The organism is Flavobacterium sp. ov086 (assembly GCF_900187965.1).
In the GTDB taxonomy this organism is placed as follows: Bacteria; Bacteroidota; Bacteroidia; order Flavobacteriales; family Flavobacteriaceae; genus Flavobacterium.
Genome location: NZ_FZNL01000001.1, coordinates 403,701 through 461,371 on the forward strand (window position 1 = coordinate 403,701; position 57,671 = coordinate 461,371).

Annotated in this window: 49 protein-coding genes and 1 tRNA gene (2 of these 50 cut by a window edge); 12 read left to right on the forward strand and 38 right to left on the reverse strand. The window is 32.7% G+C overall.

What is annotated here, in order from left to right; translation table 11 throughout:
- A protein-coding gene (locus tag CHB81_RS01770; RefSeq protein ID WP_089350162.1) for an amidophosphoribosyltransferase crosses the window boundary here: on the forward strand, nt 1-1,756 show its 3' portion. The gene continues 143 nt to the left of window position 1, outside the view; only the last 1,756 of its 1,899 coding nucleotides appear in the window; the start codon falls outside the window, past its left edge; its stop codon occupies nt 1,754-1,756.
- 515 nt (nt 1,757-2,271) lie between these two features.
- Here CHB81_RS01770 and CHB81_RS01775 read toward each other — a convergent pair.
- The 4 genes from CHB81_RS01775 to CHB81_RS01790 all read right to left on the reverse strand — a co-directional run bounded on the left by CHB81_RS01775 (nt 2,272) and on the right by CHB81_RS01790 (nt 5,797).
- A complete protein-coding gene (locus CHB81_RS01775) occupies nt 2,272-2,883 on the reverse strand; it encodes a superoxide dismutase (protein ID WP_089350163.1) in 612 nt (203 codons plus the stop codon).
- A gap of 138 nt (nt 2,884-3,021) precedes the next feature.
- Entirely contained in the window at nt 3,022-3,648 is a 627-nt protein-coding gene (gene pth, locus CHB81_RS01780; RefSeq protein WP_089350164.1) for an aminoacyl-tRNA hydrolase, read from the reverse strand.
- 522 nt (nt 3,649-4,170) lie between these two features.
- Nucleotides 4,171-4,782 carry a 50S ribosomal protein L25/general stress protein Ctc gene (locus tag CHB81_RS01785; protein WP_089350165.1) on the reverse strand — a complete coding sequence of 204 codons (612 nt, stop codon included), beginning with the start codon at nt 4,780-4,782 and terminating at the stop codon, nt 4,171-4,173.
- Nucleotides 4,783-4,855: 73 nt separating this feature from the next.
- The gene (locus CHB81_RS01790) at nt 4,856-5,797 is read right to left on the reverse strand and encodes a ribose-phosphate pyrophosphokinase (protein ID WP_089350166.1); all 942 of its coding nucleotides are present in this window, start codon (nt 5,795-5,797) and stop codon (nt 4,856-4,858) included.
- Nucleotides 5,798-6,100: 303 nt separating this feature from the next.
- Here CHB81_RS01790 and CHB81_RS01795 point away from each other — a divergent pair.
- Nucleotides 6,101-6,180, forward strand: a tRNA-Leu gene (locus tag CHB81_RS01795).
- On the opposite strand, the gene CHB81_RS27260 is transcribed toward CHB81_RS01795, so the two are convergent.
- From CHB81_RS27260 to CHB81_RS01820, 4 genes are all read right to left on the reverse strand, one after another.
- Nucleotides 6,134-7,699, reverse strand: a complete 1,566-nt coding sequence (locus tag CHB81_RS27260; protein ID WP_369597366.1) for a recombinase family protein — start codon at nt 7,697-7,699, stop codon at nt 6,134-6,136. The two genes, CHB81_RS01795 and CHB81_RS27260, sit on opposite strands and share 47 nt — an antisense overlap.
- Nucleotides 7,700-7,949: 250 nt before the next feature.
- A complete protein-coding gene (locus CHB81_RS01810) occupies nt 7,950-8,219 on the reverse strand; it encodes a hypothetical protein (RefSeq protein ID WP_141130345.1) in 270 nt (89 codons plus the stop codon).
- 29 nt (nt 8,220-8,248) lie between these two features.
- Entirely contained in the window at nt 8,249-8,674 is a 426-nt protein-coding gene (locus CHB81_RS01815) for a hypothetical protein (protein ID WP_141130346.1), read from the reverse strand.
- Nucleotides 8,675-9,795: 1,121 nt separating this feature from the next.
- Nucleotides 9,796-10,086 (reverse strand): helix-turn-helix domain-containing protein, encoded by a 291-nt coding sequence (locus tag CHB81_RS01820; RefSeq protein ID WP_089350170.1) that lies wholly within the window; start codon nt 10,084-10,086, stop codon nt 9,796-9,798.
- A 137-nt stretch (nt 10,087-10,223) separates the two neighbouring features.
- Between CHB81_RS01820 and CHB81_RS01825 the strand changes: the two genes are divergently transcribed.
- From CHB81_RS01825 to CHB81_RS01835, 3 genes are all read left to right on the forward strand, one after another.
- A complete protein-coding gene (locus tag CHB81_RS01825) occupies nt 10,224-10,547 on the forward strand; it encodes a hypothetical protein (RefSeq protein ID WP_089350171.1) in 324 nt (107 codons plus the stop codon).
- 16 nt (nt 10,548-10,563) lie between these two features.
- The gene (locus CHB81_RS01830; RefSeq protein WP_089350172.1) at nt 10,564-10,875 is read left to right on the forward strand and encodes a hypothetical protein; all 312 of its coding nucleotides are present in this window, start codon (nt 10,564-10,566) and stop codon (nt 10,873-10,875) included.
- A gap of 140 nt (nt 10,876-11,015) precedes the next feature.
- A complete protein-coding gene (locus CHB81_RS01835) occupies nt 11,016-11,636 on the forward strand; it encodes a recombinase family protein (protein ID WP_089350173.1) in 621 nt (206 codons plus the stop codon).
- 34 nt (nt 11,637-11,670) lie between these two features.
- On the opposite strand, the gene CHB81_RS01840 is transcribed toward CHB81_RS01835, so the two are convergent.
- From CHB81_RS01840 to CHB81_RS01875, 8 genes are all read right to left on the reverse strand, one after another.
- Nucleotides 11,671-12,123 carry a hypothetical protein gene (locus tag CHB81_RS01840; protein WP_089350174.1) on the reverse strand — a complete coding sequence of 151 codons (453 nt, stop codon included), beginning with the start codon at nt 12,121-12,123 and terminating at the stop codon, nt 11,671-11,673.
- 21 nt (nt 12,124-12,144) lie between these two features.
- Entirely contained in the window at nt 12,145-13,278 is a 1,134-nt protein-coding gene (locus CHB81_RS01845; RefSeq protein ID WP_089350175.1) for a fibrobacter succinogenes major paralogous domain-containing protein, read from the reverse strand.
- Nucleotides 13,279-13,291: 13 nt separating this feature from the next.
- Nucleotides 13,292-13,576 (reverse strand): hypothetical protein, encoded by a 285-nt coding sequence (locus CHB81_RS01850; RefSeq protein ID WP_141130347.1) that lies wholly within the window; start codon nt 13,574-13,576, stop codon nt 13,292-13,294.
- 25 nt (nt 13,577-13,601) lie between these two features.
- Nucleotides 13,602-13,907, reverse strand: coding sequence for a hypothetical protein (locus CHB81_RS01855; protein WP_089350177.1), 306 nt, complete (start codon nt 13,905-13,907; stop codon nt 13,602-13,604).
- Nucleotides 13,908-14,127: 220 nt separating this feature from the next.
- The gene (locus CHB81_RS01860; protein WP_089350178.1) at nt 14,128-14,745 is read right to left on the reverse strand and encodes a hypothetical protein; all 618 of its coding nucleotides are present in this window, start codon (nt 14,743-14,745) and stop codon (nt 14,128-14,130) included.
- Between the two features lie 101 nt (nt 14,746-14,846).
- A complete protein-coding gene (locus CHB81_RS01865; RefSeq protein ID WP_089350179.1) occupies nt 14,847-17,873 on the reverse strand; it encodes a histidine kinase in 3,027 nt (1,008 codons plus the stop codon).
- Nucleotides 17,851-18,606 (reverse strand): LytTR family DNA-binding domain-containing protein, encoded by a 756-nt coding sequence (locus tag CHB81_RS01870; protein ID WP_089350180.1) that lies wholly within the window; start codon nt 18,604-18,606, stop codon nt 17,851-17,853. The genes CHB81_RS01865 and CHB81_RS01870 overlap by 23 nt, the downstream gene beginning before the upstream one ends.
- 87 nt (nt 18,607-18,693) lie before the next feature.
- On the reverse strand, nt 18,694-19,548 hold the full coding sequence (locus tag CHB81_RS01875) for a toxin-antitoxin system YwqK family antitoxin (RefSeq protein ID WP_089350181.1): 855 nt from the start codon (nt 19,546-19,548) through the stop codon (nt 18,694-18,696).
- A gap of 114 nt (nt 19,549-19,662) precedes the next feature.
- Between CHB81_RS01875 and CHB81_RS01880 the strand changes: the two genes are divergently transcribed.
- Nucleotides 19,663-19,935 (forward strand): helix-turn-helix transcriptional regulator, encoded by a 273-nt coding sequence (locus tag CHB81_RS01880; protein WP_089350182.1) that lies wholly within the window; start codon nt 19,663-19,665, stop codon nt 19,933-19,935.
- A gap of 370 nt (nt 19,936-20,305) precedes the next feature.
- Here CHB81_RS01880 and CHB81_RS01885 read toward each other — a convergent pair whose 3' ends face one another.
- Nucleotides 20,306-21,145 (reverse strand): RES domain-containing protein, encoded by an 840-nt coding sequence (locus CHB81_RS01885; RefSeq protein WP_089350183.1) that lies wholly within the window; start codon nt 21,143-21,145, stop codon nt 20,306-20,308.
- Between the two features lie 28 nt (nt 21,146-21,173).
- Nucleotides 21,174-22,856, reverse strand: coding sequence for a DUF262 domain-containing protein (locus CHB81_RS01890; protein WP_089350184.1), 1,683 nt, complete (start codon nt 22,854-22,856; stop codon nt 21,174-21,176).
- Between the two features lie 493 nt (nt 22,857-23,349).
- Between CHB81_RS01890 and CHB81_RS01895 the strand changes: the two genes are divergently transcribed.
- The 3 genes from CHB81_RS01895 to CHB81_RS01905 are packed head-to-tail and all read left to right on the forward strand — an operon-like array spanning nt 23,350 to nt 25,308.
- Nucleotides 23,350-23,925 (forward strand): hypothetical protein, encoded by a 576-nt coding sequence (locus CHB81_RS01895; protein WP_141130348.1) that lies wholly within the window; start codon nt 23,350-23,352, stop codon nt 23,923-23,925.
- A 52-nt stretch (nt 23,926-23,977) separates the two neighbouring features.
- The gene (locus CHB81_RS01900; RefSeq protein ID WP_089350186.1) at nt 23,978-25,045 is read left to right on the forward strand and encodes an XRE family transcriptional regulator; all 1,068 of its coding nucleotides are present in this window, start codon (nt 23,978-23,980) and stop codon (nt 25,043-25,045) included.
- Between the two features lie 20 nt (nt 25,046-25,065).
- Nucleotides 25,066-25,308, forward strand: a complete 243-nt coding sequence (locus CHB81_RS01905) for a hypothetical protein (RefSeq protein WP_089350187.1) — start codon at nt 25,066-25,068, stop codon at nt 25,306-25,308.
- A 32-nt stretch (nt 25,309-25,340) separates the two neighbouring features.
- Here CHB81_RS01905 and CHB81_RS01910 read toward each other — a convergent pair whose 3' ends face one another.
- Together CHB81_RS01910 and CHB81_RS01915 are read right to left on the reverse strand one after the other, a co-directional pair.
- Nucleotides 25,341-25,550 (reverse strand): hypothetical protein, encoded by a 210-nt coding sequence (locus CHB81_RS01910; protein ID WP_089350188.1) that lies wholly within the window; start codon nt 25,548-25,550, stop codon nt 25,341-25,343.
- A gap of 3 nt (nt 25,551-25,553) precedes the next feature.
- The gene (locus tag CHB81_RS01915) at nt 25,554-27,131 is read right to left on the reverse strand and encodes an anti-phage dCTP deaminase (RefSeq protein WP_089350189.1); all 1,578 of its coding nucleotides are present in this window, start codon (nt 27,129-27,131) and stop codon (nt 25,554-25,556) included.
- A gap of 230 nt (nt 27,132-27,361) precedes the next feature.
- On the opposite strand from CHB81_RS01915, the gene CHB81_RS01920 reads away from it, so the two are divergent.
- Nucleotides 27,362-28,444 (forward strand): PIN domain-containing protein, encoded by a 1,083-nt coding sequence (locus CHB81_RS01920; protein WP_089350190.1) that lies wholly within the window; start codon nt 27,362-27,364, stop codon nt 28,442-28,444.
- A gap of 542 nt (nt 28,445-28,986) precedes the next feature.
- Here the strand turns inward: CHB81_RS01920 and CHB81_RS01925 are convergent.
- Nucleotides 28,987-29,949 carry a hypothetical protein gene (locus CHB81_RS01925; RefSeq protein WP_089350191.1) on the reverse strand — a complete coding sequence of 321 codons (963 nt, stop codon included), beginning with the start codon at nt 29,947-29,949 and terminating at the stop codon, nt 28,987-28,989.
- A 2-nt stretch (nt 29,950-29,951) separates the two neighbouring features.
- A complete protein-coding gene (locus tag CHB81_RS01930; protein WP_089350192.1) occupies nt 29,952-31,400 on the reverse strand; it encodes an MBOAT family protein in 1,449 nt (482 codons plus the stop codon).
- A 299-nt stretch (nt 31,401-31,699) separates the two neighbouring features.
- Between CHB81_RS01930 and CHB81_RS01935 the strand changes: the two genes are divergently transcribed.
- Nucleotides 31,700-32,152, forward strand: coding sequence for an SRPBCC domain-containing protein (locus CHB81_RS01935; RefSeq protein ID WP_254920930.1), 453 nt, complete (start codon nt 31,700-31,702; stop codon nt 32,150-32,152).
- 20 nt (nt 32,153-32,172) lie between these two features.
- Here the strand turns inward: CHB81_RS01935 and CHB81_RS01940 are convergent, their stop codons facing one another.
- From CHB81_RS01940 to CHB81_RS02005, 14 genes are all read right to left on the reverse strand, one after another.
- Nucleotides 32,173-32,649, reverse strand: coding sequence for an OsmC family protein (locus tag CHB81_RS01940; RefSeq protein WP_089350194.1), 477 nt, complete (start codon nt 32,647-32,649; stop codon nt 32,173-32,175).
- A 224-nt stretch (nt 32,650-32,873) separates the two neighbouring features.
- Nucleotides 32,874-34,058 carry an aldose epimerase family protein gene (locus tag CHB81_RS01945; RefSeq protein ID WP_089350195.1) on the reverse strand — a complete coding sequence of 395 codons (1,185 nt, stop codon included), beginning with the start codon at nt 34,056-34,058 and terminating at the stop codon, nt 32,874-32,876.
- 123 nt (nt 34,059-34,181) lie between these two features.
- Entirely contained in the window at nt 34,182-35,690 is a 1,509-nt protein-coding gene (araA, locus tag CHB81_RS01950) for an L-arabinose isomerase (protein ID WP_089350196.1), read from the reverse strand.
- A gap of 174 nt (nt 35,691-35,864) precedes the next feature.
- Nucleotides 35,865-36,566, reverse strand: a complete 702-nt coding sequence (locus CHB81_RS01955) for an L-ribulose-5-phosphate 4-epimerase (protein ID WP_089350197.1) — start codon at nt 36,564-36,566, stop codon at nt 35,865-35,867.
- The gene (locus CHB81_RS01960; protein WP_089350198.1) at nt 36,550-38,241 is read right to left on the reverse strand and encodes a ribulokinase; all 1,692 of its coding nucleotides are present in this window, start codon (nt 38,239-38,241) and stop codon (nt 36,550-36,552) included. Before CHB81_RS01960 ends, CHB81_RS01955 begins: the two co-directional genes overlap by 17 nt.
- A 168-nt stretch (nt 38,242-38,409) precedes the next feature.
- The gene (locus CHB81_RS01965) at nt 38,410-40,395 is read right to left on the reverse strand and encodes an alpha-L-arabinofuranosidase C-terminal domain-containing protein (protein WP_089350199.1); all 1,986 of its coding nucleotides are present in this window, start codon (nt 40,393-40,395) and stop codon (nt 38,410-38,412) included.
- Nucleotides 40,396-40,753: 358 nt separating this feature from the next.
- Nucleotides 40,754-42,742 carry a glycoside hydrolase family 127 protein gene (locus tag CHB81_RS01970; protein ID WP_089350200.1) on the reverse strand — a complete coding sequence of 663 codons (1,989 nt, stop codon included), beginning with the start codon at nt 42,740-42,742 and terminating at the stop codon, nt 40,754-40,756.
- A gap of 13 nt (nt 42,743-42,755) precedes the next feature.
- On the reverse strand, nt 42,756-43,739 hold the full coding sequence (locus CHB81_RS01975; protein ID WP_089350201.1) for an arabinan endo-1,5-alpha-L-arabinosidase: 984 nt from the start codon (nt 43,737-43,739) through the stop codon (nt 42,756-42,758).
- Between the two features lie 172 nt (nt 43,740-43,911).
- A complete protein-coding gene (locus CHB81_RS01980) occupies nt 43,912-44,862 on the reverse strand; it encodes a glycoside hydrolase family 43 protein (RefSeq protein ID WP_089350202.1) in 951 nt (316 codons plus the stop codon).
- Nucleotides 44,863-45,094: 232 nt separating this feature from the next.
- Complete coding sequence (locus tag CHB81_RS01985; RefSeq protein ID WP_089350203.1) at nt 45,095-46,720, reverse strand: arabinan endo-1,5-alpha-L-arabinosidase; 1,626 nt, start codon at nt 46,718-46,720, stop codon at nt 45,095-45,097.
- 12 nt (nt 46,721-46,732) lie between these two features.
- Nucleotides 46,733-48,280, reverse strand: a complete 1,548-nt coding sequence (locus tag CHB81_RS01990; protein ID WP_089350204.1) for an alpha-N-arabinofuranosidase — start codon at nt 48,278-48,280, stop codon at nt 46,733-46,735.
- 58 nt (nt 48,281-48,338) lie between these two features.
- Nucleotides 48,339-49,349, reverse strand: a complete 1,011-nt coding sequence (locus tag CHB81_RS01995) for an arabinan endo-1,5-alpha-L-arabinosidase (protein WP_089350205.1) — start codon at nt 49,347-49,349, stop codon at nt 48,339-48,341.
- 189 nt (nt 49,350-49,538) lie between these two features.
- Complete coding sequence (locus CHB81_RS02000; protein WP_089350206.1) at nt 49,539-51,101, reverse strand: RagB/SusD family nutrient uptake outer membrane protein; 1,563 nt, start codon at nt 51,099-51,101, stop codon at nt 49,539-49,541.
- Nucleotides 51,102-51,132: 31 nt separating this feature from the next.
- Nucleotides 51,133-54,177, reverse strand: coding sequence for a TonB-dependent receptor (locus CHB81_RS02005; RefSeq protein ID WP_089350207.1), 3,045 nt, complete (start codon nt 54,175-54,177; stop codon nt 51,133-51,135).
- A 568-nt stretch (nt 54,178-54,745) separates the two neighbouring features.
- On the opposite strand from CHB81_RS02005, the gene CHB81_RS02010 reads away from it, so the two are divergent.
- Entirely contained in the window at nt 54,746-55,435 is a 690-nt protein-coding gene (locus CHB81_RS02010; RefSeq protein WP_089350208.1) for an NUDIX domain-containing protein, read from the forward strand.
- Between the two features lie 417 nt (nt 55,436-55,852).
- Here CHB81_RS02010 and fsa read toward each other — a convergent pair whose 3' ends face one another.
- Nucleotides 55,853-56,509, reverse strand: coding sequence for a fructose-6-phosphate aldolase (gene fsa, locus CHB81_RS02015; protein WP_089350209.1), 657 nt, complete (start codon nt 56,507-56,509; stop codon nt 55,853-55,855).
- A gap of 8 nt (nt 56,510-56,517) precedes the next feature.
- Nucleotides 56,518-57,671, reverse strand: the 3' portion of a protein-coding gene (locus tag CHB81_RS02020; RefSeq protein WP_089350210.1) for a transketolase. Its footprint extends 901 nt past the window's final position; the window shows 1,154 of its 2,055 coding nt (coding positions 902-2,055); its start codon lies beyond the right edge, outside the window; it ends in the stop codon at nt 56,518-56,520.

Here is a 57,671-nt window from a genome sequence, read left to right on the forward strand (position 1 = left end):
ACAAGACGGAGCTGGTTTTGCAAGCATTAAGTTAGACGTTGAACCTGGACAACGCTACATTAGCAGGGTTCGTTCAAATCATTCGCAGCCAATACAAGATGTTTTTAAGCAAATCAATGAGCGAATTAGTGAAGAATTAAAAGCAAAACCTGAAATTGGCGATGATGTTCAAAAAATAAAATCTGAGATACCATATGTTGGCGAATTGTTTTTAGGACACGTTCGTTACGGAACTTTTGGAAAAAACAGTATTGAAAGCGTACACCCATTTTTACGTCAAAGTAACTGGATGCACCGTAATTTAATTTTGGCAGGTAACTTTAACATGACGAATGTTAAAGAGCTTTTCGAAAATTTAGTAGAACTTGGACAACATCCAAAAGAAATGGCGGACACTGTTACCGTTATGGAAAAAATTGGACATTTCTTAGACAAAGAAGTAATGCAACTTTACCAGGATTGCAAACAAGAAGGTTATTCTAAAAGAGAAGCTTCTCCGGTAATTGCAGACCGATTGGATATTGCAAAAATATTAGCCCGCTCAGCAAAAAATCTTGATGGTGGATACGCCATGGCAGGATTATTAGGTCATGGAGATGCATTTGTTTTTAGAGACCCTGCAGGAATTCGTCCGGCTTATTTCTATCAGGATGACGAAGTTGTCGTTGTAGCTTCTGAAAGACCTGTTATTCAAACTGTATTTAATGTACCTTTTGAAAGTGTTCAGGAAATCGAACCAGGAAACGCTTTGATTATCAAGAAAAGTGGAAAAGTTTCGATGGAACAGATTTTGGAACCAACTATTAAGAAAGCTTGTTCCTTTGAAAGAATCTATTTCTCTAGAGGAAGTGATGCTGAAATCTACCAAGAGCGTAAAAACTTAGGAAAATTAATTCTTCCTGCGGTTCTTGAATCAATTGACAGCGATACAGATAACACTGTTTTCTCTTATATCCCAAACACAGCCGAAACTTCATTTTATGGTTTAGTTGAAGCTGCTCAGGATTTCTTAAATCAGAGAAAAAACAATTATATTCTTGCCAACAGAAACACTCTTACTGCTGAAACTTTACAGGAATTATTAGCTGTAAAAATCCGTACTGAGAAAGTTGCTATTAAAGATGCTAAACTTAGAACCTTTATTACTGAGGACAGCAGCCGTGATGATCTTGTTGCACACGTTTACGATGTTACTTATGGAGTAATCAAACCAACAGACAATCTTGTTATTATTGATGACAGTATTGTTCGTGGTACAACTCTTAAAATGAGTATTATTAAGATGATGGATCGTTTAAAACCTAAACGCATCGTAATCGTTTCATCGGCACCACAAATTCGTTACCCTGATTGTTACGGAATTGATATGGCTAAACTTGAAGGTCTTGTTGCTTTTAGAGCAGCATTGGCTTTATTAAAAGAAAGAAACTTATATCACATTGTAGACGAAGTTTACGCAAAATGTAAAGCACAGGAAAACTATATTGATAGCGATGTTGTGAATTATGTTACTGCAATCTACGATCAGTTTACTCCTGAGGAAATTTCAGATAAAATTGCCGAAATGTTGAGTTCTCCCGAAATCAATGCCGAAGTAAAAATCATTTTCCAAAAAGTAGAAGATTTACATGTAGCATGTCCTAAAAATTTAGGTGATTGGTACTTTACAGGTGACTACCCTACTCCGGGTGGAAATCGAGTTGTAAACAGAGCTTTCATGAATTTTTACGAAGGAAAAGACGCAAGAGCTTATTAAAAATATATTAACAAAAGGTTAATTTGTGCATTTCATCGGTTTTTTTTGCCGTTCATCCTGTTTGTTTGGTAAAATTGAAAAGCTACAATACTTTTGGAAGACCATAACATTAGTAGGTTAAGTTTATGGTAGATTTGGGGCAAAAAGGGTGGAAGTGATTCCACCTTTTTTATTGGAATAAACTCAAGTATTTCTACCACAAGAAATTATATTCCATTAATAAGAAAATACATTCCTTTAATCGGATATATTTGCCATTCGTCTAATAAATTTTTTTCATCAAAATAGCTGTCTTACATTTACTGAACCATAACATTAGTAGGTTAAGTTTATGGTAGATTTGGGGCAAAAAAGGCGGAAGAGATTCCGCCTTTTTTATTTTATGTTTAGAAGAAAGAGAATAGATAAAAGAATAAAGATTGTTGCGCATAGTAAAATATAACTACAAAAAAAAAGACGGATAGCAATTAAGCCATCCGTCTTTTTTCTTTAATCTTTATTCTATTATCTCAAGACTATTTATCTAAAGCAAATCTTCTAGCAACTTCTGTCCAGTTAATTACACTGAAGAAAGCTTCAATATAATCTGGTCTTCTGTTTTGGTAGTTTAAATAGTAAGCATGCTCCCAAACATCCATTCCTAAGATTGGAGTTCCACCGTTACCAGCAACTTCTGGCATTAATGGATTGTCCTGATTTGGAGTACCTACAACTTCTAGCTTACCGCCTTTTTGTACTGTTAACCAAGCCCATCCTGAACCAAATTGTGTTGCACCAGCTTTAGCAAATTTTGCCTTAAACTCATCAAAAGTTCCAAAAGAAGCCTCAATTGCAGCTAATAAATCACCTGTTGGTAATCCGCCACCGTTTGGAGACATAACAGTCCAGAATAAATTGTGGTTGTAGAAACCTCCACCATTGTTACGAACTGCTGCGTTTGATTTATCTAAGTTAATTAAGATATTTTCGATTGTTTTTCCTTCTAAATCAGTTCCTGCAATTGCAGCATTAAGATTTGTTGTATATGCATTGTGGTGTTTTGTATAATGGATTTCCATTGTACGAGCATCGATATGTGGTTCTAATGCATCATATGCATAAGGTAATTGTGGTAATTCAAAAGCCATGATATTAGGATTTTATGGTTTATAATAATTTATTCCAAATTTAAACATTTAACTTTGGAATAGAAAATAGTATTTCGTTATTATTGAATTTAATTAATTGATAATTTAATTTTTTAAAACTTAAATACTTGTAAATCTTTATTTTCCGTTAAAAGTAGTCATTGTATTTTCTAATCCGGCTGTTCCAAAAGATTTAATAATTTCTGAAGCTAACTCTAAACGTTCCGGTAATTTTGCTTTTTCTTCTTCATCCCAATCTCCCAAAACGTAATCGACTTGTTGTCCTTTTTTGAACTGATCGCTAATACCAAATCTAAAACGAGTGTATTGCTGTGTATTCAAAACTAAATTAATGTTTTTAAGTCCGTTATGACCTCCGTCACTTCCTTTTGGTTTGATTCTGATGGTTCCGAATGAAAGGTTTAAATCATCTGTAATAACTAGAATATTCTCTAACGGAATGTTTTCTTTATCCATCCAATATTTAACAGCTTTACCGCTTAAATTCATGTATGTATTTGGTTTTAAAAGAAAAAAGCTTCTTCCTTTAAACTTATATTCTGCTAAAGCTCCAAGCTTTACGGTTTCGAATGAAAGTCCTTCTTGTTTTGCTAAAAAATCCAGGACTTTAAATCCTATATTATGTCTTGTATTTACGTATTCGGCACCGATATTACCAAGTCCTACGATTAAATATTTTTTCATATTGTCTATGTTCTCTTCTTTTTGTGTTGATGAAAACAGTTTTGTTATCCATTTTATCATGTTTGCAAAAATAGGGTTAATTTGGTAATTAGAAAATGTGTCAATTAGATAATTTGATAATTAGGAAATGCGGCAATTAGATAATGGTACGCGGATGACACGGATTTAAACAGATTTATACTGATTTTTTTGTTTTATACTGCTATATACTCATTTTAGATTGAGAGCTTTCTCTTTATCCCTTTGCAACTTTGCCTCTTTGAACCTTTTTTAAATTATAAAAAACTAAATCTCTGGCTAGCCCTGACAGAAGCGATATCCTTTTCCTTGCTTCTTTAGCAAGGAAAAGATATAGCGGATGGCAGGAACGTCTGGTCTTGAAAAAACCGAAAATTTCTGCTCCTGAAAAATTTAAAAATTAGATAATGTGGCAATTAGATAATTTATCTTAACCGGAAAGGGCTTCGACTCCGCTCAGCCTGACACAACATAGAAAACTTAGAACCTTAGCAACTTAGAATCTTTTTCAAAAAAAAAGCACCAATCTTTCGATTGATGCTTTGATATTTGATTTGAAAAAAATTATTTTTTCTTTCCTTTTGCAGGAGCTTTTGCAGCTTTTGCAGCTTCTTGAGCAGCTTTCATAGCAGCACGAGAAATTCTTACCTGAGCAACAACTGTGTTCTCTGGGTGCATAACTTTGTATTCTGGTTGACCAACTTTAGTAACATATAATTTGTTACCCATTTCAAGCGGAGTAATATCAGCTTCAACAAAATCAGGAAGATTTTTAGGTAAAGCTTTTACTTTTAATTTACGAGTGTTCAAACGTAAAACACCTCCAGCAAGAACACCTTTAGATGTACCAACAACTTTTACAGGAACTTCCATTGTGATTTCTTTATCATCAAATAATTGGAAGAAGTCAATGTGTAAAATTTTGTCAGATACCGGGTGAACCTGAATGTCTTGCAAAATTGCATTAAATGATTTTCCTTTTCCAAGCTCAATCACAACTGTGTGTGCATTTGGAGTGTAAACCAAGTTTTTGAACGCTGCAGCGTCTGCTGAGAAGTGTACTGCCTGATTTCCTCCGTATAACACGCAAGGAACCGCTCCAGCATTACGTAAGGCTTTAGTTGACACTTTGCCCACGCTTTCTCTTTCTGATCCTTTAATTGTAATCGATTTCATTGTAAAAAAAATATAGTTATTAATAAATATTCTAATTCTTATTGTAGTGTGATTGCTTCGTTTCTCGCAATGACTACATTATAAATTTTCCACTGATGGAATTGTTGTGGTGCACCATGTGCATAACTTCGGCAAAAAGTGGTGCACAACTCACTACTTTAATTTTCTTTGATTCTTTCTTTAACGGAATAGAATCGGTAACAATTAACTCACTTAATTTTGAGTTTTCAATTTTTTCGTAGGCATTACCGGATAAAATGGCGTGTGTACAAATTGCTCTAACGCTTAATGCTCCTTTTTCGATCATTAAATCTGCCGCTTTCGCTAATGTTCCACCTGTATCGATCATGTCGTCTACTAGTATTACGTTACGACCTTTTACTTCACCAATTAGTTCCATAGTATCAATAACGTTGGCTGCTTTTCTTTGTTTGTAACAGATTACTACATCTGACTCCAAGAACTTAGAGTAAGCATATGCTCTTTTTGAACCTCCCATATCCGGAGATGCAATTGTTAGATTCTCTAAATTTAAACTTTTTACGTATGGTAAAAAGATTGTAGATGCAAATAAATGATCTACCGGTTTTTCGAAAAACCCCTGAATTTGATCTGCATGCAAATCCATTGTCATTACTCTTGTCGCTCCGGCAGCATCTAATAAATTAGCTACTAATTTTGCTCCAATCGGAACCCTTGGTTTGTCTTTTCTATCTTGTCTTGCCCAACCAAAATAAGGCATAACAGCTGTAATGTGTCTTGCTGATGCACGTTTTGCTGCGTCAATCATTAGCAACAATTCCATCAAATTATCAGCAGTTGGAAAAGTTGAACACACGATAAAAACGCGTAATCCTCTTATTGATTCTTCGTAAGATGGCTGAAATTCTCCATCGCTATACGTTGACATCGTTACTTTTCCTAACGGAATTCCGTATTGTTCTGCAATTTTTTCTGCAAGATAAACACTTTGTGAACAAGCAAAAATTTTAGCTTCTGGTTCTAGGTGCGACATTATAATTTGTTGTTTTTGCTCCGCTGCGCTCTACACGATTCGGCTTTACAATTTTAAGTAAAGCAAGACCAGTATAAATGCCTCGGGTGTAGTTAGTTGTGTGTGCTTCGTTTTAACGAGGTGCAAATTTAGAAAATTTATTGGACACTGAAAGGAAAAATTTAAGTATTTTTAGTAGATCATTTAATTTAATTTTTTACATTTGCACCGTGTTAAAGAAATAAGCACAGTTATGACATCATAATTAACTTATTTTATTGCGTTGAAATGATCGATTTATTTGGTTATTTTTTCGTCTGCTAAGCCCGGATGGCGGAATTGGTAGACGCGCTGGTCTCAAACACCTGTGGGAAACCGTGCCGGTTCGACTCCGGCTCCGGGTACATTAACGGAAAAGCTGTCATTATTGACGGCTTTTCGTTTTTTAATACCTTCCGAAGCCTTGATATTCCTAGTCAGAACCTCAATTACTTCATTCACTTTAGTGGTTCGACAATTTTCATTTCCAAAAATTAGTTTTTCAGAAAATATAGCTCCCGCCAGTATCCTTTTCCCTTCGTAATCACTAATCGCAAAGAATTTTTGTAAATTCATAAGTAACTCAAGTCCTGATTCAACATCCGACTTTATCGAATCCGTTTTTAGTCCCAGAATTTCAATTTCATTATTGACAATGTTTAATTCTTTATTAATTCGAGAGACTATATTATTAAATCTATCTTTATCAATATCTTTTGCCAACAACATATCTTCTGCATCTTCTATTTTAGTTTTTAAAGTCCTTTGAAGCTCTTTTTTTAGCTTCAACTGATTTTCTTTATCTCCGTTAATTTGAGACTCAGAATCTTTTAAAATATCTACATACAGCCCCTTTGCGCTTTCATTAATTCCTAATTCAGCTAGTATATTCTCAATTTTAGAATGTGCATGCTCAGCACGAACTCTAGTTTCACATTTATTTCTACAATGATAATAAGCGTATTTTTTAGTTCTACCTGTAGATAAACTACCTGTAATTTGACCTCCACAAACTTCACAAATTAAGAAATCACGCATTGGAAATTCTAAATTTTTGTGAGAAGACTTTATTCCATGCCATCTTTTTCTTTTAAAGACATCCTGTACTTTATTAAAGGTCTCAATATCAATTAAAGCTTCATGCCTCCCATCAACGACCATCGCAGGTTCTTTCTTGTATTCGGGAACTGATATCTTACCTATATAAATGATATTTTTGAGCATTTCACTAAAGGAGCTTTTTTCCAACTTCATTCCATCTGCTCTCAATCTTTTTCGGATAACTTCTACAGGTTCAATATTTATAGCTACTTCATGAAATGCTCTTTTGACGAAAATTGAATAGCCATTAGCTTTTAAGGTAGACTTTTTAAGCTCATTGCGGAAATTATTATAACCGTACGGAGCTTTTCCTGTAAAATATCCATCTTTTTTACATTGATAAGTTCCTGCTATGGTTCGACTTGATATCTTATCCCGTTCAACCTCCCCTGCTGTCAAATATATTGACAGCACCATCTTATTATCTGAATTGCTTGTGTCTAGGTATTGTTCAGATGCATTTAATTCAATTCCCATTGAGTCAAACTCTCTTAAAACAGTCAATGCCTGCTCAACGTTGCGAGAAAACCTATCCCACTTGGCAAAAAAGACTTTATGAATTTCTCTTTTATTGGCTTTTGCATAAGTCTTTAATTTTGACCATTCTGGTCTATTGAAATTTTTAGCAGAGTGGTCTTCTCTATATACATTTACAATATTATAGTTTCTTGCGTCACAGTATCTTCTTAATGATTCTTCTTGGTAATCAAGACTAAACCCTCTTTGAGCTTGCTCATCCGTACTCACACGGCAATATATTATTACGTTTATATTATTATTCATTTTTTTCTGTTTTTATTTTATTTTTAAAATGCACTTCAGCGAATTTATAAAGTACACCTCTAATTAATTTTACTTCTTCATCAGTGTAACGAACACCATTTTTATTTAATTTTTTTTTACACTCTGTTATACTTAACAATTTTATTCTCAGACACCCATCTCAATTGTTATTAGGGCGGAAGATTAATTATTGGGACAAAATCCCAATAAGAATGCTTACAACCAGTAAACACTTTTTTATTTCCATAAATTATTCTGGAAATAATGTCTCATCTATCATCATCAATGTCGATTTCAGGAAATACTTTGATGAATTAGGAATTCTAAGTACCTCATCATCAAAAATTGTCCCTCCTCCATAATCTACATACATGAATTCAAACGGAAGACTACCAGTAGACTTATATTGTTCAATAAAAGATTCTCCTATTGAACATCCATTATCTACATCATTTTCTAAACTTATTAAAGGATAGCCTTTATGAAGAGCCTTCGCCTCAGTGATATGAGTAGTATTCATCTCATTTTGGTCTTCGGAATACTCTTCTTTTATCTCAACACTGTCGCACAAAACATCTTTGAAAAATTCCGACTGTTGAGCCTCGGCAAAACTAATTTACTCCTTCTTCTTTTTCTATCCCATGCATAATCTCCATCCTTATTTTTTTTAACTAGTGGCAGAATACTAATCTTTGATTTTTCAAGGAAATCATCTGGAAATATCCATTTTTCAATTTGAACAACCTCAGCCTCACGTAAATCATTGGCATGATTCCCATCATTATAGGGTTGAGTATTCAAATAACCTGAACTTTCCAAATGTTGGAAATTCATTTGAATAGTCTTCTTTTTATAAACCCCCAACTCTTTCGCTAGAACAGCACTTGTTTTAAAGTATGGCTGTCCCTGGATTTGTCTAGATATCACATCACTTATGATTACTTTCTGAAGAAGAGTTAGCTCTTTATTTTTCATTAGTTTAGGAAATAAACGGAGGAAATTATCTAACCCTTCAGATTCTATTTTTTTATTTTTAAACATTGCATTATAATATTATTATCCTCAATTGAACTTGGGGATTTATTTGGATTAATATTCGCATCAATCAGACTGATTGACACTATAAAATAAAATATTGTATGATTTTAAATAAATCTTCATGAACGGCTTAAGAACCATTTCAGATTGAAGATTTAATTAGTTTCTAGTTTTTTCAAAACCCGAATTTAATCTACCAGACAGTTGTCCTTTTTAGGTATTAAACTCCTTTAGTAGTCAAACGTTAAATCATTCAAATAACGCACTTTACTGACTTATAACAAATATACTTCGGAATTTAGGGATAGCCAATAAAAATAAATTTTGGTGTTATTTTATTTTCTCATATATTGCCCGAATTGATTCAAAATAGCATAACCCTACCTCCCAATTAGCATAGTACTACCATCAAAAACACAACGCTATACTATCTGAAACCGACACACTATACCTTCTGAATAGTAATAAAATAAGAATACAAATAACATTAAAAACAAGAAAAAGTATAAGAATAAAATAACTTATATTATAGTGAAGTATTTTCTTCTTTGTTAAAAAACACTATCAAAAACAAAAAATTAGCCTACGGCAACAGTTGGATATTATATCTTAAAAAACTATCCCAACATAAATTCCAATATATTAAGAATCTAATAATATCTTAGTAAAAACATTATACCAATCCTTTTTCTATATCACTCCTTTCTTGATAGCACCCCCTCTACATAGCCCCCCCCTAGGGGTAGCCCTCCCCCCATAGAAATCAAATTACCAAAATGCTTTTATTCGTTACCTCTCTTTTATATACACAAAAAACAAAAACACCGCATTTATTACCTATGATGCCAAAAAAATATTTTTAGACAAAAACGGCTATTTTATGTACTTAAACAGCACTTTTTTGACGTATTTTGATACAATTTTAAAATAAAAGAGCACGTATTAAAAGACAATTTTAGCTCCAAAACCCCTTTATTTTAGGGTAATTGGACGTTTAGTCAAGTTCTCTTTATACCGTAAAGTAATTTTTTTTATTTTTTTAAGCTTAAACTAGCTTTTTAGACCTTATCGGTTTTATTTCCTTCTAGAATCATTAAACCTTTTTCAATAAAACTTTTAGCTTCCTCAATCTCACTTTGAGCGATAGAGGTTCCTTTAGTAGGAACGAACATCTCCCTTACATCGACATCAAGTGCTTCTGCCAGCTGAAGCAACAAATTTATTGTTGGCAAATTTTTCTCTGATGAAATATTAGAGATTGTTGTCATGCTTACACCAACCTTAGTCGCAAGTTCATCTCTTGAAATTCCTTTCAAATTCATCAATTGTTTTAGTCGCAATATTTCCATTTCAGTTTTTTTACAATCCAAAGATAATCAAAAAATAAAGCAGGGCTTACTTTATTCAGATAAAAATAAAGTAAAATTTGCTTTTAAATAAAATATTACTTTACTTTGTCATATAATAATAAAACAATACTTGATTTATGACCGCAAAAGACTTTAAATTAGAATTAAGAGAAATCAAAGAAAGCCTAAAAGGGCTAACTCTTCAATTGGTAACTCAAAATGGCTATAGACCATATTTTAGCCTAAAAGATTTTGGTAATGCAGTTTTAAACGAAGAGTCAAAAGGAAATGATTTTAGAATAAATCAAGTTTGGACAGATTGCGGAACACTATCCGTAAAATCAATTAAAAATCTTGGAGAACTAATCAGAACAAATTCTGTTACTGCAATTCAATTTGAAAGCTTCTGGAATCCTAAAACACCTGAAGAATATATAAGAAGCTTTGGAGCATTAGACTAACGTAATTACAAAAAACATGGAAACAACATCAAGAACGATGCAAATTGCACACACAATAATAGAACAAATTAATTATGCGGACAGAAATGCTTTAATGGCATGGGGAGCCAAAAGCTTTTCCGCAATTAGTGAAAACAATGAATTTGAAGGTGGATTATCTTTTCAAGTAAATGGGTTAAAGCACAAAGGATGGGTAAAAATTTGTCTTCGTTGGGTTGACGATTACACAATAATATTCATCAACAAAAATCGGGAAGTAGTTAAAACTTTTGAAGGAGCATATTGTGATATGTTAGTTCCTGTTATCGATTGGATTGAAGGTAAATAAATTTCAGTCCTGCTTTAGTTTTAGACTATAACCATAATCTAAAACAGCTAAACCTCTCTAAAGCATTATCAAATGAGTCAAATGTTTTAAAATAATTCAGAGACTAATTTTAAAGCAAAAATCAATTAAAATTTTAAGTTATGTTTTACTTCTATTCTAGAATCTCAACTACTCAACAAAATTCAAGTCGCCAAATCGAGAATTTCAAAAATCACATTGGCTATGATACAAAATATGTTTTCATTGAAAAAATCCAAGGAAATATTCCATTCATGCAACGTCCTGAGGCAATAAAAATGTTTGATGTAATTACAAGTCAAAATAATTACTGTACTGTCGTAGTGGATTCAGTTGATAGACTTGGGAGAAATTTATTAGATATTCTGAATACTATTGAATTATTTACTCAAAACGGTATTAATCTTAAATCTTTAAAAGAGGGATTCTCAACCCTTCTGGATAATGGCCAGGAAAATCCAATGGCAAAATTAGTGATTTCAGTAATGGGAAGTATTGGCGAAATGGAGCGGAACCGCATTAAAACTAGAACTGCCGAAGGTATAGCAATTGGCAAAGCTCTGGGCAAATTCACAGGCAGAAAATTAGGAAGCATCCAAACTGATGAAAAACTTTTACAGAGACACCAGACTATTGTTAAAAAGCTTCAAAAAGGTCTTACCATTCGTGAAATTTCTGAAATTACAGGAGCATCTTCAGCAACAATCATTAAAGTAAAAAAAAATATTGCAAAATCATCATAATATTTAATAAAGGCAGTAAATACTGCCTTTATCATCAATTAAAAACCTTATATTCGACCCATTCTCCATTACGATATATTTCAGCTTTAATCCAATTTTCTTTCTTGATAGGTACAAGACTTCCAAACCATTCTTTAGGGCTCGCCCCTTTAACTAATCCCACATTTTCCATTCGTTTAGCGTGTTCTAAGTCCATTTTAGCGAGATGTTTGATTTTTCCCCAATGTGTTAATCCAATTGGCTTAACCTGAATTCTAGTACATCCTAAAATATCTAATTGCTCAGCAAATGTCAATGTTTTGATATTACCAGATTTATCCCGTAAACTTTTTGTTGCTGTGTGTTCCCAATGAGAATTAGTTGAAACCCATGCACAAGCTTTTTCTTTAGGCGCATATACACTTGCATTTGCAAGTTTAATTTCTCCACTTTCAATAATTTCCTCAAGCCTATATTTTGGTGTGTAGTGATAGTATTTTATATCCATAATAATGTAAATTTTATATTCTTAATAAGTTTGTTTTCCTGAACCTTTACAAACTTGACATAAGCGAACTCCATTGTAACCGTTAACATAACCACTCCCATTACAGCCTTCGCAATTTGGTCTGCTTGAAAGTGACTCATTTAATCTTTCTCTACTCACGGTTCCGCACTGAGAACAAACGCCTCCCCTGTAAATTCCTAATCCACAGTGTTTGCATTTTGTTCCATCAGTTGAAAATGCCACATTTGATTGTTTTTCTTTTTCTTTCGCTTCTTCTATTCTACTATATTCAGCCTTACGTTTCGCAACAGCAAAATCTGCTTCTAATTCTTTTTTAGCTCGCTTCTTTGCTTGCAGAGTATTTTGTCCCCCTTTAATACATCTTACTGAGAAACCATAATTTTGATTATACACATAACTAGTAGGACTCTCTGTTCTATATTCGTTATCTAACTCAACATACTCTGGATATATATTATCGCTTTGAAGACTTACATTATTACGATAACTAGAAGTCCACCAATGTGCACGATTCCAATAATGATTATCTTTTTCAATATCATTAAATGCCCCTGAATCGTCTCGATAGCCTCCTAACAAAGCATTAAATCCAGTTTCAGAAATCAGTTTTTCTCCTGCTGTAGTTGACCATTGGTCATACCTATCATGACCTAAAAATTTCAAAAATATTTCCCATTCATCATTATTTGGAATATGAAACCCCTCTGGTGCTAACCCTCTTTCATCAATTACTGCCCAAAAGTTGTATAGCTTCCCGTAATAGCTTCTCCCTCCATTTTCAGAGTCATCATTATAATAACACCATGCAGGTTTTTGAAGCCTTCCCGCTTCTTTCCACTCATCGTTGGTTTTAGCTTCTGAAATACTATCTCCATTTCTAAAAACACTGACATTTAAATTATATTTAGTCCAGTTTTGGTCTCCATAGCTTACTGTTTCAAAACCTGTCCCTTTGAGATATTGCTCATATTTTTCTTTTTGCAAGAAAGCAATAGAATCCCTTTTTGCTTGTTGACTATCTATAGTATTAATATTGGTATCGGCTGTATGTACCGCATTATTTTTTTCGTTTTTATTTTTAGCACAACTAGAGATTAAAACGATAAAAAGAAGAAATAGATAAATTTTATTCATAGCAAAGTTTTCTTTAATCTGCTAATTGTACTAATTCATTATAAGCAATCTGAGCTGTTTCTTCAGAATCAAAATCATTCATATCTTCCCAATAACATCTTTCTAAAAAATTATCGTAAATTGCATATATTACCCAATATGTATTATCATAAAGAATTATTACTCTTTCAATATATTTATCATTGGGGATTCCAAAAATACTATCCTGAAGCTCTACAGCTTCTCCTCTTAACTTTATCCATTCAATCAACTCATGAATTGTCATGTTTAATTCTAGCAATAACCTTACTTTTTCCATAATCTATTATTTACGTACTTATTAATTAGAAACTATTCTTAAATTGGTCTAATATCTTTTGATTTGGACTAGTAAATAGAGCAAAGATATTATCAACATTAGCACTAGATTTAGCATTAATCTTGATGTTATTTTCTTCAGGTATTAAAGTCACTATAATCTCTCCGACAACTGTCAGCTTTTTGTAGTCCGCTGTTAACTGATTCAATAACTTATTATTTTTAACATTTGAAAATCCACCATTTTGGAGAGCCTTTTCTCCTTTTTTTATCCATTCTTCAATATTACCTTTTACAGAAAAGGTTTCTTCTTTGCTTTTTCTTATAGCCATCTTTTTAAGTTTTACTTTAGGTATTGAAATTGATTAAATTCTTTATACTTTCTTTGATTAAAATCTCAAAACTAGTACAAGCATCTTATTAAACTTTTACCAATTAGTTATCGTGAAGATTTAACAATTTAACGTTTGGCAACAAACAAAAAAACTATTCATCTCTGAATAGTTTTATAAGGCTTACTGTTTATAAATTAATTTCGGAAAAGTCTATTTCTTATTTTAAAACTTCGATTTTAATTCTGTAATTACCACTAACTGGAACATCAATATTCTTATTAAGAAACGTACAGTTAAAATTTCCTTCAACAATATAGTATTTAGCTTCAGAATCCTCCGATAAAAAATCAACTTTGGTTATTTTGTGAATACTTTGAGCATTTGGTTTTAAATGCAAATAAGTATCTGTGCTTTTATCTTCATAAACAATACTTAAATCATTATTCAGATTACAAAAATCACTGTCAATCCCATCTGTAGAAAATGCCCAGACACTATTTGTATCTACTGTTCTAGTATTAAGAATGTTGTTTTTTTGCGTATTTGAATAGTCAATTAAATTTTCAAAATGTGCAAAACTAACTTCGATAAATAACGATGAGTTTTCTACTTCACCAACATATTGTAAAAATAAATCTCCATTATCCAAACAATTCTCCTGACCACTAAAACCCGTTGAATATAATCCTTCACTTGTATAATTTTTTCCTGAAACATTTATTTGCAAAAACAAATTGTCACTTAATTTATCTTCATCAGAACTGGTACAACTATATGATATTATCATAAGAAAAGCACAGAAAAAAATCTTCGTAAGTAATTTTAAATTATTCATAGTTTTGTTTTTAAGATTAATATAGAGCAAAACTACTTCTACAGAAATATTAAAATTTGAACAACTAGTTCTCGTACAGATTTTATGATTAATCGTAAAAATTATAGAATTTGAAGACGTAATTCTACCGTTGTCCCTTCATTTAGTTCTGAAGAAATCAATATTGGATTCAAGTTATTAGGTTGGAATAACGATATTCTTTCTTTAGCTAAATCTATTCCTTTTGAAGCATGAAGTTTATTAAGGTTTCTAAACTCCATTCCTTTACCATTATCTAAAATTTGTATGTAAACAATATTTTTAACTAGCTTAAAAGAAAGCAATAATTTTGGGCTTATTGAATGAGAATCGAAGGCATGGACGAATACATTTTCAATAAATGGCTGAATTAGCATTGGAGGAATTTCAACTTCAAATAAATCTAATTCTTCAGCAACGGTAAGCTCAAACTGAATGTGATTTCTAAATCTCATATTTTCTAGGGCAACATAAGATTTTAGATATTCAATTTCGTCAGATAATGCAATTTTTTGAATTGACGAATTATTTAATGTTTGACGAATTATCTTCGAAAATTCTCCCATATACATTAAGGCATCATCTGTGTTATTATCGATGATATAATTCTGGATAGAGTTCATTGCGTTAAAGATAAAATGAGGGTTCATTTGGCTTTGCAATGCCTCCATTTTTGTTTCCGCTAAACGTTTTTGAACCTCTGCCTTTGCCCGTTCCTGCTTTTTTATGATACGAATACGATTAATATAAATTAGGTATCCACATACAAAAACAAAAATAAAACAGCTTATTAAAAACCACCAAGTTTTCCAAAAAGGCGCAGTTATTACAATATTTAAAATATCATTTGACGATATTTGACCAGAGTGTAAATCTTTGGTTAGTAATCTAATTTTATAATTGCCATCTGGCAGATAAGTAAGATTGATATTTTTATCTTTTGTCCATTTACTCCAATTTGAATTAGTTAATCCAAATAGCTTATATCGGTATTCTAGCTTATTAGGGTATTGTGCAAATTGAGGTTCAAATGCAACCGAAATCGTATTCCTGTTATATGGTAATTCAATTTTGTCCGAATTATAATATAACCATTTAAAACTATTTTGATTAATCTTCTCGAAGTTAACTTCAATTCCTGTAACTTTTACTTTTATAAGATTACTTTCGGCTTTGATGTAATCTTTAAAGTCATACTCATAGTAACCGTCCTGAGTTCCAATTTTTAAAATAGTTCCTTCAATATTTGAGGAAGTAAAAATTTTAGTCCTTAAGCCTTGTTCCTCATCAATTAATCTAATACTGCCGTTTTTATAAATATTTAAACCCTTTTCAGTACCTATAAACAAAAAGTCTTTGTAGCATTCCAAAAATGAAATTGAATTACCAATTAACTCTTTTCGATTAATTTTTTTAATTACTTTAAATCCTTTTGAAACATCAATAACAAAAACATCTCCGAAAGAATTTGCAATTACAAGTTCACTTTTATCATTAACTTTAGCCTGAACAAGTTCTTTTTCATTCCATATCTTATTTAAATCACAAGAAAAGGAGTTATCGTTTTGAAAGATATACAACCCACCTGATGAAGAAGCTATATAATATTTACCATATAAAGAATAAATGGCGAAAGCATCCCTTGGAGTATTTTCGTCTGACAACTCATATATTTTAAAACCTTTATTATTTCTAAAATTTTCTGATTTATAAAACTTGCCATAAGCAACTTGATAAATTATTGAATTTTGATTCAAAAAATTATAAGCGCTTACAGAATACGGAGAATAAAGCGTTATTTGTCCTTTAGAATTAATTCCAAACAATCCAATCGTTGAATTGACCCAAATAACTGAATTCACTAACTGAATACTTCTTAACTCAATACCTTTTAGTTCCTTTGCATCAGAAGACACATTGTGTTCAAAATATCTAAATATTGAATTTTCTTTATACCATTTACTAGCAAAATTATAAAACATCTGATTTGTGATTTCAGTAGTAATTTCTTTTCCGCTAAGAAATAGTAGCCCATCCTTATGTAGAATAAGCTCATTATTCCCCATCTTCTTAAGACATACTATATCTAGTTTTGATTTATTATAAAATGATGAAGGATAATATTTAATCTGTTGTTTCAAATCAATTTTAAATAGTCCTTTATTTATAGTCCCTATATATAAGTTGTCAGTTGGAGAATCATAAAATAAACTCCAAATTTCAGAGCTTTCGACACCAAACTCTTTATTAAGATTAACGAGTTTATTATTTACTTCCTTATAAATCCCCCCCGTAGCAAAATTAATTCCATTACCTGCTACATAAGTCACTCCTCTTTTATCAGTGACAAAATTCCAAAAAACACTACTCCCAAAACGAATGTTGGATTCTTCATTTTTTAAATAATCGGTAATGTAAATTTTGCTTATGGATTTACCAATTGCATCACTATGACAAATAAAAAGACTATCATTTTTCTTATGAATTGAAAATATATCTGGTTCTTTATGATTTATCAATTTTATACTTTCTGTAGATAAATCAACCCGCCAAAAACCATCATTAAAAGTTCCAAAATAGATTTTAGAGTTAATTTCAACAAAATCCATGACTTGAAATAAATTCCTGCAACCAACAATTTTCTTACTGAAAATGATTTTTTTAGAATTGATATCAAGCACAGAAATTCCAAATTCTGTTCCTACATAAAGGAAATCTTTATGAATAAATAAACGTCGGATTTTGTCATGAATTAGTCCTTTCTTTTTATCAACGACTTCAAATTTTTTGCCATCATAAAAAGTCAAACCCCCTCCATGACTACCAAACCACATATTATGATTTCTATCTTCAACGATTGCCCAACAGTTATTATGAGCCAACCCATCAGAAACATAGTAATTCTTTACTCCTCCATTTTGAATTGCTGATAATCCATTTGCCGTTCCAACCCACAGAATTCCCCTGCTATCTTTGTATATGGAATAAACACTATTATTTGGCAGTCCATCAATTGTTGAGAAATTCTCTGATGGAAATTGTTGAGAAAAAGCTATTTCAACAAAACAAAGCAGTATAAATAAAAGGTTACTTTTTCTGAATGATAGCATTTATAAATTCTTCTTTTTTTCTAACAGATACAGGAAGACTTTCCCCATTGCTAAGTTCTACAAGGAGTTCATTGGTTTTGTTAAATCGGGTAACATAATTCAGATTTACTAAATATGATTTATGAATTCTTTGAAAAATGGAACTTGGAAGAAGCTCTTCAATGTATTTCAATGTTTTAGACAAAGTAATATTTCTGCCATCTAAGCAAACAATTTTACAATAGTTACTATCTGCTTCACAATACAGTATTGCGTTCGTTTTAAGCAACTCAAATCCATTTTCTGTTGGTAATGCTATCCTATTGTATTCTGAGCCACCAGTATCGATATTTTCTAAAAGCAATCTTAGTTTTTCTTCTTGCGATGCCTTATTTTGTTTGCTATCATACTTTTTAATAGTCTCCAACAAATCGATATAATTGATTGGTTTTAATAGATAATCTAAAGCACTACATTTTATAGCGTCAATTGCAAACTCAGTATGAGCGGTAGTAAAAATGACTTCAAATTTTACTTTATTTAATTCTTTAAAAAGTTGAAAACCATTTTTATTAGGCATTTGCACATCTAAAAAAACTAATTCTGGATTAAATTTTTCAATAGATATGATAGCTTCATCGACATTTTCACATTTGTCAAGAATTAGAAACTTTTCGGGAAAATAGCGGGTTAAAAGCTTTTCCAGAAATTCTCTAGCGTTATATTCATCGTCTACAATAATGGTCTTAATCATTTTATAAATGTAAAAAGATTTTAAAGAATTCCGAGAGTTGAATTAGTAAACGTATTGAAATTGCAATTACACGTAAATCCTTAAATATTATTCATTTTTAATCACTGGATTTCCATGTACATCATAATCAGTTGTAACTCCATTATCGTTATCAATGGTTTGTTTTATTATTCCATCCTCAGAATATCTTTTAGATTCCCCAATTAAAACGCCGTTTGAATAGTTTTCAATTTTGCTAGCATTTCCATTTTGAAAATACCAAATACATTTACCATTATACTTCCCCATTATAGAATTGGTTCTAACTTCTAACTGTCCATTTTTTTCATAATATCTAACAAATTCTCCATCTGACAAACCATCTACAAAGTTTTCTTTAGATTTAATTTTTCCGTTTTCATAATAAGATATACTTTGACCATCTGGTTTTCCATAGACGTATTTCATTTTATACATTAATTGCCCATTTTCATAATACCGAACAGACTCGTCAATTTGAATACCTCCTGTGTAATTATCCCTACTTCTTAATTGACCACTGGGATAATATGCAATCGTTTCTCCTTCTTTTTTAGTCCCCATACTTCTCATCTTACTCTCTATTTTACCATTTTCAAAATAAGAAACCAGTATTCTAACATCTGTGCCTTGTACTATATCTCTTGTTGTAGTCCCTTTTGGCTTAACTATTATTAAGCTTATTTGTCCATTATCATGGTAACCTGTTTCTTCAAAAGTAAACCCAGAATATTCACGTAGGATTTTATCATTTGTATTTGTAGATTCTAGTTTATCTTCGAATTCCTCTTTTCCCAATTCTTTAGAAATTGAACCTTTTGTAATTGAAGAAACGGTTGAGGCTGTTTCAACATTTTGAGCTTTTTTATTAGTACAGGAAGTTAAAACATTCAGTAATATTACAAATAATAGAGTTTTTTTCATCTTTAAAGATTTTACAATTTTTAAGTTTTTCTTTTTGCATTTATTTTTTCAAATATACAAATTATAGCACATGTGCTATAATAATTTTATTATTAATACCTTCATTTTGATGGAGTGAAAAAGGATGATAATAAATCAAGAAAATTAATCTTCGATGAAGAAGGTTTAAAGTTGCTTGCTAAGCGACTAAAAGAAATACGCTCTGAAAAAGGTTTATCGCAAGAAGAACTGGCTTATCGTTCCGAAATAACTTTATCTCAAATTGCGAGAATTGAGACTGTAAGAATAAATCCCACAGTTAGCACAATATTCAAAATTGCTCGCGCCTTAGAAGTACCACTAAACGAGTTATTTAATTTTGAATTAACACCAAGCCCAAATGAATAACTTAAGGTATTAAGTAATACAAAAGAAGCCACTTCTGTAAAAAGTGGCTTCTTCATATTTAAAAACTACACTAATCTTCAAATATGAATAATAAAGATAGTAATCCTTTTGGTATCATCATCTAAAATTTAAAATAGTAATTTAGCGACGTCCAAAAAGATTTATAAAAATAAAAACTACGACGAAAAATCCTAAAATGTAGAAAAGAAATAAAAAATCTCCAGCAAATATCATTAGAGCAATTGCCCCAAAAATAGCTAGCAATAGAATACTTCCACCCTGATTTTTATTACTCATAAAATAATTATTAATACAATTCTAATCTCTAATAATCATACATACTTGGAGATTTTAGTTTTATTTAATTAATTTACCATTGGATTAAATTTTGAGCAAAGCTAAAACTTGATGCATCTATTTTACCTGTTTCTGTAAACTCATGCTTATCATTTCCATTTTTAGAAACAGTCAATTCATTTCTTAAAACATGAGTTAATTCAAGATTTTTTATAAACTCTGAGTTTATTGCTAAATTCACTCCTTGTCCACCAAAAGGAACACTTGGATAATATATTCCGTCTGCCTTACCTTCTGAATGAGCAAGAGCAACATTACAATAAGCTGTAGTGATTATATATGTTTTCGGGTCATGTTTTGAAGACTTTCTGAATTTTTCAAAAAGGAATCTATAAAATAATATTATTGCCTCTCTCATCTCTAAATCAGATTGCTCTATGAATGTTTCCATTACAGCTCCATGCTCTTTATCAAACTCTGAAACCCTATTCTCTTTATCGGGTGTTGTCACTATAATTCCTCTGAAAGGTTTTGTCAACTGCCATCTACCAATAGTTACGTATACTTTATCATTAACTTCTTTTGTTTCTGACCAATATTCAACTAATTCCGCAAATGAAGTAGGTCTGTTTTCTGAGCAATAGAATTTAGATTGGAAAGGGCGATTACATCTTGCAAAATTTTTAACAAAATGGTTAGGCGTTATTGATATCTCTGATATGGACTGAAATAAATCATCTTTTTCATGAGTCCTTGTTCTAAAAAACACAGACTTTTCAGGAATATCGTATAATAAAACAGGTAATCTACCTATTGTTAAATAAGCTAAAACTGCTTTTTCGTAAGCATATTCATTTTCTGGATTGATAGCTTCTAATTTCTCAATTACATTTTTTACTTTTTCAACTGTCATTTTATTATTTTTTAAAATATATGAATGTTTATCCTAAATTAAATCGAGTTACGCAAAAATCTATAATATTTTTTCTTCTGTCATCCACGCTCATTTTATTAAAACTTCCTTTTTGAATTTCCCCTGCTAGGTTTCTAATTTCAGTGTTTTGAGAGTTCAAATATCCATTAACTTTGTTAATAGGAGGTAAGTTCCCCAGGCCAATATTTAAGTTCTTTTCCAACAATCCTAGATTACCTAAACGATTTTTCTCATAATCATAGTCATCAGAAAAATCATAAGAGGTTGCATCATAATTTGGCTCTTTGCTAAAAACGTGCTCAACCTGAAAGTCCTTGTAAGTTATAACATCATGATTATCATTACTATATTCTGAAAGAATATATTTTACAGCTCCATTACCATAAATCGCACCATCCAAATAAGTACCAAATACGTGGTTATTTACAAATTTTTCACTAAAATTAATTAAGTGATTTTTAATTTCTTCTACAGTTAAATCGTATTCAACAATTTGAGAACTCAGCCAATAAATATCCGCAATTGGATTTGTACCTCGTAGTTTATAAACTCTTACTTCAATCGTTTCCAATATCGTTAGTAAGGAATCGAGTTTTCCTTGCATATAAAGTCGAACTAGCAATGGAAATAATGTAGCAGTAAATTCTAAATGTCTAAATGGTTTTTGGAATAATGGGTTTGTTTCAATTTCTTTCACAAGTTTAGAATAACTAACAGCAAAATTTTCAAAATCCAGTAAGTATTGTGATATAAAACTTTCTAACTCACTTGGCTTTTCTTTTAATTCTTCACATTTAGTTTTCAAATTATCAAAAATAGTATCAGCTCCATCTCTATTGTTCCAAGTTGATGCGAAAAGTTTTCTTGAAGAATAATAGTGTTGAGTAAATATTGTGTTTTCTTCTAGCCTCCCTAGTATTCCTAAGTTTTCTTTACAAACTAATAAATCATCATAACTATCAAAAATGTTTTCAAAACTATTATTTATATCATCATTTAATTGTTCTTTTAAATGCAACGTCGAATACAACATTAAAATACTTTTTGTTTTATCTAAAATTCTTAAAGGCAAACCTCTGTCGTTGATAATTGAAAACATCTTAACAGCCTGCGCTTGACTTTCAACATTAAAAACCAAAACTTCAATATTATCTCTGATAAAAATTATTCTTTGTTCAATTTCTGCAGAGGTCAAAGCGTTAGAAAATGCGATAAATAGTTTCTTTGCAGAAAACATAAAGCGTTGACTCCTCTTATTAACTGTATTAATATCTATTTTTTCAAATTCAAAAAGTAATAACTTTAAAAAATTTCCATCTTCGCCAAGTGGTTGCAATTTTAGGTTATCCTTACTTCCAATAAATGCTGATAACTGGCTTTCTCTAATATCTGGGTCAGATAATTTATCAATAAGAACTTTTAACAGGATGAATATTGTAGTAATTCTTTGTTGCCCATCTATGATTTCATAAACAGTATCCGTTGACAAACCTACACTCCTATTTTCTTTAAATGAAAGTGTTCCAACAAAATGATTCATTTTATCCTTTAGACTCTCTTCAATATCTTTCCAAAGAGCCTTTCTTTCATTATCCGTCCAACTATATTTTCGCTGATAAGTTGGAATAATAAATCTGTTTCCATTGAAAATTGACCCAATTTTTTCAGTCTGACTTTTCGTTATTGACATAATTAAATTTTATTTGGTTTTTAATATTAACAATCAGCATAGATTTAAATCAAACTAATCTATTCTTATAAATCAACTTATATTCTTGCTAATTTAGAAATATTTTACTACAAATAAAATTTAGATAAATTAGAAAGTCACTCTTTGAAATATTTTAAATAATAAATATAATAATAGCCTTTTATACAGTTATTCTAATTTAGTTTTTGAATCGACTGGTAAAATAAATTATACTCCACAGAAATCATTGTTAATAAGTACAGTAATCTGTTAATAATAATTGTGTGATAAAATTTTATAGATTTGCGCAGAGAGAATTTTATTCTTAAATTTGCTTAAATAAAAAAAGCATCCAACGGGAAAGGATGCTTTTTTGTATAGTTCTTTGAAATGGGTGATTTCAAATATTATTTTAATAATGTTGTACAAAAGTAGTAAATATTCATTAGATGCGCAAGGCGTAGGCAATGATTTGTATGTTAAATTTATTCAAATGGCATACAATATAGTAAATGACGGAGTGAAAAATTCCGTCAAGATATTCAATAATGACCCTGGTCAATTTGAATACAGGTCAGCAAAAGCTGTCTGGTTGAACTCTAACATCAAGAAATTATTTAATAATAATTTAGTTCTTGATAACTTCTTGACAAAAAAAATCAATCGACTAAAGTCACACGGGGTTGATTATTACGTACTGGATGGAAAAGCTTTGATTTGTTTTAAAAAAATGGACAATAAGAGCAAGATAAGCGGATTCTATTCTAAAAGATTCAAAGATATGATGAACGGTAATGCAATACATTACTCAAATAATATGCTCCAAAATCTTTCTGAAATGGGAATAAACAAAGCTTTGCCAATTTATTATATAGGTTACATCTTAGACAAAACGGGAAATCTTGTCGATATAAGATTAGTACATTATAATGATGGTATTGTAGCTTATGAGGTTAGTTTGGTAGAAATATTTAGACCAAATTTATTTAATATTAATACAAATGACACAACTGATGAAATAAAAGTTGTTTCAAAAAAAAGAAAAGGCAACCAGCAAACTGGTAGCTAGTTAGTAATCGAAATCCCCATTTCAAAGTTATATTAACTTAAAACGAATACCTATGGCAAGTATACTTAAAAATGATACCTTAAAGTTAGCTAGGAATTATTTTGGAATGAACCAGAAAGAATTTGCTGAAAAATTAAAAGTCTCACAAGCCTTAATCAGTAATTTAGAAAAAAGTTTAAAGCCATTAACAGACGATATTATAGAGAAGATAAAGGATGAGTTTAGTGAAAACTTTTTTTCGCAAGTTATGAGTACTCCAAATTTAAAAGTACATTATCGTGCAAGTGCAACTGTTGCAAAAAAGTATACTGATTTATTTGAAGCGAGATTATTAATAATCTCAAATAAAATTGAACAGTTACTTGAGTATGTAGAAATTCCTGAAAACAAAATTCCGCAAATGAACTTAGAAGAATTTAAGCTTAATGCAGAATATCTTGCGAATGAAGTTCGTGACTATTTCGAATTAGGTCGAAAACCAATCGAAGATTTAGTAAAACTTCTAGAGAAAAGTGGAGTTATTGTTTATTTTTTTGATTATGATTTTATTTCTGCTCAAAACAAAAATTTTGACGGTGTAAGTTTCTACGTAAAAGGTGTGCCAGTAATTTTAATTAATGATAAAATTCAAAATGCAAGAAAAATCTTTACTTTATCGCATGAATTAGGACATCTGATAATGCATAATCACAATGATTTCTTCATCTCAAATGAAAGAGATATGGAAAAAGAAGCTAATCAATTTGCTTCTGAATTTCTTGCCCCAAAAAATGCATTAAGAGGAGAGTTTACACGATTAACTAGTGAAAAACTATTCGAATTAAAAGCATATTGGAAAATATCAGTTGGTGCATTATTGTACAAAGCAAAGGAAACTAGCTTAACACAAGACCAATACAGAAGATGGGTAACGCATTTTGCACCTTACCGAAAAAGTGAACCACATGATGTAGCTATTAATAAACCAATTTTATTAAAGAAAATGTTCCAAGTATGTCAAGAAGATATAGGAAGCGAAAAAGAATTTTTAAACGAATTTGGTCTTTCTAAAAAGATTTTTGAAGATGTATATTCAACATTGATTGAAAAAGAGAGAACTAAAATGAAAATAATACTATAACAACTAAAAAACAGAAAATCATGAACAATAAACAAACATCAAAGTCAATTGCGTCATTAGCATCTGACGTTTTAAGAAACCCAAACTCATCAGCTATCCAAAAGACTTTAGCAGGTTCAGCCCTGTCTCAAGTTAACAAAGGAAATCAAACTGGCTCTGAAATGGAGAGTGTTGCATCTAAGGTTTTAGGAAGTACTAAATACAATGAGGATACAAAAAGTCTAGCTGGGTCAATTGTATCACAATCTGACAAAAAAAGATAAATAAAAAAACACCTCTTTGAGGTGTTTTTATCTTAAAATGATTTGGTAAATTTTAAAACCATATTTGTATAATCTATTTTACCTTTGTCAGAATTTTGATATTCAGACAATGAAATTACTTTAGAATTTTCTGTAATTACTGTATTGGCGCTTTGGTTTATTATAGGCTTATTGGAAAATTCTAAAGATAATTGAGCATTTTTTGACTGGTTTTTAACTTCGTTTTTTTCGTCTTTTTGCATATATTATTCCATTTTTATTAATCCACATTGTTCTAACGAATGAATAGCTTGAGCTTCCAAAGTAGGTAACGCCTGAAGTGATTTAGACACTTTAGGAGTTATCGTTTTAAAATCTTTCACAATAATTTTTCCTGATTTATCCTTTCTATCAGTAAAGTTAGTAAAAAAGTTTAGATATTTTAGAGGTGCTACACCATCAAATATTAATATTCTCACTTTATCTTCACTATTCTCGTCTTCAGTTATTGCATCATTGTGCAAAGTTATACATAAACTTTTAATGTATGGCTCAATATAATAAACTTCTTTTATCCCAGATGCAATTATGTGTTTTGCACAATTATGACATGGATAAGTTGTACAGAATAATTTACCATTTGTCATTTTACTACCTGAAAGCTGACTACCAGTTATAATAGCATGCATTTCAGCATGCACCGAACGAGAAAATTCTATTAAATCTTTAATTTTAGAAAATCTTAATTTAGATGTAAATAATTTAATCTTTTTTAGGTCAAGAAAACCTTTCTCATCATTAAAAATGGTACTTAATTCTTTATCGCTTTTTAATGTTTCAACTATACTATCTACAAGAATGTCTTTTTGAGCATCGTTACTACACAATCCAGTTGTTATACATCGCGAATCTGTTATGTCTCCTTCTGAATATAAATTACCTCCAAATTTAGGAACGTCATTCCATCCAGTTGAAATTAAATTACCCTTATCTGTAGTAATTGCCGCTCCTACCTGCCTTGAAAGGCAAGCTGAGTTTCCAGCGGCTGATTTTGCCGCATACATAGCAATTTCATCGGAGGTTGGTGTAACTATAGAGCTTTCGAAGATTAGACTTAAATATCTATTAATTTTATCTTCAAGTTTATCAACATTTTTATCTGAAACCCTTAAAAAAAAATCTCCTTCAGTAAATGTACCCCTCACATTTTGACCATAAGTAGTATTATCATAATCATCAGTTTCAACAATATTTTTTATTTCTGACGGAGACAAATCCCTTTTCCTAAGATTATTTTCTCGTTCATCTTGAGGAGAAAATATACTAAATTGGTAAAAATTATCAGTATAAATTTGTCTTAAAAGTAATAACTCTTCAATGTTTTTAATTGAATTAAAAATAAAACATATCCTTCTACTTTTATATTCTTCAGGTTTAGGATAGACCTCCGCAGTTTTAGTTTGATTATTTCTATTGTTATGTATATCCTTAATGGCAAGTTCAACTAAAACTGACTTATTATCATACTTTAATCTTATCGCATTTCCCTCATCAATTTTATACACTAATTTAGAATATCCTTCAGTCTTACCATCTTTTTGCTTATAATCTTGTACTTTATACTTTTCAATATAATCAGCTAATTTTAAGATTTGAACTTCATAATTATATTTCTCATTTAAAACTTTTTTAATTGATGATATTACTTCATCTTTCATCGAACCAATAGGCGCACATATTCCTAAAAATAATTCTTCTGTTAAAGTATTTTTAACTTTTTCTCTTGTTGTTTTGCCTTTAACTCCATCATCCTGACCTACAATTTCCAATTTAGCTTGTTCCATAAATTTAGCTTCATTTTTTAATAAACCTTCTTAAATAATTAAATAATCTTATATTTCAAAGGATTTTTTTTGTAAATATGATTGTTTTATTTTTAAAACATTTACGGAAAACCTCATTTTAATAAATTATTTTAACAATATAGAATTACTTTTAATATCAAACAACACGTATAAGTACGTGTTTTGTTTTTAAACAAAACAATATATTTGCGTCTGTTAATTTAGATAAAATGGAAATTGAAACCGATATAGTGTTTATAGATACAGGAATCTTCGAAAGAGAAAATTTCCTTAGAGGTCATAAAATAAAGAAAATAAGTGAGTTATCCAAGAGTAAGGCTATTAAGGTTAAGTTGACTGACATAACCTATCGTGAGATAAAGAATAGAATGCGTAAGAATTTGGAAACAGCAAGAGTGCTATATAAAAAATTTGGAGATACAATTAACGTTGATGCTAAAATATTAAAAAATGATGCTGATTTTAATAACTTCTACCCTTTAAAAAAATTAGACACTACTGCTATTTTTAAGAAACTAGAAATACAGTTAGATGATTTTATAAAAGATAGTGAAATCGAAATAATTGACTCTTCTCTTGCAGATATTCAAGAAGTTTTTGAGCAATATTTTGAGCAAAAAGCACCGTTTCATGAAGGACAGAAAAAAGATGAATTCCCAGATGCTTTTACTTTAAGTGCAATTAAACAATGGTGCAAAAAAAACAAAAAAAAAGTATATATAATATCAACAGATAATGATATTATAAAATATAAAGATGAGCCCTCAATTATACCGTTGCATGATTTAACTGTTTTTATTGACACCGTTTCTAGAAAACATGAAAGTGAAAAAATAGTTCAAAAAATTATGGATAGCATTACAGGTCAATTTGATGTTGTCAAAAATTATCTTATTGAAAACTATAATGAAGAAATAGGCTATCAAATATCACAAAATTATATTCATCAATTCGATGTATTGGAATATGATGAAACCCCAATCATTGAGAAAATTGAATTAGAAAACATTTATTTCAGTGATATTGGAAAAGATTCATCAACAGTTCAAATAGTCGTAAATATATATTTAGAATTAAATTTATCATATATCGATTATGACATGGCAACTTATGATAGAGAAGACGATATATGGTTCAATGCTAATATTGAGAATTTGAATTTAGTATTAAATACTGAATTTGAATTTGAAGCAAGCTTTGAATATGAATTTGATGAAACTGAATTAATTGACATTCAATTTACTGGTATCGATAACTTAGAAATAAATGACATAACAAATTTAGGAGATTAAGATTATGAAATTTGATTCAACACTTTATATGCATAAGACAGCTTCTTCAAATCTTCAACGAATAAATTCGACAATTCAACGGTAAAGGGTACAAAAACCTCTTCTTTCGAAGAGGTTTTTTGGTTTTATACTTCTTTAATAAAACTAAACTTTTTTCGTTTTAAACATCTTTATTACAGCAATATAAAACTTTTGGAGTGAGAAAAAAAACTTACCGCAGAGAACACTACGTTTTTTTACTCTTAGCTTTTATAAAAGGCAAAGTTCGCAAAGCTTTATATTAATTTAGCTTTACGAACTCTGTGTTTTCTGAGGCATTCTTAGATAAAAATCTTTACATTCTATGCTGTAAAGAATAATTAACAAATATAATTTTCTTATGTTTCTCCACAACATTTAGCATTGACCCGGTTCAACAATTTTCATTTTCCAGCAGACAAACAACCACAAATGTTTTATTTTGATAATTAATTTAAAAGAGAATATTTATGTTATAAAATTAGATTAACGAGTAAAAAAACATCGTTTGCTCATATAAAATCTTAAATAGATTTAAGATTTTTGTTAGTTTTCAAAGTGTCTATTAGCTTTTGCGTAAACAATTCTGAACCCTTCTTATTAAGATGTTCTGCATTGTAAAAATATATTTTTTTAATTGACATCGAATCATTCGAATAATCATAAAACGGAATATTATATTTTTTACTGAAATTTCTGTACAACAATATTATGCTATCTCTATTTTTAACGAATTTCTGTCCCTCTATATATTCAGGGGTATAAACTAAAACAATCTCTATTTTTTTATCCTTACATTCTCTTAAATATTTATCAAACAAAAGCACTGATGCATTATCCAATTTTATATCATAATTCTTCATTTTCTTTTTTGCTTTATCAAAATCCGAATTCCATTTCCAATCTTGTCCTTGATAACCTTTTATCCTTACCTCTTTATCCTTATCAATTTTAAACATAGAGAAGACATTTTTTTTAACATCCCGGCATTTAGAGTACCTGATTAAAGGAATCACATAATCAATTAAATCAAAACCGTTATAACTTATTGTTTTGGCTCTAATTTTATTATTCCAAAGCATATATGGAAGAAATTGCTCAAAATCATACAGATCCTTTCTTTTCATTAAAGTAAATATATCCACAGAATGAATAATCAATTTAGGTCTAGTGTTATTTTCGAGTAATAATGAATGCCTGAGATGTTGTAACCAAAAGTTATGTCCATCTATCCCTAAATTATATGTTGACAAATTTAATTCATTAGATAGCATTGTTGGATTAATCTGTGTCCAAGCTCTGGAACTCCCATATATAACAATATCTGAATTAATTTTTCCATCAATTATATCATTCCAAGTGGAATATTCCCCTTCCGCATAAGTATTTGACTTTTTTAAATTTTTTGATATAAAAACATCAACAAAGTATGCTATGAAAATGATTGGAGTTAAAAAAAGCAGTAGTTGTATTATAAATTTTCTCATATTTAGAATTGAAAATAAATGAATTTTTGTTCTGTGCCTGCAAAATAAAATATAGCAATTATTATAACGTAATACAATCCCCATCTTATGATTTTAGGTAATGCATTCCCTAATTTTGCAATGGCGTATTGTTGTTCCCTGCCAAACCATTCTACCAATACAAAAATAATCATCAATAACATTAAGGGTTTAACAAAGTCATCATTTTCATACATAGGATATACAAATAAGCTTTTCGAAAATATTTTCGTGATTATATTCCAAGCATGAGATAAATTTTCTGCTCTAAAAAAAATCCATGCAAAAACAGTTAAACTGAATGTTAAAAACATTGAAACTAATTCTTTGATGGTTGGAAAATATTTTCCCTGAGCCACAATGTCAAGATTAGTTCTATTGGTATTAAAAATTATCGAAGGCAGAATAAATAAAGCATTCAGAAATCCCCATACAATAAATGTCCAATTTGCCCCATGCCAAAAACCACTTACAAGAAATATTATAAAAATATTTCTAATTTTCATCCAGTTTCCTCCCTTACTTCCCCCTAAAGGTATGTACAGATAATCTCTAAACCAGGTTGACAAAGATATATGCCAACGCCTCCAAAATTCGGCTATATCCCTTGAGAAATAAGGAAATGCAAAATTCCTCAATAAGTCGATCCCAAAAAGTCTTGCCGTACCTATTGCAATATCGGAATAGCCTGAAAAGTCACCATAAATTTGAAATGTAAAAAATATTGCTCCCACAAGAAGTGTACTTCCTGAGTACTCTGTGGAATTATTAAATATCATATTAGCATACTCTGCACATTGGTCAGCAATTACTACTTTTTTAAATAATCCCCATAAAATCTGTTTCAATCCATCAACTGCTTTTGAGTAGTCAAAATTCCTTTCTTTTTTTATTTGTGGTAAAAGATGTGTTGCACGTTCAATTGGACCCGCTACCAACAATGGAAAAAAACTTACAAAAACGGAATAATCAACAAAATTCCTCTCAGGTTTAATTCGGTCTTTATATATATCGATTACATACGATAATCCGTGAAAAGTATAAAAGGAAATTCCGACAGGCAAAATCACTTTTAAAAACAAAGGGCTTATAGAAAATCCAAAACTAGAAATTACATTTGCAAAAGAACTGGCAAAAAAATTATAGTATTTAAAAATACCTAGAAATCCAAGATTTACAGCTATACTTAACCAAAACCAAAATTTCTTATTACTTTGACTTTTCGCTTCCGACATTTTAATCCCCGTATAATAATCTAACAAAGTCGAAAAAACAAGTAAGAATAAAAATCGCCAATCCCAACAAGCATAAAAAAAATAACTTGCGATTAAAAGTAGAATATTTTGAAATTTAAAAGATTTTTTTACGACAAACCAATAGAGTATAAATATTAAAAGCAAAAAAAATGCAAAGTTTACCGAATTAAAAAGCATAATATAAACTCATAAATGTTATCAAAAGGAGTAAATTGGCCACCGAAAAGTAGTTTCATTTGCAAATATATTATATTCCATTTCTTTTTTGTTAAACTGGCCAGTTATTAATTTAACCATTTATCCAGCCCAAGCAATTTTATAATAATAGCCAACGAATTAGATTTTAAACACTACCACTTAGTTTATTTAATTTCATATAAACTTTTTTAAAATCTTCGGAAAACAAGTTCGACATTTTAACTGTTAAGGGTAAAAAAACCTCTGTTAGAGCTACTTAAAAATCTATACCTTTATATTTGCAAATTATAACTGGTTATAAAATGGAAAAAATAGAACACATCAATTATATCAAATCACCCATTACAGATGTTTATAAAGCACTAACAACACAAGAAGGTCTTGGTGCTGTTTGGACAGAAGAATTGCTTGTTAGGCCGGAAGTAGGGTTTATCAATGAGTTTGGCTTCGGGGATAATGATCTCACAAAAATGAAAATACTGGAATTATCTCCAAACAAAAGAGTATTATGGGAATGTGTAGATTCTGACCCAGAATGGATTGGAACTGGCATTTCATTTGACCTAAGAGAGAAAGACGGAGTAACGGCAGTTGTTCTCAAACATTTTGATTGGCGTGAATTAACCGAGTTTTACCAATGGTGCAATTATAATTGGGCAATGTTTCTTTTAAGTCTCAAAAGTTATTGTGAAGATGGTAAAGGAACCCCTTATCAAAAGCGGAAGTTTTAGGCTATAACCTTCATAAAGGCTTATTTTACAATAGCATAAAATTCACAACTCGCTTCATGCAAAACAGGAAAATTGCATGAATTGGCAATAAAGCACAATTGATTTGCTTTTTTATGAAGTTCAATCGCTAAATCAATTTTATCCGGATTTGAAATTTTTACTTTAGGATTTAATTGAACTTCTGTAAATCGCCCGCTTCCATCTGGAGAAACTTCGAGCGTTGCTTCTGCATTGTCTAAATATTCTAAAACTTCTATTCCGTTTTGAGAGCAGACATATAGATAGGACATCATATGACATGAAATCAAACTGCTTAACAGTAAATCCTCAGGATTGTATAATTCCGGATCGCCCTTGAAAGCTTTGGCTGCAGAAACATCCAGAACTGGTTTTCCTTCAATTTTGATTTGATGACTTTTATTGTAGAATCTTTTCGTTGAATCTTCTTGTTTTTGATTTGAAGTCCATTTTGCTTCTGCTTTAAAAAGATGTTTCATTTTTCTTTCGTTTACTTTGCAAAATTAAGCTTTTTACAGAGTTGCAAATGAATTAATCTGGCAAAGTCGCTAAGGCGCCAAGTTTACGAACAAAGCTTAAAAAAACTTTGCGACTCTGCGACTTTGCGTGCAATTTCTCACCAGTTTTCACATAAAAAAACCTCGAAAGTACTCCTTTCGAGGTTTCTTAGAGAATTACTAAAATTACCAAACAAATTCTAAAACTATTTTTTTACTGAGAATTTAAAAACAGTTTTAGTCTTATATTTTTCTCCCGGGTTTAAAACCGTTGTTGGGAAGTCTTTCTGGTTTGGAGAATCCGGATAATGTTCTGTTTCTAAACAAAGCCCGGTTCTGTGAGCGTATGTTCCGCCTTTTGGCATTGGTAAAGTTCCGTCAAGGAAATTTCCTGAGTAAAACTGAATTCCAGGTTCGTCGGTTGTCATTTCCATAACTCTACCGCTTGCTGCGTGGTATACTTTTGCAATAATTGTTTTTCCTTTTTCAGGATTATTCAATACCCAACAGTGATCGTAACCTTTTCCTCTTTCTAATTGTTCGTTCTTCACTTCGATATCTTTTCCAATTAATTTTGGCGTTCTGAAATCGAAAGGCGTATTGGCAACATCTTCTAATTTTCCTGTTGGAATTAAAGTCGCATCAATCGGAACCAATTTATCAGCATTTAAAGTCAATTCGTGATCTAAGATTGTTTTTGTAAAATCTCCTGATAGATTGAAATACGAATGTTGCGTAAGGTTTATAACTGTCTTTTTATCTGTAGTTGCCTCATACAATACTTCTAATTGATTATCATTTGTCAAAGTATAGGTTACAAAAACCTGTAAATTTCCAGGATAACCTTCTTCCATATCTTTGCTTAAATACGATAATTTCAATGTAGCTTCCGTTCCTGATTTTGCTTCTTCAGCTTTCCAAACCACATTAAAATATCCTTGCGGACCTCCGTGCAAAGCATTTGGCGCATTATTGATGGCCAATTGATATTCTTTTCCGTCCAAAGAGAATTTCCCTTTAGCGATTCGGTTTCCGTATCTTCCAATCAAAGCTCCAAAGAATGGATTTTCTTTTTCATATTGTGCCAAAGAATTAAATCCAATTACTACATTTTCAGAAACGCCCTCTTTATTAGGCACTTTCAAATCTGTAATTCTTCCACCAAAAGTGATGATGTCAACTTCCATCCCATTTTGGTTTTTCAATTTGTAACTGTCTACTTTTTCTCCTTTTGAAGTGGTTCCATAAGAAGATTTTTCGATTGTAACCGTGACTTTTTCATCTGAAGAAACTGTTGTAGCATCCATTTTTTTATCGCTTTTGCATTGAACTGAAAGTGTAGCCAAACTCATTAGGCTGATTCCAAAAAAACAACGTTTTAATACATTCATAAATAATATTTTTTTTAGATTATTGTGAAAAATAAAATGTGAAAAGCTTAAAAGTAACAAATTTTAAGACAAAAATTAAAACCTCAAAGCCTCTGCAACTTAGAACCTTAGCACCTTAAAAAATTAAAGTCCATGCTGAAATAAATGATAATACGCTTCATTGGCATTGATCTTATCTTTAAAGTCTCTTACCGTAGTTTTTTCGTCAATTACCAATAATTCGATTCCAGCGATATCCGCAAGATCTTCCATGTATTCAGTTGTAATCGCTTGACTATATACTGTGTGATGTGCTCCTCCGGCAAGAATCCAAGCTGTTGCTGCGATATCAAGATTTGGTTTACAATCCCATAAAACTCTGGCAACCGGTAATTTTGGTAAATCAGCCATTGGTTTAACCGCTTCAACTTCGTTCACGATCAAACGGAAACGATTCCCCATATCAATCAATGAAACATTTATAGCAGCTCCGGCAGGTGAATTAAATACCAAACGTGCAGGATCTTCTTTTCCTCCAATTCCTAACGGATGCACTTCGCATGAAGGTTTTGCATCTGCAATCGATGGACAAATTTCTAACATGTGAGATCCTAAAACATATGATTTTTGAGGTGTAAAATGGTATGTATAGTCTTCCATGAAAGAAGTTCCTCCTTCAAGACCAACGTTCATCACTTTTAAGGCACGAACCATTGCAGCGGTTTTCCAATCTCCTTCTCCACCAAAACCATAACCATCGGCCATTAATCTTTGTGTTGCAATTCCTGGAAGTTGTTTCCAAACTCCAAGATTTTCAAACGTATCTGTAAAAGCTCCAAAACCTCCTTCTTCAAGGAAAGCTCTTAAACCTAATTCTATTTTTGCTGCTTCTACTAATGAGCTTCTTTGCGCTCCGCCTTCTTTTAATGAATCGGTTAGAGAATATGAAGATTCATAAACTGCCAATAAATCATTTAATTGTTGATCGGTAACTTTCTCAATATGTTTGGTAACATCAGATGAATCATATCCGTTAACTGACATTCCGAAACGAATTTGAGCCTCAACTTTATCACCTTCTGTAACGGCAACTTCACGCATGTTGTCTCCAATACGGGCTACTTTTAGATTTTGAAGTTCATCCCATCCTAAAGCTACTCTTGTCCAAACTCCCAATTTGTTTAAAATACGAGAATCTTCCCAATGTCCAACAACCACTTTACGTTTTTTACGCATTCTGGACATGATAAATCCAAACTCACGATCTCCGTGTGCCGATTGATTCAGGTTCATGAAATCCATGTCGATTGTTCCCCACGGAATTTCAGCATTGTATTGTGTATGCAAATGGCACAATGGTTTCTTTAGAATACTTAATCCGCCAATCCACATTTTTGCTGGAGAAAAAGTGTGCATCCAAGCGATAAGTCCGATACAGTTTTTAGCAGAATTTGCTTCTAAACATAAATCTAAAATTTGCTTAGGTGATTTTAAAGTGTCTTTGCAAACAATTTTTACTGGTATTTGTGATGAAGCATCCAAACCTTTTGCCATAATTGCAGCATGTTCCGCTACTAATTTTAAGGTTTCCGGTCCGTATAACTCCTGGCTTCCTACTACAAACCATACTTCTTTTTGAGATATATCTATCATTTCTTATTTTGTTTCAAGTTTTCTTTTGTTTCAAGTTTCAAGTTTTGAAATCGTCGAAAATCTTTGTTATCAATTATTTTGTTATTTTTTATTTCACTTTTTTTTGTTTCACGTTTCAAGTTTCACATTCCAATAACTTGAAACTAAAAAAACCTGAAACCTGAAACAAACTTTTTACTGTCCGTAATACGAATCTTTTCCGTGTTTACGGTTGTAATGTTTCTTTATTAGGGAATCTTTTAATCTTGGTGCATTTGGATTTATTTGTAAAGTCAGATACGCCATTTCGGCAACGACTTCCAGAACTTTACTGTTGTACACTGCTTTTGCGGCGTTTTTTCCCCAGGCGAATGGACCGTGATTTCCAATTAAAACCATTTCTACTTCTTCATAAGAAAGATTTTTTTCTTTGAAACAATCCAAAATCTGAATTCCGGTATTATGCTCGTAGTTTCCTTCAATAAGAGAATCTGCCATCGGTGGCGCACACGGAATATCAGCTGTTAAATGATCGGCATGCGTGGTTCCAAAGATTGGAATATCTCTTTGCGATTGTGCCCAAGCAACCGAATAAGTCGCATGTGTATGTGCAACTCCACCAATATTTGGCCAGTTTTTATATAAATAAGCATGCGTTTTTGTATCTGATGACGGACGCATAGAACCTTCGATAATATTATTCTCAAAATCTACAATAACAATATCTTCCGGTTTTAAATCTTCATACGGAACTCCGCTTGGTTTAATGGCAAAAACACCATTTTTTCTATCCACAGCACTTACATTCCCAAAAGTATATACGACCAAATTCAATGCATTTAATTGCATATTGGCTTCGTAACATTCCTGTTTTAAATCTTTATAAAGAGAACTCATGTTGCGAAATTTTAATGGTTGGATCTTCAAAAGCACTTAATTGATCGTACGCTATTAATAGTTTGTGATATGCTGCTACTTTATCTAATTGAGGGAAATATTCTCCGTCAAAATCGCTTCCTATTTTTTGACTTGCTTCGATTACATTCGAATAAATTCCAGCTGCAACTGCTGCATAAATCGCTGCTCCTAAAGCCGGAGTTTGGTCTGAGGCTGCAATTTTGATTGGCTTGTTTAAAACGTTTGCCAAAGTCTGCATGATAAAAGGTGATTTACGAGCAACACCGCCAATCCCGATTACGCTGTCGATTTTTACACCTTCTTCTTCAAAACGATCGACGATTTTTTTCGCTCCAAAACAAATAGCATTTACCAAAGCTTTAAAAATATGAGGTGCTTTTGTTCCTAATGATAAATTTGAAATCGCACTTTTTAATTCTTGGTTTGCATCTGGAGTTCGACGTCCGTTGATCCAGTCCAAAGCAATTGGAAGACTATCAGAAACTGGAATTTTCTCTGCTTCTTTAGTCAATTCCACAATTAATTTATCGCTGAATTCTTCTCTTAATTGTTCTTTTTGAGCATCATTTAAAACTGTAGAAGAATCTAATAAATGATCAGTTGGCCAAAGCAATAATTCTTTGTACCAAGCCAATAAATCCCCAAAAGCAGATTGTCCTGCTTCAAGACCAATAAATCCAGGAATTACAGATCCATCAACTTGTCCGCAAATTCCGCGAACAGTTTTTGTTCCTACTTCTTCTTTTGAACCTACTAAAATATCACAAGTTGAAGTTCCCATAACGCGAACCAAAGTGTTCTCACCAATCTTAGCGCCAACTGCTCCGGAATGTGCATCGAAAGTTCCAACAGCTACAACTGTATCTGTAGAAAGTCCTAAACGATCTGCCCATTCTTTGCTTAAATTTCCGGCAACTAAATCAGATGTATACGTTTCATCATATAAGTTTCCGCGAAGTTGCGCCAAATAGGGATGTAATTTTTCTAAGAATTCAACCGGCGGAAGTCCGTTCCAGTCTTCATGCCACATTGCTTTATGACCTGCGGCGCAACGGCTTCTTTTGAAGGTTTTTAAATCTTTATCTTCAATCAATAAATACGTCATTAAATCGCAGTGTTCCATCCAGGTGTGCGCTGCATTTCGAACCGCTTCATCTTCTCTGGCAATGTGTAGAATTTTTGCCCAAAACCATTCTGATGAATAAATTCCGCCTACATATTTGGTCACGTTTTCTCCGCCCCAGCTTACTGCCAGTTCGTTGATTTCGTTTGCTTCATTTATTGAAGTATGATCTTTCCACAACACCATCATCGCATTCGGGTTTTCCTCAAAACCTTTTGTCAAAGCCAGCGGAATTCCGTCTTTCGTTACAGGCACAGGTGAAGATCCCGTTGTATCAATACAAATTCCACGAACTTGCGAAGGATCAACTTTACTCTCTTTTATAACCGTTTGAATTGTGATTTCTAAACCTTCAATATGGTCTAATGGATGTTGACGAAATTGATTGATCGATGCGTCACAATATTGCTTGTTTTTCCATCTTTTATAATGAGAAACATTCGATGCCAGTTCTTGCCCGTTTTCAGTATCAATCAGCATCGCTCGAACAGAATCTGTTCCGTAATCCAATCCTATAACGTAATTTTTCATTCGAAATTCATTTTATAATAATGACAAATATAAATATAAATAATTTATAAGTGTATAAAAAACACTTAATAAAAATAACGGCTGTAATTTTTACAAATAATGCATCAAAACAAGAGTTTAAGGTCAAAACAAAAAATAAACGTTGGTATTACATTTATTCTGTTGCGATTATTTCAACTTAATTTTCAAAACCGTAACTGAGTAGGCTGGAAAATCATATTGAACTTTGCTTCCGTTTACTTTAAATTCGCTTTCTTTTGGACTAATTTTAGTTGGAGACTCAAAAGAATTCTCATCATTTAAGCCGTCTCCTTTTAAAGTTATCGCTGTTCCTTTTGAATCTAATTTTGCTCCTTTTAAATCAATTGAAACATTTTGAGCCGATGCAGAAGTATTCACAATTTTCAGAATTACTTCTTTAGAATTCACATCTTTTACTGCAGATGCAAACAAATCATTTTGTCCTGTAACTGCTTTTCCGTCTTTTGTAATGTTGATTAAATCAGTTCCTTTATTGTTCGAAAATAATTTCTGAACATAATAATTTGGCGTTCCGTACGATTGTAAATTGTTAAACCAAATCATGTCCGGAGTCCATTGCCAACCTTCAACGTGAGCCAATAATGGTGCATAAGAAGTCAAATGAACTACCTCAGCATTACGCTCCATTCCCGTCATGAAAGCCGCTTCTGAGAACGCACATTCCCAATTATTTTTATTATCCGGACTTGCAATCGCTACACTTTGAGCTGCATATTCTCCAGCAAAAATCTTTGGTCCTTTACGATCGTAATTATCGTAACGGGTTACATTTTTGCGGAACCAAGCCGGATCTTTATAATAATGCTCATCAACAACTTCTGCGTTTAATTTTTTAAGTTCGGTCATACCGTAATCAAAATAATCTCCGTCAGGAAAAGGTCCCGTTCCGGAAACAATTGTAATGTTTGGATATTTTGATTTAATCGCTTTTTGAAACACTTTGAAACGCTCGATATAATCTGGTCCCCATTGTTCATTTCCAACGCCAATAAATTTTAAATTGAATGGTTTTGGATGTCCCATATCAGCTCTCACTTTTCCCCAAGCGGTATTTAAATCTCCATTTGCAAATTCAATTAAATCTAAAGCATCTTGTACATAAGGATCGATTTGATCCATCGGAACCAATTCTCCTGTATTGAACTGACAAGCCATTCCACAGCTTAAAATTGGTAAAGGCGAAGCCCCAATATCTTCGGAAAGTTGAAAATATTCGAAGAATCCTAAACCAAAACTCTGGAAATAATCCGGTGCCAATTTGTGTGCAAACTCAGTATTCCAACGATTAATCATCGTTTCTCTGTCTTCTACATTTCCAATCGATTTTTTCCATTGGTAACGCAATGCCAGTGTTTTTCCTTCCACGATACATCCGCCTGGGAAACGTAAAAATCCCGGTTTCAAATCGTATAATAATTGTACTAAATCAGCACGCATTCCGTTTTTTCTACCTTTCCAGGTATCTTCCGGAAACAACGAAATCACATCTAAATCTATAACTCCTGTTCCTTCAAAAGTGATTCTGATTTGTGCTTTTGCTTCTGTCGCCGTTGCTGTTAATTGTGCCGTATAATTTGTCCAGTCTTTTACTGTTGGAACGATCGAAGTTTCGCCTAAAACCTTTTTATTTTTATCAATGAACTGGATTTTAATCTTCGAAATATTTCCTGATATTTTTGAAGCTCTTAAAGACAAATTATAATGAAGATCCTTTTTGATTCCCATTCCTCTAAAACCTTCGTTGATCATTTCATAACCGCTTGCGTCGTTGATTGTAACTCGGCAATAATTATGATTGGTTCCTTTTTGCGAATATTGGATAATATTGGCAATTCCGGATTGTAGGTTTAATTTATGACGGTCGCTGTTTGGTTCGCTCCAACCCATCATTGGCGTTTCAAATTCAAATGATCTGTTCTTGATCATTTCGGCATACAAACCTCCATCGGCAGCAAAATTGATATCTTCAAAAAACACTCCGTACATAGTCGGTTCGATTTTGGTCACTGTTTTTGCAACATCAACCTGAAGATTGTTTTTTTGTGCCGAAGCTAAAAAGCCGTTCAGCAATAAACCACAAAGGGTAATTTTGGTAATTAAATTGGACTTCATTTTTTTTGTATTTAAATGTGTTTTTATGGCACGCTGATGACGCGGATAAAACGGATTTTTATTTTTTGTTTCACGCAGATTTTTGCAGATCTGAGCAGATTTTATTTTCTAATTTTTTTTTATCCTTTAATCTGTAGCTATTATTTTTAAACACATAGAGACATAGCTTTTGATTTTGAAAAAAGGCATTTCATTTTTTTAAATTCACATAGCTATGTGTGCAAATCTAGATTTGTTTTTATACTCTTTTTATTCATTTTAAAATCTATGTCTCTATGTGTTTAAATATTTTTTCTCGCAGATTTGGCAAATTGTTTTAATCCCAAAATCTTGATTCTTTCTTCTTTGTTCTATAATCTTAATTCTCTTTATAATCCAACCAAACTTTCATTTTCCCAACACCACGATTTGACCAGCTGTAATATGGAATTGCTTTAAATTTTGAATTTTCGATTATGTTTACACCTTGCAACAGATTTGCTTCTTTTTTTACTTTGAAAGTATCTCCGGCGGCTACATCTATTTTATCGAAATTGGTTTTGTTGTCGATTTCTTCTACGGCGTAAACGATTGGACCATATTCTAAAGAAACTTTGTTTTTATTACTTTCCACTTTAGCATTGGTTTGAACTTCCTGAACTTCCATTGGGAAATTAAGATTGATTTTATCTCCTTTTTTCCAATTTCTTGTAATGGTGAAATAACCGTCTTGTGGCTGAATTGCTAAAACTTCTCCGTTTAAATTGATTGTTGCTTTTTGAGTCGAAGCTTTTTTATAGGAGTATAAATCTCCTGGTAAAACTTCATTTCTTGCCCAACCCGGAACTCTCAGTTTAATGGTAAATTGACCTTCTTTTTTCGGATTAACCGAGATCGCTACTTTTCCGTTCCAAGGATATCCGGTTTGTTGTGAAATCTGTAAATCGGTTTTCGCTAAAGCGAAAGAAGCATTGTTTGAAGCGTATAAATTCACATACAAAACATCTTTTGATTTTGAATAAATCAATCCCGGAATAGAAGGGATAAATCGAATTAAATTAGTCGGACAACAAGAACAATCAAACCAGGCCTGACGCGTGCAAGATCCTCTATTTGATTTAAAAACGCCATCAGATTCCAAGGCATTTGGATAGAAAAATTGTTTTCCATCTAATGAAATTCCTGAGATTAATCCGTTGTACATTGTTCTTTCGATCACATCAAAATATTCTGATTTTCCGTATAAATTATGCAATCTGTGATTCCAATATACATCTCCAATTGCAGCACAAGTTTCGTTATATGCTGTTAAGTTTGGTAATTCATAATTAGCGCCAAAAGCTTCTCCGTCGTGTCTCGAACCAATTCCGCCTGTGATGTACATTTTTTTGTTTACCATATTATTCCATAAATTATTTACGGCATCCGTATAGGATTTGTCTTTTGTCATTGCGGCAATATCAGTCATTCCAGCGTACATATAAACGGCTCTTACGGCGTGACCCACCACTTCGTTTTGCTGTACCACCGGAATATGATCTTGTGCATATTCGCCATATAATTTATGATTGTTTGGATTTCCGCGATTGTCCAGAAAGTATTTCGCCAGTTTTAGATAATCTTCTTTTCCGGTAATTTGGTATAATTTTATCAAACCCGTTTCTACAATTTGATGTCCCGGAACTCCTTTTACCTGACCTGGTTTATCACCAAAAGTTTTCACTAATAAGTCTGCATTTTTAATGGCAATATCAAGGAAATTTCTTTTTCCTGTCGCTTCAAAATGCACAACAGCAGCTTCAATCAAATGTCCTGAATTGTAGCATTCATGGCTAATTTGCAATGATTCCCAACGCTTTCCTTCGATAACCGGAACCCAAGGCGCTGGTGGTTTTGCTGGATTTATAGTTCTCCATGTTGTAAGATATCCGTCTTTTTCCTGACCAATTTTTACAATTGCAATCAACGAATCTAAAACGCGATCCAGTTTTGGATTTGGTGCACTGATTAAAGTATTCGAAGCGCCTTCGATAATCTTATAAACATCTGTATCATCAAAAGGCATTTCGCCTCTTACTGTTCCTATTTTTTGTTTTCCTGCAATTAAGAAATTCTCAAAACGACCTTCTTCATTACATTTCTGAATGGCGTATGCAATCGTAACTTCCTGCACTCTTTTGATAATGGGTAACCAAAAAGAATCCGTTAATTTTACATTTTGAATGTTTACCGGTTCAATTTGATAACCTGCTTTTAAGGCAGAAGTTTTGTCGCTGGATTGTACCACTTTATTTTTGATTTCTTTACAGGAAACAAAAATTAAAAGTGACATAAAAATCGTCAAAATATGGAAAGTATATTTTTTCATTATGTTGAATATTCTATTTTAAAACGGGCCACAAATCAGCGTCCCAAGCCATTTCTTTAACTACTAATCTTGGTGTTCCGTTGGTTTTCTTTTCGTAAGCGTGGTAAAAAATATAATCTTTACCATCAAATGTGTAAGCGCTATTATGGCCTACGCCAAAGTAATTTTCATCGCCCTGAACTACAATACTTCCTCCGCCTTCTGTCAATAATTTTCCGTCTTTATCTACGTAAGGTCCGGTTACATTTTTAGATCTTCCAACAACGACTTTATACGTGCTTTTTTCTCCGCGACAGCACAAATCCCAGGAAAGAAATTGATAATAATAGCCGTTTTTCTTAAAGATAAAAGGTGCTTCAAGCGCGCCATCTCCCGGATCTGAATCTGGTAATTCAAATGTTCTTTTACGTTTCGAAATCGTGTGCCATTCCTGAGGCTGAGCAATCGATTTTAAATCGGGATTTAGTTTTACCATTTTTAATCCTTCCCAAAAAGAACCAAATGACAACCACGGTGTATTGTTTTCATCGAAGATTAAATTAGGATCAATGGCGTTCCACATATCACGGTTTGGTTGCGATTGAATCACGATTCCCTGATCGACCCATTTGTAGTTTTTGTCTTTTGGATCTAATGTTGTATTGGTCGCAACGCCAATTGCCGATGTGTTTTTGGCGAAAGCCGAAACAGAATAATACAGATAATACATATTGTTATGAAACGAAATATCCGGCGCCCAAATATGGTTTTTAAAATCAGCTGCAACGCCATCTGCCCAAACTGGTTTTTCTGCAAAAACCTGAGATTCTTTGTTCCAGTTTTTTAAATCTTTCGAACTAAAAACACTGATTCCGTTTCCGGTGCAATACAGATAATAAGTGTCTTTTTGTTTGATGACAACAGGATCGTGAACGACAATTTCCTGTGCAAATGAAACCGAAGCTGTCAGCATCACTATTAGAGAAAATACCTGTTTTATGTTTTTGTAAAACTTCATAAGTTGATGCTTTTTTTCACCATATAAGTGATGTAAGATAATTTAAGTTTGAACTGAAAACTGTTACTTTCTAAATCATATAAGTTTTTCCAACCCTGGTTTTAAATGAACTTATATAACTTATATGGTGAAAATTTGTTCTGTTATTTTGAAAACTACGACTGTAAACTATTTACTGAATTCCTTCAGATGTCATTACAACGCGTTTCATTGTTCCGTCTTTGTTATAATATAATTTGTCTACACAAACTGATCTTCTGAAACTTCCTCCGTGTGGTTGTGACGCTCCGTTATGATAAATAAAATACGATTGTCCCTTAAAATCTATTATCGCCTGATGATTCGTATTACTGTTTCCTGCAATTTCATTCAAAATTCCTTTAAACTCCCAAGGACCAGTAATGGATTTACTCATGGCGTAGGCAATTTTTTCAGGAAACTCATATGCATATGATAAATAATACCAGTTTTTATGTTTGTGAATCCAAGGTGCTTCGGTATAATGTGGTAAATCTATGTGGTGAATTTCTCCGTCTATTTCAGTCATATTTTCTTTTAATTTTGCATAATGACAAGCTGTATTTCCCCAAAATAAATAGGCCTGACCATCATTATCAATATAAACCGTTGGATCGAGATCGTCCCAGCTTATATCGGTAAATTTTGTCATGTCATTTGTAATCAAGGCCTTTCCTAAAGCATCTTTAAACGGTCCGGTTGGACTATCAGAAACGGCAACTCCAATAGATTTTCCGGGTACTGAACCGTGTTCAACTGTTACATACCAATAGAATTTTCCGTTTCTTTCAATTACTTGTGAAGCCCAAGCGTCACCTTTTGCCCATGCAAAATCGGTTACTTTTAACGGCACCGCATGTGATTCCCATTTTTTCATATCTGATGAAGAATACACCACCCATTCGTTCATTTTATAAAAATTGAAATCATTTGGTGCTTCGTCATGACCGGCATACAAATACACTTTGTCTTTGTAAACTAATGCTGCCGGATCGCCAGTATATTGATCTTTTATGATTGGATTATTGAATTTTGCTGGATCAATTTGGCTTTGAATTGTTTGACAGAAGACAAGCAAAACTAAAAGTGATACTATATTTTTCATTATGATTATTTTACACATTATATTTTCTCGCAGATTTTGCAGATCAGGCAGATTTTTTATCCTTTAATTCTATGAAACTCTTTTTTTAAAGTAGATTTTTTTGCCCCGAATTCACGAATTTTTTTTCACGCAGATTTAAAAAGATTTAAGCGGATAAACGCAGATTACTTTTAATAAAAATCTAAAATTAAATCTGCTCTAATCTGCCAAATCTGCGTGAAACAAAATAATTTTAATTCACTTTTTTACCCCAAACCGGCAATCCGACTGACGTTAAACCTGAATAACTCAACGTTACTTTTCTGGTGGCTAATTCCCAATCCCAGGCATCTGTTACATTACATTTTACGCCGTTTATGGTCAGGATTTTTTTGGTGCTGTCATACGACCATGTTCCGTTTGCATCACCGCTTACTTTTTTATCTGCGGTTAAATAAAGCGTTACTGATTTCTGAATGGTTTTGTATTGATAGTTCATTGTGATTTGTTCCCAAGTTCCAACAAAACTTCCCTCGACAATTGTTGTGGCCGGTACAGCTGCATAACGTTCCGGATCAATAACCGGCCATCCATCTTCTGTCCATTGAATACCTCGAACATGACCCATCATAACAGCATTTGAAACTGCGATTCCAGGAACTCCTTCCGGTAAACGTGCTTGTGAGGCGTAATACCATTGTTTAGTATCTGGATTTTGAAAAACAGCACAATGCGATATTCCAACCCAACCAGTATGATTTTTAAAAGAGTACGGATGTGTAACCATCGGGAAACATTCTGCTCCATTTGTAATACTCATTCCACTTATAGTTTGATAAGGTCCTAAAATACTTTTTGAACGTGCAACACGTGTATTGTATGCAACCGATAATTCGTCGTAAGCCAGGAATAAATAGTAATATTGTGTATCTGGATTATAGATAATTTCCGGTCCTTCGAGTGCTTGCCAACGGTTTGAATTTACGTTTCCGCGTCCTGCAATTCGCACTCCATAATCGTCAATTGTTTTTAATTTATCTGGTTTTCCGGTTGTTGGATTCAGTTTTAAAGCCGCAATTCCGGAATGCCATGAACCATAAATTAAATACTGATCGCCTTCCGGTGTCTGAATAAAACTTGGATCAATTGCATTGAATTTGAAATATGCATCCCAATCTGAACCGCCATTTCTAACATAACTTTTTACGCCATCAGGTTCTGAGCAAACTACCATTCCCTTGTCTGTCCAATTATTTGAAGCCAAATCATCTGTTTCGGCTAAGCCAATAAAAGCGCGCTCTGTCCAGGAAGTATTGGTATCTGTCCCAACAATTGGGTTTGTAACCACAATGCTGTAATACATTCTGTAAATATTGCCCACTTTTCGAACGCATGGCGCCCAATATCCATAATTAGGGTTTGTAATTGGTGCCAAAGCCGGAGACATTCTGGCTCTTTTATTATTCAAGGAATCTTTTACCCAAGCCGGAGCTTCGGTCATTGATGAACCCATAAATTCCCAATTGACTAAATCTTTTGATCTTCTGTAAAAGAAGTGTCCGTGTCCGTCTGTGGCATTTCCATAAGAAGCATCTGTTTGATACATATAATAGTATTCACCGCATTTCTCGACAGATGGGTCGTGTACATTGGCTAAATTCCATTGTGCTCTGCTCCCCCAACCTGATATTGCTGTATAATTATCTGCATAAGTTGGCCCGGGAAAAGCTGGCGTAACTACCGGAGGATCAACCACTACCGGCGGATCAGGATTTTCATTTGTTGCAGGATCATCTTTTGAACAGCTCACTGCAGCAAAAACAAATAAAAGCAGCCCTAAGTACGAGGCTGTTTTTATTATATGTTTTGATTTTTTCATTTTTTTAGCTTGTTATTTTCCTTCTAATACTACTACTGAGAAAGGAGGAATTATGATTTCTAATTTTCCTTTTTTATTTTCGAAACCTTTAAAAACTGTTGGTATAATTTTGTTTGGTGTATCAAATGAATTGTAATCTTGCAATTTTGCCGATGTTAAAATGGTTCCTGAAAAGTTTTTAACACCTAGATCTTTTATATCAATTTCTATCGTGTTTTTGTTTTTTGCGTCAACATTTACTACTGAAATATGAACTAATCCGCTTTTATCTTTTGAAGCTGATGCTGAAACTGCCGGAAGAGTTTCTCCATTAAAAGTATATAATGGCGACTGAAAACTTACCGGTAATAATTTTGCATCCTGATGAACGTTGTACATTTTCATTACATGATACGTTGGTGTTGTAATCATTTTTGCTTTATCCGTTAAGATTACAGCTTGCAAAACATTTACACATTGTGCCAGGTTTGCCATACGAACTCTGTCAGAGTGATTGTTGAAAATATTTAAAGTTGCTCCGGCTAAAACAGCATCTCTCATCGTGTTTTGTTGGTATAAAAAGCCAGGATTTGTTCCTTGTTCTACTTCATACCAAGCTCCCCATTCGTCTACAATCATGGCTACTTTTTTCTCTGGATCGTATTTGTCCATAATCGCAGAATGTTTGGTTACCAATTCTTCCATTTTCAAAGCAGATTGCATGGTATGGAAATATCCGTCTTCGGTAAAGTTTACTCCGTCACCTTTTTTACCCCAATCGATTACGGCATAATGGTGAACTCCAACTCCGCCTAACATATTGATTGGAATGTTTTTCATTAAAACTTCTGTCCAGTTATAATCGGCGCTGTTTGATCCGGAAGCGATTCTTGTAATTCCGCCTGTATTTTCCCAATCAGACATGAAAGTGGCGTATTTGCGGTATTCATTGGCATAATATTCTGCGGTCATATTTCCACCGCATCCCCAAGCTTCATTTCCAATTCCCCAGAATTTTACTTTCCAAGGTTCTTTTCTTCCGTTCTTTTTACGCAAATCACTCATTGGGCTTTTTCCGCTGAAGTTGGTATATTGAACCCAATCAGACAATTCCTGAACGGTTCCGCTTCCAACATTTCCTGATAGATAAGGTTCTGCTCCAAGAAGTTCGCACATATTCAAGAAATCGTGTGTCCCGAAACTGTTATCTTCAGTTACGCCGCCCCACCATTTGTTTACAATTGTTGGTCTTTCTTGTTGTGGACCAATTCCGTCTTTCCAGTGGTATGTATCGGCAAAACATCCGCCGGGCCATCTTAAATTTGGAATTTTTAATTCTTTTAAAGCTTTAATAATATCATTTCTAACTCCTTTTGTATTTGGAATTTTTGATGTATCTCCCACAAAAAAACCTCCATAAATGGAACGTCCTAAATGTTCTGCAAAATGTCCGTAGATATTTTTATTGATTGTTGGTGCATCTGCATTATTTTTTATGGTTACTACTGTCACTCCGCCTTGAGCGAAATTAGCCTGACTACAAATGGTAATAAGAAATGTGATTAAAAGTGCTTTTTTCATGATATTTATTTAAGTTATAAAGAGGAAAGCGTTATGAACTTTCCTCTCGATAGTATTTTTAATAAGAAAGTGTAGGCCATCCTGATGCCCAGGTAAAATATACAATTTCCAGTTTTGGATTTCCGTTATCAGCTCCATCATAATAATGAACTGATCCTTTTTGAGTTCCTGTGATTCGGGATAAATGTCCCGGTCCGATATAATTTCCTTGTGTTGCTAAAACTGTTGTTCCGCCACCGCTTTTTAGATTAACTCCGTTTTTGTCTGTAAATGGTCCAAACGGACTTGTTGAACGACCAACTACTATATAATAGGTACTGTTTACGCCGTTGCAGCAATTGCCACGGTTTACGAACATATAATAATAACTTCCTTCTTTGATTAAACATGGAGCTTCCCAACTTGCGCTGCTTCCGCCGGCTACGATTGTTTTACTTCCTGTTGTTTTTCCTGTTGAAGGATTAATCTGGATTACTCCAATTCCGGCATGCCAGGAACCATAAGCCATATAAACATTGCTTCCGTCGACTAATATAGAAGGGTCAATTGCGTTTACATCTGAAGATGAAGACGAAGAAACGACAACGCCTCGATCTGTCCAGGTTGTTCCGGCACTTTGCGAAATTGCCGACGTAGTTACCAACCCAATTGCAGAAGTTGCTGAACCAAAAGTGGAACAAGAATAATACATGTTCCATCTGTTGTTGAACCAAGCTACATCCGGCGCCCAAAATGTTTGAGTGAATCCCGGTACATATCCTGAAATCCAACTTGGAGTAGACGTGAATACTGATGTTCCCCAAGTCCAGTTTACTAAATTTGTTGAATAAGTCATTGGGATATTATCGCCTGTTGTGAAAACATAATAGTTTACTCCGCTTTTTACAATCGTACTTGGATCGTGAGAAGGGACAGTTCCGGTAACCGTTTTTGCTGTTGAAATTTTTGTTTGAGAATTTTGAGTTCCTGCAACCGCGGCTGCATCCTGTGATGAAGGATTTATGACATCTTCATTTTGACAACTTACTAATAATACTGCTAATAAAACCAAACTTGTAATTGTTTTCATTTTGTTATAATTTTTAGTTACTGTTTTAATTATTATCTCAATGCAATCTCATTTTGTTTTTTAAGATAATATCATGTGAAAACTTTTACATCTTCACATGATACTAAATATTCTAACTAATTCAAATAAAGTCGCAGTTTTCGGTCACAGTTTATACTGAGACTGGGACTGAAAACTGTGACTTAAAACTTAATAACTATCATTTTGAACAGTTCCCGGATTATTGTCCTTTTCTAATTGTGGAATTGGATAATATTCTCTTCCTGGCGTGTACGAATTAAACTCGGCATCTCTTGCTTTTAGCCAAGCTAATTTTGTAGCATTCTGCAACCATCCCCAACGACGAATATCATCAAAACGGTGTCCTTCAAGTGGGAATTCCAAGAATCTTTCGTGACCAATTTGTTCTCTCATTTGATCTTGCGTCATTCCTGGTTTTGTTGTTGCTAAATCTGGTAATCCAACTCTGTTTCTTACCATTTGAATGTATCCATATGCTCCGGGAGTATCTCCTGTTTCATTTAAACATTCGGCATACATTAAAAGAATATCTGCATATCTTAATAAACGCTCGTTAATTCCGGAACGCCAATCCATTTCATCTGCAAATTCTCCATCTGAATTTTGATATTTTCTACAAAATATATCATTCAAATCAGCTGTACTTTTTGCATAATAGGTTGCAAAATCCTGTCCATACAATTGCATTCCGCCTGGTTTATTGTAAAATATTGTGGCATCTAAACGCGGATCCAGATCTCCTGTTTTTGTTTTTTCATCATGAAATTCATTGAATAATGCAATTGAAGGTTGTACGTCCGTCCATCCAAAACCTCTTGGTGCATAAGTGATAGCACGCGCTGAAGTTTTTCCCCAATTTGAAGCCGGAATACCTCCCCAACCTAATGCAACACCTCCAGCCTCTCTGCTCATTTGTACTTCAAAAAGTGACTCTGAATTATTTTCATTAGTGGTAGTAAAATTATCGCGATAGTTTGATACTAACGAATAAACACCTAAGTCAATAACTTGTCTGAAAGTAGCTTTGGCTTTATCAAAATCCTTAGTAAACAAATAAGCTTTTCCCAAGTACCCAAGAGCCGCTCCTTTTGTTGCGCGTCCTGCCGCTCCGTTATCTAAACCTGAAACACTAGCGTATGAAATTGGTAATAACTGAGAGGCAGCTGTAAAATCTGCAATGACTTGTGCCCAACCTTCTGCTTCAGTTTTCTGTGGATATTTAACCGCTATGTTTGTTGGAACCGGCACGTTTTTAAACATGTTTACTGCATGAAATAAGTAAAGTCCTCTCAAAAAATAAGCCTGACCTAAAATTCTGTTTTTTAATGCCGCATTAGTCATTTCGATATTTGGAACATTTGCCAAAACTTGATTAGCACGGTAGATTCCCTGATAATAGGTTTCGTAAGCCCAGCCGTAAATTGCCGCATCCGCAACATTTGAGTTGAAATGCCCAACATTATACATCGATGGCCATGGACTATTGGTACGGCTATCATCAGATCTTGCATCTAGCAATAAAGGCGTACTACGCATATAAGTACCATCTGTTATTAAACTACTGTAAACCGCGTTTATACCTGCAATCGCGTCCTGATCTGTTTTCCAAAATGATAATGCCGTTTCAACATTTGGATCAACCTGAAGTAAATCTTCATTATCAACACAACTTGTCGTTAACACGGTTACTGAAAAGAAAACCGTTATATAGTTAAATATTTTATATTTCATTTTAATACGTTTTTAATTGGTTAGGCTAGTTTTAAAAATTTACTTCAACACCCATAGAAATTGTTCTGGGATTAGGAAAAGATCCTGCATCGTATCCTCTTGAAAATAATCCATCATTGTAATTAAAATCCGGATCGTACCCTTTGTATTTACTAATGATTAGTAAATTTTGCCCATTAACAAATATTTTAGCTTTCTGAATAAAAGTATCTTTAGGAACTGGAATTAAAAACCCTATTTCTAATGTTTGCAATTTGATATAATCGCCACTTTCAATAAATCTGTTAGAATCTCTTGCGTTTGCATTTGGATCTCCAATAATCGGACGTGGCACATCTGTGTTTGTATTTGTCGGGGTCCAATAATTCAATGCATCAACGCTGCTGTTTCCGTATTGTTCTGTCATTAAATTGCGGTACAATCCGTTGAATACCTTGTTTCCTCCGCTTCCCTGCCAAAACATAGAGAAATCAAAGTTTTTGTAATTAGCACTAAAATTAAATCCGTAACTGTATTTTGGAATGGCAACTCCCTGAAAAGTTCTGTCTGCATCTGTAATTTTTCCATCACCATTTATATCCTTGAATTTGATATCTCCCACACCTGCATTCGTTTGTGTTGGTGAAGCTGCTAAATCAGCCGCATTCTGAAAAATTCCTGCTGTTTCATAAGCGAAAAGTTCACCAATAGATCTTCCCACTTCTGTTTTTGACGCTGCTCCATAAATAGGATTTCCGTCTAAACCAATTTGTAGAACCTTATTTTTTAAGGTTCCTAAATTAGCCGAAATGTTATATTTAAACTTGTGGCGATTGTTGTTATAACTTGCTGTAAATTCTAAACCGCTATTTCTAACTGCTCCGGCATTTGTTACAACACTTGCAGGAAAGGCTCCCGTTGAAAAAGGCAAGGGAACTCCAATTAGTAAATCTGTTGATTTTTTTTGATAATATTCTGCTGTAACCTGTAAGTCATTATTAAGAAACCCTAACTCAAGAGCGACATTCGAAGTCGAAGTTTCTTCCCAGTGAACATTTGGATCAACGGCACTAATTACTGTAGTTCCAGGCGCTAATTTATTATTAAAATCGTATCCTGCAAAAGCATTAATAGTTGGGGAATAGCCATAAACACCAATCGTATTATTACCCAAAATACCATAACCTCCTCTAACTTTAATAGTATTCCACCATTCCGGTAAGTGAATAAACTTTTCGTTACTCACTTTCCATGCTCCTGAAAAAGAGTAGAAATTACCTGTATTATTCTCTTCACTAAAAAGTGATGTTTTATCTTGTCTGAAGTTTCCAGTAATAAAATAACGATCATCGTAAGAATAATTTAATCGGCTTAAATACGAAATATTCGTAATCGTACTTTTATATTCTCCTCCATCTCTTGAATCAGCATATTGAAGTTGACTGATCTCTCCCGGTGTATAGCCAACACCCTTACTCCATTGTTTATAAAAATCCTTTTTCTCTTGAATCCACCCACCTAGAGCATCAATTTTATGTTTTCCAAGCGAAACTTCATACGTCAATAAGTTATTCAGGAATGTTCTTGTTTGATTTCCTGTTTCAAGATCTAATGCAGACTTATCATTCGTGGTAATATAGTACCATCCTAAATTGCTTGGTGGATTAAATTTTCTATTTTGCCAATCTAATCTGTCATAACTTACATCTAGTTTATATTTAAGTCCTTTAACGATTTCAAGTTCTCCCCAGATGTCTCCAATGAAACGATTTCTTTTTCCGTTATTAGTTATTAAATTATTAAACCCAATTACGTTCATCGAAATAGCTCTTTGAGTTAAAACATCCGTACCTCCATAACCACCAAGTTTGCTGGGATCATAAACTGGCATTGTAGGAATTGCACCTAACAAATCAACAATGGCTGATTGTCCTGCATTATATTCGTTGAAATTCTCTTTATCAGATTGTGTATAACCTATTTTAGAACCGTATTTAAATTTTCCTTTTTTACCATATAAATTTAAATTGGTCGACAATCTTTCATAATCCTGAGGAGAGTTTAAGTAGCTTGTATTTTTAAAATAATCTACATTCATATTGTATCCTAAATTTTCAGCTCCTCCATTAAGGGTAAGCGAATGATTTTGGACAATCCCAGTTTGAAAAGCTTCTTTTTGCCAATCTGTATTTACATTTTTTATATAAGAAGTACTCGTTGGGTCATTTCCGGGAGCCACCGTTAATCCGGCATTTAGTTCGGCAGCAGTTGTAATTTTCTGGTATCCAACTCTATCAGTCAAGTCCCATGTTTTAGCTACATTCTGCAGTCCTACCAGTGACTTATATTTAATATCTAATTTACCGTTTTTACCTTTTTTAGTAGTAATAATAACCACTCCATTAGCTCCTTGCACACCATAAATAGCGGCTGAAGAGGCATCTTTTAAAACCTGCATTGATTCTATATCTCCAGGCGCAAAATCATTCGGACTATCCACAATCATTCCGTCAATAACAAAAAGAGGATTGTTATTTGTAAATGAATTTATCCCTCTGATTTTTACATTTACAAAACCTCCCGGTTCTCCTGACGATTGCATTGTAACACCAGCAACCTGCCCCTGAAGCATTTTTGCAGGATCATAGGTAATCGTTTTCTTAGCCGATTCCATATCTACAACACTAATAGATCCTGTCAGATTCGATTTCTTTTGCGTACCGTATCCTACAACAACTACTTCATTTAGTTTATTAGTATCCTCACTTAATGCAGCGTCGACCTTCGATTGATTTCCTACTGCTAATTCTTTATTTTGAAATCCTATAAATGAAAAGATTAATACATCATTTGGAGATGCTTTAATCGAATATTCTCCATCAAAACCAGTTACTGCAACTGTTTTTGTTCCCTTTATTATAATATTAACTCCCGGCAAAGGCAATTTGTCTGATGCCGAGGTAACAACTCCACTAATCACTTTGCCTTGAGCCGACATTTGATTAGCAGAAAATAGTAGCATTAGTAATGCTAAAAGCCATTCTTTTTTTGGCAATAAAAAATTGCAATAAAGAAATAATCGTTGGTTTGTTATCATACTGGTTTATTTAAGTTGGTTAGTGTATAATTATAAGTGTTGATTTTACATTTGTAAATTTAACTAAAAAAAAGCCTTAAAAACAAATTAATATGGCAAAAAAAAGCCTCAAAAAAAATGCATCCCGTAAATTAAGTGTGAAAACAACATTTAAAAATTAATGTTTTTTTCAAAAAAATAGCCTTTTTTGAATGTAATTTGTGTATAATCAACACTTTTAGCAAAAAAGCAACTTTTTAATCAAAAAAGTTAGCTTTCGAAAAAAAAATCAAAAAAGTTAGAAATGAAGACTTTAATGGCTATTTTACTACCAAAAAAAGAATCATATTGTAAAAAAAATCTTGTTTACACTGCTAAATTTTGACTCTGATTTTATCTTTTATTATAAAAAACAACTTAATTTCGTCTCGAAAACGATTGAAAAGAGAAAAATTGAGACTTTCCCCCAATGAAAAACTACTTTCTTTAACACTAATTTATCTCTTCATTAACTTAAGTGTACAATGTACATTAATAAAATTATGATACGAATTAGGAAGTTTATATATTTACCAATAAAAACAAACATATGCTAAACAGTTATAGCTCTGCAGACAAAGCTTTATTAGCAGTAGATTGCATCATCTTTGGATTCAACAATGAAGGTTTAAAAATACTTTTGATCAAAAGAGATTTTGAACCCGAAAAAGGAAAATGGTCCTTAATTGGTGGTTTCTTAAAACGTGATGAAGTATTAGATAATGCTGCTATCAGAATTTTGAATACGTATACAGGTTTGAACGATATTTACATGGAGCAGTTATATGCTTACAGCGAAATTGATCGTGATCCTGTCGAAAGAACCATTTCGGTGTCTTATTATGCTTTGATTAATATCGAAAACCATAATGCCGAACTAATTAAAAATTATCACGCACAATGGTTTAGTGTTGCCGATGCACCAAACTTAATTTTTGACCATAACGAAATGGTCGATCATGCCATTCGAAGATTACGCTACAGAACTTCAATAAAACCTATTGGATTTGAGTTGTTGCCGGAGAAATTTACAATGCGTCAATTATTAGAATTATATGAAGCAATTTTAAGTAAGGAATTAGACAAAAGAAACTTTATCAGTAAAATTAACTCTTTAGAAATTCTGAATAAACTGGAGGAAAAAGACATGCAATCTTCCAGAAAAGGATCTTATTTGTATACTTTCAATAAAGAAAAATACGAAGAGAAATTACTGAATGATTTCGTATTGAATTTGTAATTAAAATTTAGCTCACGTATTTTACGGATAAAACGGGCTTACACTGATTTTTTTACTGGAAAAGTCTATAATTTTTCACGCAGATTTTTTTTATCATTAGATCTGCTAAAATCAGCCAAAATTTGCGTGAAACTTTTAAAATAACAAAACCCTGAGAGCCACAAACTCTCAGGGTTTTTTCTTCAATAAAACTACTATTAAAAAACTAAACAAATTATTCTTGTTTGAGATTTTGCCACTCCCGATAGCTATTGGGATAAAGGATTAAAAAGATTTCTTTTGCCACGAATTTCACAAATTTTCACAAATTAAATGGACTTAATAAGCGAATTAAAATTCGCGTGAATTCGTGAAATTCTTGGCAACTTTTTTTAAAATCATTTTAATCTGTGTGATCTGTGGCTTAAAAATTATAATCTAACTATTTCCTTTTTGATAATCTGCCAGGAAAGTAGCTAAACCAATATCCGTTAACGGATGTTTTAATAAACCTTCGATTGCGCTTAATGGTCCCGTGATAACATCAGATCCAGTTTTGGCACAATTAATAATGTGCATTACATTACGAACTGACGCTGCCAGGATTTGAGTTTCGAAACCATAATTATCATAAATCAATCTGATGTCTTCGATTAAAACCATTCCGTCAGTTGAAACATCATCAAGGCGACCAATAAATGGAGACACATAAGTTGCTCCGGCTTTTGCTGCCAATAAAGCCTGACCTGCAGAAAATACCAAAGTACAATTGGTTCTGATTCCTTTATTTGAAAAATATCGAATCGCTTTTACACCATCTTTTATCATCGGGATTTTCACCACAATCTGCGGATGTAAAGCGGCTAGTTTTTCGCCTTCGGCAACCATTCCTTCAAAATCTGTTGAAATTACTTCTGCACTTACATCGCCATCTACCAATTCACAGATCTTTATATAATGATCCAAAATATTTTGAGCGCCTGTAATTCCCTCTTTTGCCATCAATGACGGATTTGTGGTAACACCATCTAAAACCCCTAAATCATTGGCTTCTTTAATATCTTTTAAGTTGGCTGTATCTATAAAAAATTTCATTCTTTCTGTTATTTTGATATGTTATAATTATTTTTCTCTAAGTATTTAAGGATTTCTTCGCAAGCATTTTTGCTGGTAAATCCAAATTTCTGATCTAACACAGAAGCTGGAGCCGAATATCCAAAATGATCCAATCCAAATACTTGTCCCTTGCTTCCAACTAAATTTTCAAGATTAACAGGAAGTCCCGCTGTAAGTCCAAAAACTAATGCACCACTTGGGATAACACTTTCCTGATACGCCACCGATTGTGATCTAAAAAGTCCTTCTGAAATAATTGAAGCTACGTTTATTTTAATTTTAATGATTTGCTCTAATTCATTTGCTGCTTCAATAAGTGTTGCCACTTCAGATCCGTTTGCAATCAGAGTAATATTTGGGTTCTCAGTTTCTTTTACCAGATAACCGCCTTTTTTAGCTTGAGTTGCTTCCTCAAATCTTGACTTTCCGTTGGCTGGAAGATCCTTAATATCTTGTCTGGAAAGAATCAAACCCGTTGGCGTTTTTTTGTTTTCTAATGCCATTTGCCAGGCCACAGAAGTTTCAACAGCATCTGCAGGACGCAAAGCCAGTAAACTTTGATCTCCAGAATGATTTTTGATTTTCTCTAATAATCTTATTTGTGCTTCCTGCTCGATTGGTTGGTGTGTTGGCCCATCTTCGCCTACGCGGAAAGAATCATGTGTCCAAACATATTTTACGGCCAATTCCTGAATTGCTGCCAAACGAATCGCTGGTTTCATATAATCTGAAAACACAAAAAACGTAGCCACAACTGGAATAACTCCACCATGAAGTGCAATTCCGTTAGCGATTGCAGCCATTGTTAATTCGGCAACACCCGCTTGTAAAAATCCCCCGCTAAAATTATTCTTCTGTAAAACAGATGATTTTTTCAGGAAACCATCTGTTTTATCACTGTTCGATAAATCTGCAGAAGACACAATCATGTTCTCTACATTCTCTGCCAAATATCCTAAAACTGCCGCCGAAGCATCGCGCGTTGCAGCATTTGCTTTTTGAACAATTGAGCTAAAATCTAAGTTTGGTAAATCACCGTTAAAGAACTGTTTTATCTTTTCGGCCAATTTTGGATTTTGATTTTCCCAAGCTAAAATTTGCTCTTTCCTTTCTGAAGCTTCTTTTGTTTTTTGTTCTAAAA

Bases quoted from the DNA above. Each gene is read 5' to 3' on its own strand.
- CHB81_RS01775 (WP_089350163.1), bottom strand. From the start codon at position 2,883: ATGGCTTTTGAATTACCACAATTACCTTATGCATATGATGCATTAGAA.
- pth (WP_089350164.1), bottom strand. From the start codon at position 3,648: ATGATAAAATGGATAACAAAACTGTTTTCATCAACACAAAAAGAAGAG.
- CHB81_RS01785 (WP_089350165.1), bottom strand. From the start codon at position 4,782: ATGAAATCGATTACAATTAAAGGATCAGAAAGAGAAAGCGTGGGCAAA.
- CHB81_RS01790 (WP_089350166.1), bottom strand. From the start codon at position 5,797: ATGTCGCACCTAGAACCAGAAGCTAAAATTTTTGCTTGTTCACAAAGT.
- CHB81_RS27260 (WP_369597366.1), bottom strand. From the start codon at position 7,699: ATGAATAATAATATAAACGTAATAATATATTGCCGTGTGAGTACGGAT.
- CHB81_RS01810 (WP_141130345.1), bottom strand. From the start codon at position 8,219: ATGAATACTACTCATATCACTGAGGCGAAGGCTCTTCATAAAGGCTAT.
- CHB81_RS01815 (WP_141130346.1), bottom strand. From the start codon at position 8,674: ATGAAAAATAAAGAGCTAACTCTTCTTCAGAAAGTAATCATAAGTGAT.
- CHB81_RS01820 (WP_089350170.1), bottom strand. From the start codon at position 10,086: ATGGAAATATTGCGACTAAAACAATTGATGAATTTGAAAGGAATTTCA.
- CHB81_RS01825 (WP_089350171.1), top strand. From the start codon at position 10,224: ATGACCGCAAAAGACTTTAAATTAGAATTAAGAGAAATCAAAGAAAGC.
- CHB81_RS01830 (WP_089350172.1), top strand. From the start codon at position 10,564: ATGGAAACAACATCAAGAACGATGCAAATTGCACACACAATAATAGAA.
- CHB81_RS01835 (WP_089350173.1), top strand. From the start codon at position 11,016: ATGTTTTACTTCTATTCTAGAATCTCAACTACTCAACAAAATTCAAGT.
- CHB81_RS01840 (WP_089350174.1), bottom strand. From the start codon at position 12,123: ATGGATATAAAATACTATCACTACACACCAAAATATAGGCTTGAGGAA.
- CHB81_RS01845 (WP_089350175.1), bottom strand. From the start codon at position 13,278: ATGAATAAAATTTATCTATTTCTTCTTTTTATCGTTTTAATCTCTAGT.
- CHB81_RS01850 (WP_141130347.1), bottom strand. From the start codon at position 13,576: ATGGAAAAAGTAAGGTTATTGCTAGAATTAAACATGACAATTCATGAG.
- CHB81_RS01855 (WP_089350177.1), bottom strand. From the start codon at position 13,907: ATGGCTATAAGAAAAAGCAAAGAAGAAACCTTTTCTGTAAAAGGTAAT.
- CHB81_RS01860 (WP_089350178.1), bottom strand. From the start codon at position 14,745: ATGAATAATTTAAAATTACTTACGAAGATTTTTTTCTGTGCTTTTCTT.
- CHB81_RS01865 (WP_089350179.1), bottom strand. From the start codon at position 17,873: ATGCTATCATTCAGAAAAAGTAACCTTTTATTTATACTGCTTTGTTTT.
- CHB81_RS01870 (WP_089350180.1), bottom strand. From the start codon at position 18,606: ATGATTAAGACCATTATTGTAGACGATGAATATAACGCTAGAGAATTT.
- CHB81_RS01875 (WP_089350181.1), bottom strand. From the start codon at position 19,548: ATGAAAAAAACTCTATTATTTGTAATATTACTGAATGTTTTAACTTCC.
- CHB81_RS01885 (WP_089350183.1), bottom strand. From the start codon at position 21,145: ATGACAGTTGAAAAAGTAAAAAATGTAATTGAGAAATTAGAAGCTATC.
- CHB81_RS01890 (WP_089350184.1), bottom strand. From the start codon at position 22,856: ATGTCAATAACGAAAAGTCAGACTGAAAAAATTGGGTCAATTTTCAAT.
- CHB81_RS01895 (WP_141130348.1), top strand. From the start codon at position 23,350: ATGGCATACAATATAGTAAATGACGGAGTGAAAAATTCCGTCAAGATA.
- CHB81_RS01900 (WP_089350186.1), top strand. From the start codon at position 23,978: ATGGCAAGTATACTTAAAAATGATACCTTAAAGTTAGCTAGGAATTAT.
- CHB81_RS01905 (WP_089350187.1), top strand. From the start codon at position 25,066: ATGAACAATAAACAAACATCAAAGTCAATTGCGTCATTAGCATCTGAC.
- CHB81_RS01910 (WP_089350188.1), bottom strand. From the start codon at position 25,550: ATGCAAAAAGACGAAAAAAACGAAGTTAAAAACCAGTCAAAAAATGCT.
- CHB81_RS01915 (WP_089350189.1), bottom strand. From the start codon at position 27,131: ATGGAACAAGCTAAATTGGAAATTGTAGGTCAGGATGATGGAGTTAAA.
- CHB81_RS01920 (WP_089350190.1), top strand. From the start codon at position 27,362: ATGGAAATTGAAACCGATATAGTGTTTATAGATACAGGAATCTTCGAA.
- CHB81_RS01925 (WP_089350191.1), bottom strand. From the start codon at position 29,949: ATGAGAAAATTTATAATACAACTACTGCTTTTTTTAACTCCAATCATT.
- CHB81_RS01930 (WP_089350192.1), bottom strand. From the start codon at position 31,400: ATGCTTTTTAATTCGGTAAACTTTGCATTTTTTTTGCTTTTAATATTT.
- CHB81_RS01940 (WP_089350194.1), bottom strand. From the start codon at position 32,649: ATGAAACATCTTTTTAAAGCAGAAGCAAAATGGACTTCAAATCAAAAA.
- CHB81_RS01945 (WP_089350195.1), bottom strand. From the start codon at position 34,058: ATGAATGTATTAAAACGTTGTTTTTTTGGAATCAGCCTAATGAGTTTG.
- araA (WP_089350196.1), bottom strand. From the start codon at position 35,690: ATGATAGATATATCTCAAAAAGAAGTATGGTTTGTAGTAGGAAGCCAG.
- CHB81_RS01955 (WP_089350197.1), bottom strand. From the start codon at position 36,566: ATGAGTTCTCTTTATAAAGATTTAAAACAGGAATGTTACGAAGCCAAT.
- CHB81_RS01960 (WP_089350198.1), bottom strand. From the start codon at position 38,241: ATGAAAAATTACGTTATAGGATTGGATTACGGAACAGATTCTGTTCGA.
- CHB81_RS01965 (WP_089350199.1), bottom strand. From the start codon at position 40,395: ATGAAGTCCAATTTAATTACCAAAATTACCCTTTGTGGTTTATTGCTG.
- CHB81_RS01970 (WP_089350200.1), bottom strand. From the start codon at position 42,742: ATGAAAAAATATACTTTCCATATTTTGACGATTTTTATGTCACTTTTA.
- CHB81_RS01975 (WP_089350201.1), bottom strand. From the start codon at position 43,739: ATGAAGTTTTACAAAAACATAAAACAGGTATTTTCTCTAATAGTGATG.
- CHB81_RS01980 (WP_089350202.1), bottom strand. From the start codon at position 44,862: ATGAAAAATATAGTATCACTTTTAGTTTTGCTTGTCTTCTGTCAAACA.
- CHB81_RS01985 (WP_089350203.1), bottom strand. From the start codon at position 46,720: ATGAAAAAATCAAAACATATAATAAAAACAGCCTCGTACTTAGGGCTG.
- CHB81_RS01990 (WP_089350204.1), bottom strand. From the start codon at position 48,280: ATGAAAAAAGCACTTTTAATCACATTTCTTATTACCATTTGTAGTCAG.
- CHB81_RS01995 (WP_089350205.1), bottom strand. From the start codon at position 49,349: ATGAAAACAATTACAAGTTTGGTTTTATTAGCAGTATTATTAGTAAGT.
- CHB81_RS02000 (WP_089350206.1), bottom strand. From the start codon at position 51,101: ATGAAATATAAAATATTTAACTATATAACGGTTTTCTTTTCAGTAACC.
- CHB81_RS02005 (WP_089350207.1), bottom strand. From the start codon at position 54,177: ATGATAACAAACCAACGATTATTTCTTTATTGCAATTTTTTATTGCCA.
- CHB81_RS02010 (WP_089350208.1), top strand. From the start codon at position 54,746: ATGCTAAACAGTTATAGCTCTGCAGACAAAGCTTTATTAGCAGTAGAT.
- fsa (WP_089350209.1), bottom strand. From the start codon at position 56,509: ATGAAATTTTTTATAGATACAGCCAACTTAAAAGATATTAAAGAAGCC.